Here is a 42,621-nt window from a genome sequence, read left to right on the forward strand (position 1 = left end):
AGCCCCACCCGCGAGCTGTTTGTCGACCAGACCAACGGCAACGACGCCAACACCGGCTCGCAGGCGCTGCCCTTCCGCACGCTGGGCAGGGCCGAGCATATGCTGCCGGCCAGCGGCGGCACGCTAACCGTGCTCGACCCGGGCAGCTACAACGAGTCGGTGACGCTGAGCGTGCCGACGACGCTGAACACTTCCGGCGGCGCGGTGTCGATCGCCCACCTGACGCTCGCCAGCACGTCGATCGCGAAAAGCGGCGCGATCGGCGCCAGCACCGTGACGGTGCAGCCCGGCGCGCTGGCGCAGGAGGGCGTGCAGGTGGCCGAGGCCGGCGCGACGGTGAGCCTGGCCGACGCGACCTTCACCGAGACGGTGACGATCGACAAAAACCTGACGCTCCAGGCCCTGCACGATGGCAAGCCTCTGATCCACCCGGCCAGCGGCCCGGCCATCCAGGTCAGCGCCGGCAGCGTACGCGTCACCGGCCTGAACCTGCAGGGCGACAAGAGCGTGCTGATCAGCGGCGGCAGCGGGCACGTCGTGACATTCAACAACCTGTTCGGCAACAACAGCGGCATCGCGATCGACAACCAGACCGCCAGCCAGGTCGACGCGACCCGCAACTGGTGGGGCGACCGCGGCGGCCCGCCCGGCGACGGCGATAATGTGAGCGGCGACGTGCTCTTCCGGCCCTGGTGCGACACCGCGGTGCCGACCTGCACCAGCCTCGTAGGCGCGGCAACCCAGCTGCGCTTCACCACCTCGCCCACGAATACCATGGCCGGAACCGCCTTCGCGGCCCAGCCCGTGATCGAGGCGGTCGACGACCAGGGCGTGCTCGACGGCTCGTTCGCCGGCGCGGTGACGCTGGCGATCCAGGGCGGCAGCGGCACGCCCGGCGCCACGCTCGGCGGCACCGCCACTATCACCGCCAGCAGCGGCATAGCCGACTTCAGCGGCCAGGGCCTGAATATCGACTACGCCGGCCAGGGCTACCGCCTCACCGCCAGCAGCGGCGCGCTTACGCCCGGCACCAGCGGCGCGTTCGCGATCACCGCCGACCGCCTGGTCGTGACGGCGTCGCCAGCCAACCCCACCGGCGCGGGCACGCCGCTGGCGATCAGCGTGGCCGCGCGCGACGGCTTCGGCCACACCGACGCAACCTACACCAGCACGGTCGCGCTGGCGATCCAGAGCAACCCCACCGGCGCGCCGCTGCTAGGCACCACCGCCAAGCCGGCGGCAGCTGGCGTCGCGGCGTTTGGCGGCGCGGGCGAGGCCGCGATTGCCAAAATCGGCACCGGCTACACGCTGCGCGCCAGCAGCGGCGCGCTTGCCACCGCCGACAGCAGCGCGTTCGATATTGCCAGCGGCACGCGCAGCACGCTGGTGTTCGATACATCGCCAAGCGCCAGCACCACCGCTGGCGTGGCCTTCGCAACCCAGCCGTCGGTGAGCGTGCAAGACAGCTTCGGCAATGTCGACACCAGCTTCGGCGGCGCGATCAGCCTGGCGATCAAGAGCGGCAGCGGCACGCCCGGCGCCACGCTCGCCGGCACTACAACCGTGAACGCGGTCAACGGCGTCGCCAGCTTCAGCGGCCTGAATATCACCACCGCCGGCAGCGGCTACCAGCTGGTGGCAAGCATGGGCGGCCTGCCGAGCGCCGCCAGCACTGCCTTCGACATCACGCCGGCTGCCGCCAGCGCGCTGGCCGTGGCCGCAGCGCCCGCCAACACCATGGCCGGAACCGCCTTCGCCACGCAGCCGGTGATCGTCGCCCAGGATCAGTTCGGCAACACCGACACCAGCTTCGGCGGCGCGGTGACGCTGGCGATCCAGGGCGGCAGCGGCACGCCCGGCGCAGCGCTCGCCGGCACTACAACCGTAAGCGCGAGCAGCGGCGTCGCCAGCTTCAGCGGCCTATCGATCGACAAGATCGGCGCGGCCTACAAGCTGGCCGCCAGCGCCAGCGGGCTGACGCCGGCCAGCACACCCGCCTTCGACATCACCGCCAACGGCCTGTTCTTCACCCTGCAGCCGGTCAGCACGCCCGCCGGGCAAAACCTGCTGGTGAAGGTGGCCGCGCAAGACGGCGCCGGCACCACCGACACCGGCTTCAACGGCCAGGTGACGCTGACGCTTAAGAGCGTGGGCCGCAGCGGGCCGTCGCTGCTGGGGACGACAACCGTGAGCGCAATCAGCGGCGTAGCCGACTTCAGCGCCGCCGGGCTGAACATTCAGAAAGCCGGGGTCGGCTATGTGCTGACCGCCAGCGCCGCCGCCCTGGCCGTGGGCGACAGCAGCGCCTTCGATATCACGGCCGGCGCGGCCACCAAGCTCGTAGTGATCAGCTCGCCGCCGAATACCCCCGCCGACGCGCCCTTCGCGCTCGCGGCCGAGGCCCAGGATAGCTACGGCAACCTGGATACCGGCTTCAGCGGTACGATCGACCTCGCCATCCAGGCCAACCCTGGCGGCGGCGCGCTGGGCGGCACCAGCGCCAAAGCTGCCAGCGGCGGCCAGGTGAGCTTTGGCGCCGCCGAGGGCCTGAACATCAACCACGTTGGCGCCGGTTATGTGCTGCGCGCGAGCAGCGGCGCGCTGGCCACGGGCGACACGGCGGCATTCAACATCACCGCCAACCGCCTGGTGTTCGCCACTTCGCCGGGTACGAGCGGGGTGGGGTACGCGCTGCGGCCCGCGCCGGTGGTGCAGGCGGTCGACAGCTTTGGTGGGGTCGACACCACCTTTGGCGCGGCAGTCGCCCTGACGATCAAGAGCGGCAGCGGAACGCCGGGCGCGAGCCTGCGCGGCGCGGCCGACAGGGCGGCGAGCGGCGGCATCGCCAGCTTCAACAGCGTCTCGATCGACCGGATCGGCGCCGGCTACCAGCTGAGCGCCAGCACCAGCGGGCTGGCAGACGCGACCAGCGCGGCGTTCGAGATCACGCGCGCGCTGACGTACGTGCCCTGGGCCATCCAGCCGCCGCTGCCCGACCTGGTCGGCAGCTTCAAGCTCAGCACCGACCAGGTCACGCCGTTCGAGCCAGTCGAGGTAACCGTCAGCATCACCAATACCGGCGACGCGCCGGCGGGCCAGTTCTGGGTCGACTTCTACATCAACCCGGCCGAGCCGCCGACCGCCGCCAACCAGCCGTGGGACAAGCGCTGCGGCAAGTCGCGCTGCAAGTACGGCATCGCCTGGTATGTCGACGCGACGCTCGCGCCGGGGCAGAGCGTGACGCTCACCTCGACGCGCGCCAGCTATGCCGGCCGCAACACGGCCTGGCCCGGCTACTTCGACACCAGCCGGCTGAACCTGTACCTGTACGTCGACAGCTGGAACCAGAATATCAGCTATGGCGCGGTGTACGAGCGCAACGAGGCCAACAACCGCTTCGATCTACACCTCGGCACTGGCGGCAACGCGCCGCCGCCCGCCGCAGCCACCGCCGACGCGCCGCTACCGCCGCGGCCGGTTCGGCCCGCCCGCTAATGCCGGCATCGCTTCCGGGCGCGGCGCGCCGCGCCCGGAGCCACGCACGCTATCTATGCCTACGCGACGCACAAAGGAGCACACATGAACCTACGACGAAAAATCGGCAGCACGCTGGCCGCCTGCGGCATTGTGATGCTGTTCTTTGGCATGGGCGCGCTGCCGGCCCACGGCGCCGAAGCCCCGTCGGTCGCGCTGCAGCCCTCGCCACGGCCGGCGCTCGACCCGATCAAATCGAGCGAGGGCGCAGCCATCGCGATGGGCCACATCACCGGCACGGTGATCGACCAGCGCACCGGCGCGCCTATGCCCGGCATCGCCGTGCTTGTCGGCGACACGGCGGTCACCACCGACGCCAACGGCAACTACGATCGTTGGCTGCCGGTGGGTAGCTACAGCGTGGCGCTGCAGCTTGGCACCGCGCAGGGCACGCCGGCGCAGGGCAGCCTGACGGTTGCGGTGGCCGCGAACACGGCCACGGTGCAGCACCTGAGCTTCACCAGCCCGGCCCCCAGCCCGGCCGCGCCAGCCGCTGCGCCGGTGCGCGCGATCACGACGGCGACGCACACCGGCGCGGCGCCCAAGTCTGTGGCAGCTCAGGCGCCCAAGCGGCTGCCGCGCACCGGCGCGGGCGACTCATCGGCGTGGCTGTGGCTTGCCGCAGGCATGCTGCTGCTGCTGGCCGGCGGCACCGTCGGCTTCGCGCCGATCGTTGGCGGGCGCTCGGTGCTGGCGCTGGTGCGCGCGCAGGCCGCCGACCACGCCATGCTGCAGCGGCTGCTGGCCGCGCCGCCGATCGACGATTTTCTGGCGTCGCTGCTGGCCGCGCACGACCGCAGGCGCCGGTAGGCACAGCTGTGGTCGTGGCCGGATTCTAAATACGCTGTTCGCTTGATCACGTACATATTGAGTTGCACGACGTGGCTTCGCCACGTCGTGCAACTCAATAAGAAATTTGGGGGCGGCGAAGCCGCCCCCAAACCCCCACCAAGCGGGATAATTTGGAGTTTCCGAGGCCCTTAAAGAAATTCGGGGGCGGCAATGCCGCCCCCGAACCCCTACCAGAAAGCAAGCGCCCTGCTATGCCAGCACCGGCTCGCCGGCCATGGCCTTCTCGAATGTAAAGGCGCCGCCGCGATCGACGCCGACCTCGATCGTATCGCCCTCGCGGAACTCGCCCTGCAGCAGCCTGAGCGCCAGCTCGTTCTGCAGCCGCTGCTGGATCACGCGCTTGATCGGCCGCGCGCCATACACCGGGTCGTAGCCCTCGTCGGCCAGCTTGGCGCGCGCCGCGTCGGTCAGCACTAGCGCGATCTTGCGATCGGCCAGCAGCTTGCGCAGCCGCGCCAGCTGCAGCTCGACAATCTGGCCGATCTGCGCGCGCCCGAGCGGATGGAACACAATGATCTCGTCGATTCGGTTCAGGAACTCGGGCCGGAACTCGTCGCGCAACGTCTCGAGCACAGCCTCGCGGATCGTCGCCTCGGCCGCGCCCTCGCGCGTCAGATCCTGGATCAGCAGGCTGCCGGTGTTCGACGTCATGATGATCACGGTGTTCTTGAAGTTCACCACCCGGCCCTGGCCGTCGGTCAGCCGGCCATCGTCGAGGATCTGCAGCAGCACGTTGAACACATCGGCGTGCGCCTTCTCGACTTCGTCGAACAGCACCACGCTGTAGGGCTTGCGCCGCACCGCCTCGGTGAGCTGGCCGCCCTCCTCGTAGCCGACGTAGCCGGGAGGTGCGCCGATCAGCCGGGCGACGGTGTGCTTCTCCATGTACTCCGACATGTCGATCCGCACCAGCGCGCCTTCGTCGTCGAACAGGAACTCGGCCAGCGCGCGCGCCAGCTCGGTTTTGCCCACGCCGGTCGGCCCGAGGAACAAGAACGAGCCAAGCGGCTTGTTCGGATCTTGCAGGCCCGCGCGCGAGCGCCGCACCGCGTTGGCCACCGCGCGCACGGCCTCCTCCTGGCCAATCACGCGCAGGTGCAGGCGCTCCTCCATCTTCACCAGCTTCTCGACCTCGCCCTCGAGCAGCTTCGACACCGGCACGCCCGTCCAGCGCGCGACGATCGCCGCTACGTCCTGCGAGTCGACCTCCTGCTTCAGCAGGGTGGTGTCGTGGCCCTTGAGCTGGGCCTCGGCCGCGGCCAGGTCTTTCTCGAGCCGCGTGAGCGTGCCATACTGCAGTTCGGCGGCCTTGTTGTAATCGTACTCGCGCTGGGCGGCCTCGATCGCCACGTGCGTCTGGTCGATCTGCTCCTTCAGCTTCTGGATGCGGCCAAGCACCTCGCGCTCGCGCTGGAGCTGCGCGTCGAGCGCGCCGCGCCGCTCGCGCAGGTTGGCCAGCTCGTGCTCGAGCCGCCCCAGCCGATCCTTGCTCGATTGATCCTTCTCTTTCTTCAGCGCCTCGCGCTCGATCTCGAGCTGCATCATGCGCCGCTTCAGATCATCGAGCTCCTGCGGGTCGGAGGTTATCTCCATGCGCAGGCGCGCAGCGGCCTCGTCCACCAGGTCGATCGCCTTGTCGGGCAGGAACCGGTCGCTGATGTAGCGGTCGGACAGCACGGCGGCCGCAACGATCGCGCCGTCGGTAATCCGCACGCCGTGGTGCGTCTCGTAGCGCTCTTTCAGGCCGCGCAGAATGCTGATCGTATCCTCGACCGACGGCTGGTCGACCACCACCGGCTGGAAGCGGCGCTCGAGCGCGGCGTCCTTCTCGATGTGCTTGCGGTACTCGTCGAGCGTTGTGGCGCCCACCAGGCGCAGCTCGCCGCGCGCCAGCATCGGCTTGAGCATGTTGCCGGCGTCCATGGCGCCCTCGGCCGCGCCCGCGCCCACCACGGTATGCAGCTCGTCGATAAACAGAATAATATCCTCGCGCGACTGGATCTCCTTCAGCACGGCCTTGAGGCGCTCTTCAAAATCGCCGCGATACTTGGCGCCGGCGATCAGCGCGCCCATATCGAGCGACACGACCTTGCGGTCCTTCAGCGCCTCGGGCACGTCGCCGCGCACAATGCGCTGGGCCAGCCCCTCGACGATCGCGGTCTTGCCGACGCCAGGCTCGCCAATCAGCACCGGGTTGTTCTTGGTGCGGCGCGAGAGGATCTGGATCACGCGGCGGATCTCTTCGTCGCGGCCGATCACCGGGTCGAGCTTGCCCTGCTGGGCCAGCTTGGTCAGGTCGCGGCCGTACTGCTCGAGCGCGGCGTAGGTGCCCTCGGGGTTGGGGCTGGTGACGCGCTGGCTGCCGCGCACCTCGCGCAGCGCGGCCATGAGCTTTGCGCGGTCGAGGCCGCTCTGCTTCAGCAGGCGCTCGGCGCCGCCGCCGGCGTGCGCCAGGATGGCCAGCAGCAGGTGCTCGGTCGAGACGTACTCGTCGCCAAACTGGCCCAGCTCGTCGTGGGCCTTAACCAGCAGATTGCGCATGCGGCTCGAGTAATCGACGCGCACATTGCCGCCGCTGACGCGCGGGAACTTATTCAGCTCGGCGCGCACCTGCTGCGCCAGCGCGCCGACCGGCACGTTCAGCTTCGCCAGCACCTGCGGCACCACGCCATCGCCCTGCTCGAGCAGGGCGAGCAGCAGGTGCTCGGGCTCGGCCTGGCTGTTGCCATTGCGCTCGGCAATATTTACCGCGGCGTTGATCGCCTCGGCCGATTTCTCGGTAAAGCGGTTGGTATTAAACGACATATGTTTCTCCTCGGCTCAAAATCTATCGTTATCATAGCATGAGCGTATCGGAAAAACGTATGTGGAATGTTGGCGTTGTGTTAATGTTCAGGCCTTGCGCCGCACCAGGCCGGCCACGCCGCCGATCAGCTTGCGCGCGCCCAGCGCGACGCCAACGATCGCGGCTACCAGCGCTCCCAGCAGGCCCAGCGCCAGGCCCGCGCCCGAGGCAACCGCCACGGTCTTGACGTTCGTGCCGGAGGGGCGGCTGGCTACCGGGGCGGCCGGGGCCTCGGCCGGGGGCTCGCCCGGCTGCGCGGCCGGCGCGGGCGCGCGGCTGCCGTGGCGGCGCGCGTACGCTTCGGTGAACTCGGCGCCAAGAAACAGGATCTGGCTGCTGAAATACACCCAGACCATGATCACCAGCACGGTGCCAACAGCGCCGTACGCGCCGTAGCTCTGGGCCGAGCGGCCGATGTACCAGGCCAGCAGGTACTTCGCCAGCTCCCACACCAGCGCCGTCACCAGCGCGCCAAGCCAGACATCGCGCCAGTACACGGTGGTATCGGGCAGGAACTTGAACAGCAGCGCAAACACGAGCGTGTTGAGCAGCAGCGAGATCGCCAGGCTCAGCGCCACGCCGGCCGCCCCGCCGATCAGCGGCAGGTCGCGAAAGCCGCCCAGCAGCGCCTGCGACACGCCGGTGAGCGCCATCGACACCAGCAGCAGAAAGCCAACCGCCAGCACCATGCCGAACGACACCAGCCGCGTGCGCAGCGTGTTGAGCACCGACTGGAGCACCCCGCCCGACTTGGCGGGCTTGGGCACATCCCAGATCTTGTTGAAGCTCAGGTCGAGCTGCTGGAACACGCCCGACGCGCCCAGCAGCAGCGTCACCAGGCCGATGATCGTCGCGCCGCCGGCCTGCGACTTGACATTGCCGAGGATCCCGGCCAGCGTCGTGCTGAGCTGCGGCGAGAAGTTGTGGCCGACGGCGTCGAGGATCTGCTGCTGCACGTCGATCGCCTCGTCCCAGTAGCGCAGCACAAAGCCCAGGCCGGCCACCAGCAGCAGCAAAAGCGGGAACAGCGAGAACATGGCGTAGTACGCCAGCGCGGCCCCGAGCTGCCCGGCCTCGTCTTCCTGAAACCCGCTTACGGTGTCCTTCAGCAGCGGCAGAACCTGGTCCTTCAGCGTGGCTTGTAGCTTCATGGCGCTCTCATACTCACTGGTTGTTTATTCGCCTGGCGCGCATGCGCGTCGGCTCGCCACAGGCAGAATCTACCTGCGGCAGAGCAGGCCGGCGCGGCGGCCAAGGTTGCGTCTGCGCGGCATTATAATACGAGAAGCATGTGGAGAACACACGATGCAAGAAGCATACCTTTGTACTACAATATTGGTTGCAATTGGCGCCCGAGCCTGGTAGAGTAAGGCCGAACAACAGCATAAGGAGTCAATCTATGCATACACTTCAGCCCGACTCCGGCGACGAGATCGCGACCACCACAACCACTACCACGACCGACGCCGACACCAGCACCACCAGGGCGGCCGAAAAAGACGCCGCCACCAGCGAGGGCCAGCGCGCAGCCTCGGAGCAGCAGGGCGAGCTTGGCGCCGAGCAGGGCCAGGCGCGCGAGGTTGGCGGGCCTCGCGCCGAATCCAGCCTCTACCTAGGCGGCGGCTCGCGCCGGCGGCTGCTGCTGATCGCGCTCGACGGCGCCGCGCCCGAGCTAGCGCTGGGGGCCTGGCACGCCGATCTGCGAGCGCTGGCGGCGGTCGGCGAGCGCGGGGTGCGCGGGCGGCTGCAGAGCAGCGTGCCCTGGAGCAGCCCGAACGCCTGGCTGAGCCTGTTCAGCGGCCTCGATGCCGGCCAGCTTGGCGTGTATGCCGGCGAGCAGCGCCCTAACTATACCTACGCCACGCCCGCGCCGCTCGACAGCCGCTCGCTGCGCGCGCCGCGCCTGTGGGATCTGCTCGGCCGCGCCGACTGCTATGTCGGCGTGGTTGGCGCGCCGCTCACATACCCCACCACGCCGCTGAACGGCCACCTGGTGAACGACAGCAGCGGCAACCTTGCGGCCTACCCGGCGTCGTTCGCGCGCCAGCTGGCGGGCTGGCTGGCCGACGATCCGGCCGAGCCGGTGACGCAGGGCGACGCGCTCGACCGCCTGATTGGCGCGGCCTACGCGCGCGCCGAGCGCCGCTTCAGGCTGGCCCGCCGCATGCTGGCGCGCGAGAGCTACGATGCCTTTGTGCTCTACGACGACGGGATCGCCACGGTGCAGCGCGCGCTCTGGCACACGCTCGACGTGACCCACCTGCGCTACGTGCCGAACCACCCGTTTGCCGCGGCGATCGGCGCGTTCTACCGCTTTATCGACGAGCAGATCGGCGCCCTGCTCGAGCTGATCGACAGCGACACTGCGGTTGCGATCGTGTCGGCGTGCGGCGCGCAGGCGCTCGACGGCGAGCTGGCGCTGAACGACTGGCTGATCGGCGAGGGCCTGCTGCGACTGCGCGAGCAGCCCGCCAGCCCAGGGCCGCTCGCCCCCGAGCTGATCGACTGGCCGGCCACACGGGCATGGGCCGGCGCGAACGGCACCCTGTTCCTGAACCGCGCCGGCCGCGAGCCGCAGGGCACTGTGGCGCACGAGCAGGCCGACGCCCTGCTGGGCCAGCTGGCCGAGCGGATCGCCGCGCTGCGCCCGCCGCTGGCCCAGGCGCTGCAGGCCCCGGCCTTTGTGGCCTACCGGCCGGCCGCGCTCTACGCCGGCACGCAGGGCGTCGCGCCCGACCTCCAGGTGATCGGCGAGCTGCCGGGCTGGCGCACGAACGCCGAGGCTGGGCACGCCAGCCCATGGCGCAGCGCCCCGGCTAGCGCGCTCGACGCCGCGTATGAGTCACCGCGCGGCATGCTCCTGCTCTACGACCCGCGCAACCCCGGCGGCGGGCGCGAGCTGGCCGGCGCCACGATCTACGACGTGCTGCCGACCCTGCTGGCGCTGTTCGACCTGCCGGCGCCCGCGCGCGCTCGCGGCCACGCCCTGCTCGAGCTGAGCGCCTGAGAAGATTACAACACGTTCTCAAGGCCCTGCCAGCGCCGCCCCACGCCAGCCATGAGGCTTGCGCACGCCCCGACCGCATGATAGGCTGAAGCACGAGCTACACCGACGTGCTCTAGCATCGTGACGACACCCGTAGCTGTCACACCAGGCCGCGTGACACGCCCCCGTTCCACGAGCTACCTGGAACCCGATCGATGCGCCCGCGCTGCGGGCGTGGCTTGATTGCGATTTCGGAGGGATCATGCCGGCACACGCGACCTTTACTCCACTATCCGAGGCCGATCTGTCCGAGCTATTCCGCGACGATGCCGAGGGGCTGCGGCGCTACCGGCTGCTTCACGCCGTGCTGGCCGAGAGCAAGACGCAGCGCGAGGCCGCCGTGCAGTTTCAGGTATCCGAGCGCACCATCCGCAATATTCTGCGCGCCTACGCCCAGGGCAGCGGCCTCGAGGGGCTGCGCTCGCGGCCGGCCGGAAACCGGCGCCGGCGTGATCGCCGGCCCTCGCCCTTCGAGCAGGCGCTGGCCGAGGCGCTAGCCGAAGAGGCCGATGCCGGCGGCGACCGGCTGTGGCGGCGCGCGCAGGATCTGCTGGGGGCCGACGGCGCGCGCCTGAGCCGCCGCACCGCCTACCGCATCCTCGCGCAGCTGCGCGCCGACCGCGACGACGACGCCCCCGACAGCCTGCGCGGCACGGTCAAAAGCGCGCTGCCGCTGCTGCCCGAAGATCCGCCGCTCGCGCTCGGCAACAGCACGCTGGCCCAGCGCCTGCTGCCGGCCGACATCGAGCAGCTGCCGCGCGGCACGCTGCTGCAGCAGGCGCTGCGCGAGGCGCTCGACCAGCTGCGCCCGGCCGGGCCGATTTCCACCATCGACCGCAACTGGTGGCCCTACCTGATCTGCACCGGCGAGTACGAGACCGGCCAGAGCCGCGCCGAGCTGCAAGACGACCTGGCGCTGAGCGCCAGCACCTACAGCCGCGCCAAGCGCCAGGGCATCGACCGGATCGCCGCGCTGGTGCCGCAGATCGTCGAGCGCGCGCTGCAGTCGCCAATCGCGCTGGCCAGCCAGCAGCTGCCGCGCACGCCCGACTTCGTCGGCCGCCACGACGAGCAGGCCTACTACGCATGGCGGCTGCAGACCGAGGGGCTGGCGCATGTGTGGGGGCTCCCCGGCAGCGGCAAAACCGCGCTGGCGGCCGAGCTGGCCGCCGAGGGCCGGCGCTACGGCCAGCTGGTGCTGTGGCACGCCTGCCGCGCCGGCCGCGACTCGACGCTGCTCGGGATGCTGCGCGGCCTGGCGCAGGCGCTGGCCGCCGCCGGCGACGACGCGCTGTGGCGCGAAATACGCCAGACCCCGCTCGACGAGCACGACCCGGACGCGCTGCTCGACGCGCTGCGCGACCGTCTGCTGGCGCGCCCGGCGGTGATTGTGCTCGACGACATCCACCGCGCCGACGGCGACGAGATCGCCGCGCTGCTCGACGCGCTGGCCGACCTGGTGGCGCGCCGCTCGAGCCGGCTGCTGCTGGTAGGCCGCGACCCGCTCGACAGCGTGCTGTTCCCGCCGCTGCCGGGCCTCACCGAGCGCGAGGCCGAGCTGCTGTGGGCAGGCGCGCCGCCGCTTCCCGACGAGCAGTGGCGCCAGCTTTACGCCAGCGTCGGCGGCATGCCCGGGCCGATCCGGCGCGCCGCCGCTGCCTACCGCCGCAACGGCGAGCTAGCGCGGCCCACCGACTGGTCCAAGGAGGTGCAGGACTGGGCCGAGGAGCTGATCTGGGATCGGCTCGACGACCCCGCGCGGCGCCTGCTGGCTGCGGCGCAGGCGCTCGAGCCCCAGCCCTGGGGCGAGCAGGCCGCGCTGGTTTGCGAGGCGCTCGAGATTCCCGCCGCTACGCTCCGCGACCTGAGCCGGCGCGACCTGCTGCACATCGCCGGGCCGAGCGTCACGATCTACAACGCGCTGCGCGGGCCGGCGGGCGCGCTCTTGCGCCACGAAGCTGCGCTGCGCGAGCAAGTAGCCGCGCTGGCGGCTGATCTGGCCAGCGCCCCCGCCGTGCCGCCGCCCGCCCCCACGGCCGAGCCGCCGGCCCCCGCCGGCACCGAGCTGCTGGCGCGCGTCCACAGCGCGCTCGAAGACAGCGCGGCCTACCTGCGCGAGCTGAGCCACGACGACGCGCGCCAGCTTGTGGCCGAGCTGGCGGCATTGCAGGCCGCGCTGCCGGTGCCAGGAGGGCCGCGCCGCCCTTTCGGCCGGGCCAGCACGACGGCTCCGCCGAGCTAAATCACGAGTAGCGTTGCGGCGCAGCAGCGTCGTCCACCACAGAATAGAGAAGAAGGAAAATTAGTATTGGCGTCGTGGTACAGTCGCTTTGCGACCGCACCACGACGCCAAAGTTATTTCCCCCGCACAGGGAAAAGGTCGAAAGACGTTGCATCAGCGTGGCAGCCACACAACCTTGTTTGACAAAGCCAGCGCTTGATCATACGATAACTACGCGGTTTGCTCCGTTTAATCTACAGTACCAGGCGACATTGCACGACAGGAGCGGCCTGTGGCGGAGATTACCTACCTGGATTTCGACATCGAGATCGGGCCGGCCGCGCAGGGCTACCGCGTCGCGGTCAACTCGCCCGCCGGCCAGTCGGCGGCCGCATTCCACCCGCCTTTCTCCGACCTCGAGATCGAAAATTTCCTGCTGAAGCTCGGCCAGGGCCGCCGCACGATGCGCCGGATCGATGCGCCCGCGACCGAGGCCGCCAAAGCGTTCGGCGCGCGCTTGTTCGAGGCGACTTTCGCGGGCGACACGCGCGCCTGCCTCCGCAGCAGCCTCGACGAGGCCGACCGCCAGGGAAAAGGCTTGCGCCTGCGCCTGCGCCTGAACGACGCCCCCGAGCTGGCCGATCTGCCGTGGGAGTTTTTATACTACCCGGCGGTCAATCGCTTTCTGGCGCTCTCGATCGAGACGCCGCTGGTGCGCTACCTCGAGCTGCCCGAGCGCATCCGCCCGTTGGCAATCGCGCCGCCGCTGCGCGTGCTGACGCTGATCGCTAGCCCGCGCGACCAGCCGCCGATCGACGCCGAGCGCGAGTGGCGCCGCCTCAACGAGGCGCTCGCCACACTCCAGCAGCGCGGGCTGGTGCAGGTCGATCGCGTCGAGCAGCCGTCGCTGGCCGCGCTCCAGCGCCAGCTGCGGCGTAACGACTACCACATCCTGCACTTCATCGGCCACGGCGGCTTCGACGAGCACATCCGCGACGGCGTGCTGCTGCTCGAAGACGACGACCGCCTCGGCCACCGCATCAGCGGCCAGAACCTGGGCATGCTGCTACACGATCATCGTTCGCTACGGCTGGTGGTGCTCAACGCTTGCGAGGGCGCGCGCGGCTCGCGCACCGACCCGTTCGCCGGCAGCGCACAGAGCCTGGTGCAGCAGGGCATCCCGGCCGTGATCGCCATGCAGTTCGAGGTGAGCGACGAGGCCGCGATCACGCTGGCGCGCGAATTCTACGGCGCGCTGGCCGATGGCTACCCGCTCGACGCCGGCCTGGCCGAAGCTCGCAAAGCGCTGTTCGCAGCCAGCAGCGGCGCCGAGTGGGGCACGCCCGTGCTGTACCTGCGCGCCCCCGATGGGCGGATCTTCGATATAAGCGCGGCGCCCCAGCCGCTCAACGGTCGCCAATCGCTGGTGGCCACGCCCAACGTCACCGACGAGCGCCTGCTCGAGGCCGCGCTGCCCGACGAGGTGGTGGTGCGCCAGACGATCGAGCTGGTGGCGCTGATCCGCCGCCATGGCTCGGCCGGGCTGCGCGAGCTGCTGCAAAGCCCGCTGTCGAACTTCGAGGCCCAGCCCGACGACGTGCGCGCGCAGCCGTTCGATCTCGAGTTCCCGCGCGACGAGCGCGGCCGCCCCGCGCCGATCGAGCTGACGATCGCGATCGAGAGCACCGATTTCCAGACGCCCACGCCCCAGCAGAAGATCCGCCTCGAGCCCGACGCCGACACCGAGCCGATCATCTTTCTGCTGACACCGCTGCACAGCGGCGAGCTGCGCCTGCTGCTGCACGTGTACCTCAACCGCGATCTCCTGCTGGCCTCGGGGTTCCTCAAGGTCAGCGGCGTCGCGCAGCTCGCCGAGGGCTTCCACCCGCTGAAGCGGCTGATCAGCATGTCGCTCGGCACGTTTGGCATTGGCCGCACCACCGAGCCGCCCCGGCCAGTCGGGCTGCCGCCCGCCCCGCACGGCGATGTGCTGCCGGCGGCGCACCTGCCCGATCCGGCCCCGCCGCCACCCCCCGCGCCCGAACAGCAGGCCGAGGAGCCAGCCAAGCGCGCCACTCGCCGGCTGCCGAGCGTCGCGCCGCTCCTCGCCGCGCTGGTGGTGCTGATCGGCGTGGGCCTGGCCTACGGCCAGATCTTCGGCGCCAGACATCAGTCCGGCTCTGAGGTCACAAGCGTGCCCGCCGCCGGCGCTACCACCCTGGCAACAAACACGCCAGCCGAAGCCCTTTCCTACGCCGGCTGGGCCGAAATCCGCGCGCCGCTCAACACAATCAGCACCACCGAGCAGCTGAATACCGTGGCTGTCTCGCCCGACGGCACGCTGCTCGCCGCCGGCGGGCTCGCCAATGTCGTGCACATCTGGGATCTCGCCAGGCTCAAACCCCTGCGCGACCTCACACAGTCGGCCCAGCCCGACGACACCGTGAACAAGCTGGCATTCTCGCCCGACGGCGCGCTGCTCGCCAGCGTCAGCAGCGGCTACGATCTGCTGCTGTGGAATGTGCGCGACGGCACGCTCGCGCGCCGGCTCCACGGCGCCGACCCGCACGCCGGCATCATTCTGAGCGTGGCATTCTCGCCCGACGGCGCGCTGCTCGCCAGCGGCGCCTCCGACCAGACGATCAAGCTCTGGCGGGTGGCCGACGGCGCGCTGCTGCGCACGCTGCGCGGGCACACCAATGCCGTAAACAGCGTGGCGTTTTCGCCCGACTCGGCCACGCTGCTCTCGGGCGCCTTTGAAGATACCGGTGGCCCGAGCGACACCCGCGTGCGCCTGTGGCGCGTGAGCGATGGGGCGCTGCTGCGCACCTTCGACGGTGCGACCGGCGGGATCACGAGCGTGGCGTTTTCGCACGACGGCACCAAGGTCGCCGCGGGCTCGTGGGACGAGAACGTCTATGTCTGGCGCGCCGCCGACGGCAAACTGCTCGGCAAACTTGCAGGCAACCTCGTCAACGGCGTCCGCGACCTGGCGTTTTCGCCCGACGACAGCGCAATTGCGACAGCTGGCGGCGACAGCTATCTGCGGCTGTTCTCCACCGCCGACCTGCGCCAGATCTGCGCGCTGCAAGCGCCGAACCTACAAACCTACCAGGGCTGGCTCACCGGCGTCGCGTTCACGCCCAACGGCCGGCATGTGATCACAAGCTCGTACGATTTGACAATTCGCATCTGGGGGATACTACCATGACACCTGATCTTGAATCACTCAAACGCCAGGCTGCCGAGGCAGCGCTGGAGTACGTTCAAAGCGGCATGGCGCTCGGTTTGGGCACTGGCTCGACGGCCAAGTACCTGCTGTACGGCTTGGCCGATCGGCTGGGCGACGGCCGCCTGCGCGAGATCGTGGGCGTGCCGACATCCGAGCGCACCGCCGCGCTGGCGCGCGAGCTTGGCATCCCGCTGGCCACGCTGGCGGAGCGCCCGCAGCTCGACCTGGCGATCGACGGCGCCGACGAGATCGACCCGCAGCTCGAGCTGATCAAGGGGCTGGGCGGGGCGCTGCTGCGCGAGAAGATCGTCGCCGCCTCGGCCGCGCGCATGATCATTGTCAGCGACTCGACCAAGCGCGTCGGCCGGCTGGGCACGCGCGCGCCGCTGCCGGTGGAGGTGATCGCCTTCGCGCTGCCGCTGGCCGAGCGCCGCCTGTCCGCGCTGGGCTGCACGCCCCTGCTGCGCCGCGCCGCCGACGGCAGCGCGTTTGTCACCGACGAGGGAAACCATATTCTCGACTGCCGCTTCGGCGACGGCATCGGCGACGCGCGCGCGCTCGACGCCGCCATCCACGCGATTCCCGGCGTCGTCGAGCACGGCATGTTCATCGGCATGGCGGGCGTCGCGATTGTGGCCGGCGACGGGGGCATCACCAGGCTCGCCCGGCCGGCTGCGTAGGGTAGGCGCGCGGCCACACGGCGCCGGGCCGAATTTCCACTACCAAACTTACCATGAGGCAGATCACAAGCGACAAGTTTCCGCGCGCCGGCGGCAACGGCAGCCCGACACACGTCGATTGCATGATCGGCTCGGCCCAGATGGCCGGCGACAGGATCAGCGCCGACGGGCGCGCCGAGCCGCTGATGCGCGGCGGCGAGTGGGCAGCGTAGCGCGCCTCGCCCTTCGCCGGCGCTGCGTCGGCCGGCTCACGTCTTCGGGCGTGGGCCGGCCGACGCTACGTTCGCCATCCGCCGCCGCCTGGTTGCGCATCCCTCCAAGCTTCCTGTAAACCATTCGGGTGCTGCGAATTTCGCGGTGGCATGCACTATGCTATGCCTGGCATTGTCGCCTGCGTCTTCGGTTACAATGGGCATCGACGTCGCCTGATTATACGCTCTTCGCTTGTTCACGTATAGATTCCGTTGCACTGCGTGGCTTCGCCACGCAGTGCAACACAAAAAGAAATTCGGGGGCGGCAAAGCCGTCCCCAAACCCCCACCAAAGTGTATGTAATCAAGCGAATAGTGTATGTAATCAAGCGAATTTGGTATTACATCACAGGAGTATCGGTATGAAGCAGCCGCACGAGCATCAGCTGCAGGCTTCGCAGGCGCCTGAGCCAGGCAAGCAAGGTGGCGCCCACGAGCACGACGACCACGACCACGGCCACCCGCACGATGACCACGACGACCATGATCACAACCACCCGCACGACGAGCACGACCACGACCACGGCCACCCGCACGATGACCACGACCACGGCCACCCGCACGATGACCACGACCACGACCACAGCGACCACGACCACGGCCATGATCATGCGCATGCGAGCGGCCTGCGCGGACTGCTCGGCGAGCTGTTTCACTCGCACAGCCACAGCGAGCCGCGCAGCGACCGCGCGCTCGAGAGCAGCGAGCGCGGCATCTGGGCGCTGAAGGTATCGCTGGCCGGGCTGCTGGCCACGGCGATCTTTCAGGTGGTGATCGTGCTGATCAGCGGCAGCGCCGCGCTGCTGGCCGACACCATCCACAACTTCGCCGACGCGCTTACCGCCGTGCCGCTATGGATCGCGTTTGCGATCGGCCGCCGGCCGCCGACGCGCCGCTACACCTACGGCTTCCGCCGCGCCGAAGACCTGGCTGGCATCTTCATTGTGCTGGTGATGCTGGCCAGCGCCGCGCTGGCAGCCTGGGAGTCATTCCGCAAGCTGATCGACCCCCAGCCGCTGAGCAATGTCTACTGGGTGATGGCGGCCGCGGTCGTCGGCTTTCTAGGCAACGAGCTGGTGGCGATCTTTCGCATCCGCGTCGGCCGCGAGATCGGCAGCGCCGCGCTCGAGGCCGATGGCCTGCACGCGCGCACCGACGGCCTGACATCGCTGGCCGTGCTGGTGGGCGCGCTCGGTGTGCTGCTCGGCTTTCCCCAGGCCGACCCGATCGTCGGGCTGCTGATCACGCTGCCGATCCTGCAGGTGGTGTGGGGCGCCGCCAAGACGATCTGGGAGCGGCTGATGGACGCGGTCGACCCGGCGCTCGTCGACGCGATCGAGCGCGGCGCCCAGCGTGTTGAAGGCGTGCGCGATGTGTATGGTACTCGGGTGCGCTGGCTGGGGCACAACCTCGAGGCCGAGCTGTACGCCAGCGTCGACGGCGCGCTCAGCACTGTGCAGAGCCACGCGATCGCGATCGCGATCGAGCACGCGCTGCTGCACGACCTGCCGCGCCTCGAAACCGTGACGATCCACATCGACCCAGTCGGCGCCAACGGCGAAGACTTTCACGCCGAGATGGCGCACCACCGCAACGGCTCGCGCGCGCGCTGATGCTCTTGGGCCAACCCGCTGTAAAGCTGGTAGGAAACAGCTGTTTGTGATGCCCTGCCCGGCTTTGCCGGCAGGGCATCACAAACAGCAAAAGATCGCACGGAGAATTGGTATCAGCCCTGGCACCTTCGGGGAAGTCAGGCGCCGCGCGCCACCACGAAGTGGGCGATCTCGGCGAGCGCCTGCTTGGCACGGCTGTCGGGGAAGGGCGCGAGATGCTCGAGCGCGCGCTCGGCATACTGGCGCGCATCGGCGATTGCGCGCGCGTCGGCGCCCAGCCGGCGCACCTCGTCGATCGCCCACTGCACCTGCGCGTCTTCGAGCGGCTGCTGGTCGATCACGCCGGCCAGGTCGGGGCCGCCGCCGTGTTCGACGGCATAGATCAGCGGGAGCGTGATCGTGCCCTCGCGCAGGTCGTTGCCGGCCGGCTTGCCAAGCGTCTCGGCGTCGCCGACATAGTCGAGCACGTCGTCGACGATCTGGAAGGCCAGCCCGAGATCGTAGCCGAAGCGCCCCAGCGCGTCGACCTGCTCGGGCGTGCCGCCGCCGCAGATCATGCCGGCTTTGCAGCCGGCCTCGAATAGCGCGGCCGTCTTGCAGCCGATCTTATAGAGGTACTGCTCGAGCGCCACGTCGAGCGGCGCGACATTCAGCACCGGCGAAAGCTCCCCCTCGCAGATCGTCATCACGCCGCGCGAAAAATAGCCGATGATCCGCGGGTCGGGCGCGAGCGCCATCTCGGCCGCCGCCAACGCGAACAGGTAGTCGCCGACCATGAGCGCCACGTCGCCATCCCAGCGCGTGTGCACCGTCACCGTGCCACGGCGGCGCTCGGCCTGATCGACCAGGTCGTCGTGCACCAGCGACGCGGCGTGGATCAGCTCGACGGCCGCCGCAGAGTGGATCACCCGATCGAGATCGTAGCTGCCAAGCTGGGCGGCCAGCAGCGTCAGCGCGGCGCGAATGCGCTTGCCCCCCGAGGTAAGAATATGCTGGCCGGCAACGCGGATCACCGCGAGGCGCGGCTGTACGCGCTCGACAATAATACGATCGACATGCTCAAGGTCGGCGAGCAGTGCTGGGTGGATCGGGAGCTGGCTCATAATTCTATCCTGACGGGATGCAATGCGCTCCCGTCGATTGTGAATTGCGCCGTTGAGCATACCCGAAACGCGCACGCCTGTCAACCAAGCTGCGGCGATCACCGCCGCGACCGTTGTGGTAAAATAATCGCAAACTTCTCGGCGTTTCCTCTTGGTGTCCCGGTATCGAACTGTAGGGATCGCGTCATGCCGCCGTTTACCCTGAGCCGCAGCCAGGATCTTGCCACGCTGACAACACCGGATCTCGCGCTGGTCTTCTCGCTCGACGATGGCGGCCTGCGCGAGCTGCGCCGCGCGGGCGGCCCCAACCTGCTTGGCTACGGCCGGCCGGTCCCGTCGATCGACGTGCGGATCGGCGACCGCGGCTGGATGGCCGGGCGCGTGTTCATTCGCTACCTCAGGCACACCGCCAGCGAGCACGACGGCGCGATCGAGCTGGTGATCACGATCGGCATCGGCCCGCTCATGATCGACGACTGCTACCACATCACTGGGACGCTGCTCACCCGCCGGCTCGAGCTGTACAACGCCGGCGAGGATCCGGTTCACCTGCGCGGCGTGCGTATGCAGGTGCCGTGGGCCTGCGCCGGCGCGCTCGAGTCGTGCCGCTTCGACGCGCCAGGCAACCAGGTGCGCCCGCAGGTGCCGCTGCTGCTGGCCGCGCGCTACCGCCGCGCCGGCGCGCTGCAGTCGCTGTTCCTGCCCCAGCGCGACGAGTACGCGCTCGAGCGCGCGCCCAGCGAGGGGCCTGGCGTGCTTTCGCTGCACGACCCAGCCAGCGACGAGACGCTGATGTGCTGGTACTACGGCACTGCCGGAACCGCGCTGCCGCAGATCGAGGGCAACGACCGCGCGCTGATGCTGATCCACGAGGTCGAGCTTGCCCACTGGATCGAGTCCGACCAGCGCGCGGTGGTGAGCGCCCAGTACCTGCTGCTCATGCACGAGCCCTGGCCGAACGCGCTCGCCGCCCTGCAGCGCACCTGGCCGATCTGCGGCGTGCGCTCGGCCGCACGGCCCGCCGCCTGGGTGCGCGACGCGGCGTTCTACGAAACGCACCCGGCGCTCTTTGGCGGCTTTCGCGGCCTGGCCCAGGCGCTGCCCAGATTGCGCGCGCTTGGCCTGAATACGCTCTGCCTGCTGCCGGTGTGGGACTTCGCCAACCCGCGCGGACAGCTCTGGGATGCCAGCTGGGACTCCGCAGGCAGCCCGTACGCCCTGCGCGACCTCGACCAGCTCGACGCGACATTGGGCGGCCCCGCCGAGCTGCGCGATCTGGTCGGCGCGGCCCACGCCCTGGGCATGCGCGTGGTGATCGACCTGCCGCTCGAAGGCTGCGCCCCTACCTCGCCGCTGATCGGCCAGCACCCCGGCTGGTTCTGCTACGACGAAGACAGCCGCATCGAGCACGTCAGCCAGCATCCCGAGCTGGTCGCGTTCGACTGGGATCATCCCGGCCTGCGCGCATACATGCAAGGCTGGGCGCTGCGCCAGCTGCGCGAGTACGCGCTCGACGGCTTCCGCATCCTGCCGCCGCGCGCCAACTCGGTGCGCCACCGCCCGCCGGAGTACGCGCCGGCTGGGCGCATGGGCGTGCTCGACATGCTCGAGCAGCTGCGCGCCGAGGTGAAGGCCGCCAACCCAGCGGCGGTGCTGCTGTGCGCCCTGGCCGGCCCGCTGTACGCCGCGTTCCACGACGGCCAGCTCGACGACCCGGTGCACCATATGTTTATGAACCTGGCGCTGCGCCGCGTCGCTCCGGCCGATGTCGGCGATTGGCTGGCCGACTACGCGCGCGCGCTGCCGCCGGGCCCGGCGTCGATCTGCTTCACCGAGCACTACCGCACCCGCCTGATCAGCCCGCTCGCCGATGGCCTGCGCGGCTCGCGCGCCAGCCGGATGATCCTGGCCGGCATGGTGCTGTGCGGGTTTGTGCCGCTGATCCGCTCGGGCCAGGAGCACAGCGACGGCGAGTTTATCGGCCGGCTGCTGCACGCCCGCGCCGAGTACGCCGTGCTGCGCGAGGGCAGTAGCCGCTACAACGACCTGCCATGCTCGAGCGGCCAGGTGTTCGCAGTCTGGCGCGGCCACGCCGCCGAGTACCTGCTCGGGCTGCTGAACGTCGGCCCGCATAAGCACACCGTATCGCTCAGCCTGCCGGTCGACCAGATCGGCCTGGCCGACGGCGAGTACGAGCTGTTCGACCTGTTCGAGCGCCGCGCCTGGGCCGAGAACGGCCGCAGCACCTGGGGCCGCGACGATCTGCTCGCGCTGCGGCTGACGCTTGAGCCGTTCGCGGCCTATGGGCTGCTCGTGCGCCCGGCCGCGCGCCCCACACCCCCCGAGGCGGAGCTGCCGGCCGAAGATGCCCAGCTCGACGGCGCGCCGCTCGACGACCTGCTCATGCCAATGCTTGCACCCGTCAGCCGCACAAATGGCCGCCGCCAGCCGCGCAGCGCGCGCGCCGGCCGCGCTTGACGCTGTGTACGCGCCCGGTTATAGTTTAGCCACCCGCAGGCGCTGTTCGTTTAAAGGAAGGGCGCTATGACACCCGCCGACGAGACTGGTGGTTACAAAGAGCGCGTCAGCCCGGCGATCGAAGATTACCTCAAAGCGATCTATACGCTCGGCCGCAGCCAGCCGCAAGTCACTACCTCGCTGCTGGCCGATCACCTCGGCTTCAAGCCGGCCTCGGTCACCGGCATGATCAAGACGCTCGCCGATATGCAGCTGGTGAGCTACACGCCCTACCGCGGCGTCGAGCTGAGCCAGCTGGGCGAGCGGATCGCGCTTGAGGTCGTGCGCCACCACCGGCTGATTGAGCTGTACCTGGTCGAGGCGCTTGGCTTCGGCTGGGACGAAGTGCACGAGGAGGCCGAGCGCCTCGAGCACCACATCAGCGAGAAGCTCGAGGCACGGATCGCCGCCCACCTCGGCGAGCCGATCGTCGACCCGCACGGCGACCCGATCCCCTCGCGCGAGGGCGCTATGCCCGCCGACGACGGCGCGCGCCTGGCCGATCTGGGCGTCGGCGACCACGGCTGCATTGCGCGCGTGCGCGACCAACACCCCGAGCGCCTGCGCTACCTGGCCGACCTTGGCATGGTGCCCGGCGCCCAGCTCGAGGTCGTCGCCAGCGCGCCCTTCGATGGGCCGCTGTCGGTGCGCGTGGGCCAGAGCATCCACCCGATCGACCGGCGCCTGGCCCGCGAGATCTATATGACCCGCGCGCCGGCCGCACCCTATGCCGAAGAGCCGAGATAGTGGCCCTGCGAGGGCGTTCGGGGGCTCCGCGCCCCGTGCCCTGCCGGGCGTTCGGGGGGCTGCGCGCCACCCCACGCCACAGGGCATGCGCGTCTGACGTTGCAGCTGGCACGGCCTTCTCCGTAGGGCGCGCATCCTACGCGCTTTCTCCCAATCGGGGCGGGCGTTCGGGGGCTCCGCGCCCCGTGCCCTGCCGGGCGTTCGAGGGGCTGCGCGCCACCCCACGCCACAGGGCATGCGCGTCTGACGTTGCCGCTGGCACGGCCTTCTCCGTAGGGCGCGCATCCTGCGCGCCTTCTCCCAATCGGGGCGGGCGTTCGAGGACGCTGCAACACACTCTCGCCCTGCCGGGCGTTCGAGGGGCTGCGCGCCCCCGTGCCCCGCGGCAGAGGGCGGCCGCCGGCCCTCTGCACTCCCCCGCTGGCGCTACCGCCCCTGGCCCCATAATGCATGCCGTGGCTCGTGCAGCCGTAGTGGCGCATGCCTCGTGGCGACACGTGAGCTGCCAGCGTGCCCTAAGGCATAGCCGCAGGGCGATGTTTGCGCTCCCTCGCTCCAACGCTCTCCGCTCCCCGCTCCCTCGCTTCCCCGGAAGCACGCCGGTTCTATGGTATTATTTGGCCGGCTGGCCGCCGGTAGCCCCGGCGCGGCGCATGGCCGGCCCGAACACAACTGTCCGCTATGTTTGGGGGTACTCAATGCCAGGTATCGAAACATTGCTGCGGCCGGATATCGCAGCGCTCGAAGCGTATACGCCGGTGGCGCCGATCGAGGTGCTCGCCGCGCAGCTCGGCCTGCCGGTCGAGCGCATTATCAAGCTCGACGCCAACGAAAGCCCATACGGCCCATCGCCACGCGCGGTGGCCGCCGTCGACGCGCTGGGCGGCGGCCACGCGCCGGCCAGCTCCAACCAGTTCCTCGAGCCGCTGGCGCTGGCGATCTACCCCGACCCGAACCATACCTTTCTGCGCCAGCGCCTCAGCGCCTACACCGGCCAGCCGGCCGAGCGCATCCTCTGCTCGTCCGGCTCCGGCGAGCTGATCGACCTGCTGATGCGCGCGTTCATCCAGCCCGGCGACGCGATCGTCGACTGCCCGCCGACCTTCGGCATGTACTCGTTCGACGGCGGCATCCACGGCGCGCGGATCGTGAATGTGCCGCGCGACGAAGCCTTCGACCTCGACATCGCAGCGGTGGCCGAGGCCGTCGAGCGCGAGCGCGCCAAGCTGCTGTTCGTGACGCTGCCCAACAACCCCACCGGCAACCTCACGCCGCGCGCCGAGATCGAGCGCCTGCTCGACCTGCCGGTGATGGTCGTCGTCGACGAGGCGTATGTCGAGTTCGCCGGCGTCAGCGTGGCCGACCTGATCGGCCGCTACCCGAACCTTGCCGTGCTGCGCACCTTCAGCAAGTGGGCCGGCCTGGCCGGCCTGCGCATTGGCTACGGCCTGTTTCACGAAGATTTGATCCAGCACCTGTGGAAGATCAAGCAGCCCTACAACATCAACGTGGCCGCGCAGGCCGCCGCGCTGGCCTCGCTCGACGACGCCGACTTCCTGATGGATAAGGTGCGCCTCGTGGTGGCCGAGCGCGACCGGATGTACGCCCGGCTGCTCGACATGCCCGGCCTGCACCCCTACCCCAGCCACGCCAACTTCATGCTCTGCCGCGTGCTTGGCGCCGACGCGACGCGCCTCAAGGCCGACTTGATGCGCCGTGGCATTCTGGTGCGCTACTTCAATAAGCCCGGCCTGACCGACTGTGTTCGCTTTAGCATTGGCACCCCCGAGCAGAACGATATCTTCCTGGCCGCGCTGGCCGAGCTGCTGGGCACGGCGCGGGCAGTCTAGTCTGCCGGTTTCCGGCACACCGAGGAGATACCCATGGCTTCCGAATCGCTGCGCGACCTGCGCGAGTTCGCCGCCGATCTGGCCTGGCAGGCCGGCAAGCTCACCCTGCGCTACTTCCAGACCGACATCGCCACCGAGATCAAGGCCGACGCCTCGCCGGTGACGGTGGCCGACCGCCAGTCGGAGCGCCTGATGCGCGAGCTGATTGCGGCGCGCTACCCCGACCACAGCATCCTTGGCGAAGAAGAGGGCGAGACCCGCCCAGGCGCAACCTACCGCTGGGTGCTCGACCCGATCGACGGTACCAAGACGTTCGTGCGCGGCGTGCCGCTGTACGCCGTGCTGGTGGGCCTCGAGCGCGACGGCGAGGCGGTGGTGGGCGCGATCAACATCCCTGGCACCGGCGAGCTGCTGCACGCCGCGCGCGGCGAGGGCTGCAGCTGGAACGGCAGGGTCGCCCGCGTCTCGCAGGTGCCGCGCCTGCGCGACGCGCTGCTGCTCTGCTCCGACGCCGAGAGCATGCCCCAGTATGGCCGCGCCGCCGCCTACCGCCGCATGGTCGCCGCCACCAAGCTCCAGCGCACCTGGGGCGACGCCTACGGCTACGTGCTGGTGGCCACCGGCCGCGCCGAAGTGATGCTCGACGCCGACGTGCGGCTGTGGGACGCCACGGCGCTGCTGCCGGTGGTGACCGAGGCCGGCGGCACGCTGACCGACTGGCGCGGAACGCAGACGGCCGCCGGCGGCGAGGCGATCGGCACCAACGGCCTGGTGCTCGACGAGCTGCTGGCGCTCGTAGGCGCGCGCGGCGAGTAGCCGCGCGCGCGGGCTGCACAGCGCCTCGCTCTTCATACGCCGCCTGCTCACCATTGGGGCGAGCCTTGCGCTCGCCCCGCGCTGCACTTCTACCACCAGGGCAAGCCCTGCACGCATCTCGCGCTGCACTTCTACCACCAGGGCAAGCCCTGCACGCATCCCGCGCTGCGCTTCTACCACCAGGGCAAGCCCTGCACGCATCCCGCGCTGCGCTTCTACCACCAGGGCAAGCCTTGCGCTCGCCCCGCGTTATACTTCCACCACCAGGGCAAGCCTTGCGCTCGCCCCGCGCTGCACTTCCACCACCAGGGCAAGCCCTGCGCGCATCCCGCGCTGCACTTCCACCGCCAGGGCAAGCCCTGCGCGCATCCTGCGCTGCGCTTCCACCACCAGGGCAAGCCTTGCGCTCGCCCCGCGTTATACTTCCACCACCAAGGCAAGCCTTGCGCGCACGCCGCGCTTCAGCTGCCCGCCGCACAGGTGGGCGACGGCAAACAGCGCTGAGCATTGGCGGCACCTTCGCTCCGACAAACGCAGCACACACCTATGGTATACTGACCGCCGCAGTAGCATCACACAAACGTTCAGCTGGCCGCCTACCAGTGTCGGAGGTTCCTCGTGCGAATCGTAGCCATGATCATGGCCGGCGGCGAAGGGACGCGCCTGAGCGTGCTTTCCGAAAAGCGCGCCAAGCCGTCGGTGCCCTTCGCCGGTAAGTTCCGCATCATCGACTTCACCCTTTCGAACTGCGTCAACTCAGGCATCTTCGACGTGGCCGTGCTTACGCAGTACCGCCCGCACTCGCTCAACTCGCATATCGGCAACGGCAAGCCCTGGGACCTCGACCGCAGCCAGGGCGGCGTCCAGCTGCTCCAGCCCTACCAGGGCCGCCGCGACGAGAGCTGGTACAAAGGCACAGCCGACGCGGTGTACCAGAACCTCAACTACATCCGCGAGCGCCGCGCCGACGTGGTGGTGCTGCTCTCGGGCGACCACATCTACAAGATGGACTACAGCGCCATGGTCGATTTCCACCAGCGCCGCCGCGCCGACCTGACCGTGGCCGTGATGCACGTGCCGCTCGACGAGACCGACCGCTTCGGGATCATGACCGTCGACGACACCCAGCGCGTGGTCGAGTTCACCGAGAAGCCCAAGAACCGCGACAAGGGCACGCTCGCCAGCATGGGCATCTACGTCTTCAGCGCCGACGCGCTTATGCGCCGGCTGGGCGAGGGCGGCGAGGGCAGCCCGCGCATCGACTTCGGCAAGCACGTGATCCCGGCAATGATCACCCAGGATAAAGTCTTCGCCTACCCATTCGAAGGCTACTGGGTCGACGTCGGCACCATCCAGTCGTACTGGGAAACCAGCATGGAGCTGCTCGACTCGCGCAATACGCTCAAGCTCTACGACCCCGAGTGGGTCGTGCACACCCGCAGCGAAGAGCGCCCGCCCGCCAAGTTCGGCCCGCAGTCGCAGGTGGTGCAGAGCATGATCTGCAATGGCGCGATCGTGCGCGGCCGCGTCGAGCGCTCGGTGCTCTCGCCCGGCGTGTACGTGTCGCCCGGCGCGCTCGTGCGCGACAGCGTGGTGATGAACGATGTATGGATCGGCCCCGGCGCCGTGCTCGACCGCGTGATTGTCGACAAGAACGTGGTAGTTGGCGCCGGCGTGCGCCTCGGCTACGGCGACGACCTGACCGTGCCGAACAAGCAGGAGCCCGAGAAGCTCAATACCGGCGTGACGGTGGTGGGCAAGGGCGCGCACCTGCCCTCGAATATCAATATCGGCCGCAATGTGGTGATCAACGCCGACCGCGACGAGGAACACTTCCCCGGCGGCGAGGTGGCTTCGGGCGAGACCATATAGCATGTTACGCTCGGGGTGGTGAGCTTTGAGCTTCCCGGCTCTGACTCATAGCTCGGCACCCAGAGCCCAAAACTAAGGATAGCTATGCTGCGCACACTCGCACTCATCCTGGCCGGCGGCGAGAGCAAAGCGCTGAGCGCGCTCACCGCCGAGCGCTCCGAAGCTGCAGTGCCATTCGCCGGCAAGTTCCGGATCATCGACTTCGCGCTCTCGAACTGCGTGAACTCGGGCATCTACAATGTCGGCGTGCTGACACAGTACCGCCCGCGCTCGCTGCACGAGCATATCGGCGTCGGCAAGCCCTGGGATCTCGACCGGCGGATCGGCGGCGTACGCGTGCTGCACCCGTTCCTCACCACCGAGGGCGGCGACTGGCAGCGCGGCAACGCCGACGCCGTGCGCGCCAACCTCGATTTCATCGCCGAGCAGCCGATCGACGCCGTGCTGGTGCTCGCCGGCGACCATATCTACAAGATGGACTACCGGCCCATGCTGCAGATCCACCAGGATCGCGGCGCCGACCTCACCGTGGCCGTGCATAGCGTCAACCGCCACGAGGTGCACCGCTACGGCATCGTCACCGTCGACGCCGACGGCACCGTCAGCCGCTTCGAGGAAAAGCCGCGCCGCTCGCAGTCGAGCCTGGCCTCGATGGGCATCTACGTGTTCCGCAAGAGCTTCCTCATGGAGCTGCTGGCCGGGGGCAACGAGAACGACTTCGGCCGCGAGATCATGCCCAAGGTCGTGCGGCAGACCCAGGTGGCCGCCTACCACTTCCAGGGCTACTGGGCCGATGTTGGCACCGTGCAGGCCTACTACGAGGCCAACATGGCCCTGCTCGTCGAGACGCCCGCGCTCGACCTGTACGACCCCGAGTGGGTCATCCATACCCGCAGCGAAGAGCGCCCGGCCGCGCTGATCGGCGCCGAGGCGCGCGCCGAGGGCAACCTGCTGTGCGACGGCTGCCAGATCTACGGCCAGGTGATTCGCTCGGTGATCGCCCCCGGCGTGGTGGTGGCGCCCGGCGCCGTGGTGCGCGACTCGATCCTGCTCACCGATACGGTGGTCGAGCGCGACGCGGTGATCGACCGCTGCATCCTCGACAAGGAGACGGTGGTGGGCAAAGAGGCCAAGGTCGGCGACGGCGAGGATAATACCCCCAACCAGGCCGCCCCCGACCGGCTGAACACCGGCCTTACGGTGATCGGCCGGCGCGCGCGCATCCCGGCCGGCGCGATCATCGGCCGCAATGTCGTGGTGATGCCGCGCGTCAACGAGGATCGCTATGGCCCCGACTTGGTGGTGCCGAGCGGCGCCACCGTCGAGCGCTAGCCGCCCCACGAATCAGCAGGGGCGCGCTGTGGCGCGCCCCTGCTGTGCTAAGCCGAGACCCCGCGTATCGAAGCCTGCCTACACTTCGATATCGGCCACCGAGGCGACGATATGCGTCGGCCGATAGGGGTAGCGCGAAACATCCTCGCGGCGCGTGACGCCAGTGAGCACCAGGATCGTCTCCAGCCCGCTCTCGGTGCCGATGATGATATCGGTGTCCATGCGGTCGCCAACCATCACCGAGTCCTCGGAGTGCGCGTCGATCGTGCGCAGGGCCGTGCGCATAATCAGCGGGTTGGGCTTGCCAATGTAGTACGGCTGCACCCCCGTGGCCGCCGAAATCAGCGCCGCGACCGCGCCGGTTGCCGGAACCATCCCGCCCTCGCCCGGGCCTGAGACATCGGGGTTCGTCGCGATAAAGCGCGCGCCCGCCGCGACAAAGCGCATGGCCTGGGTTATCCGCTCGAAGCTATACGACAGCGTCTCGCCCAGCACAACGTACTCCGGATCCTGGTCGGTGATGATGTAGCCGGCGTCGTGCAGCGCCGTCGTCAGCCCGGCCTCGCCAATGACGTAGGCGCTCCCGCCGGGGTGCTGCGTCGCGAGGAACTGGGCGGTCGCCATCGCCGAGGTGTAGATCGCATTCGCCGGCACGTCCAGCCCGATGCGCTGCAGGCGCACCCACAGGTCGCGCTGGGTGTAGATCGAGTTATTCGTCAGCACCAGAAACTTCGAGCCGGCCTGCTCGAGCCGGCGGATAAACTCGTTGGCGCCAGGGATGATCTGCGAGCCAAACACCAGCACGCCATCCATGTCGCAGATGTAGTTCTTTGCCATATGTTCCTCAAGGGTGTAGGCCGCAGCTGCGCCCCCAGCAGCGGGCAGGCGGCGCCATTCTTACCGTGCATGCTGCACAGGCGCCGCGCCGCGCCACGAAGATGCATTATACCGCGATATCCCTCGCGCTCAACGCATTAGGCAGCTCTGCTATACTTATAGTGTGAAGAAGCGTACCTACTCTGCCGAGAGGTCGAATTACGAGGGTTCAAGCATGCTCATCGTACTCATCATCAATACCATCGTATGCGTGTTAGGGGCTCTGGGTGGCGTAGTGATTGCCTCGGGCAGCGTCATCAGCATCGCCGATATGAACGTCGCGTGGGCCGGTTGGCTGCTAGTAGGGGCTTTGCTCATCCCGGTGATGTTTGTGGTGTCGGGGGTAGGCGCGTGGCTGGCGCACTGGTTCGGGCCGGCCTCGCTCACGATCGGCCTGGTCGCGCTGCCGTGGGTCTATGGCCTGCTCTTTGTCGCCGCTATGCTGATGACATTCAAGGCCATGTAGCCCCCAACCTACAGCACGTGATCCAGCGCTGCCGCAGGCGAACAGCGTACCAGGCTCCGGTACCCGATAATGTACAAAGAGTCATCGATCGATACACTTTTGTGATCAACATGTTATGCTACAGGCGCGGCAAGCATGATAGGATATTCGCAGATGCACTGGCGAACAAGGTTCGTGAAATCTCACAGCTCGTCGCACTCGACAACGCAGCCTACAACGTAGCTAGCATCGCAGCACACCACAGCCCATTTTGCGAACCAGGCGCTCCCGATCACGGAACCAGTACGTTGCTACGCCAAACATACGCTGGTGCATCTTCCAATATATTTCCCCTGCTCAACGGCCCCAGCGCATCGCTGGGGCCGTCGCCATATCTTACCCCAAGTTGTGGCTACACCAGCTCGGCCACCGGCTGGGCGACGCGCCTGGGCAGGCGGATGCTGAACGTGGTACCAACATTGAGCGTGCTCTGCACCGTGATGTTGCCGCCCATGATCCGGCAGATATGCTGGCTCAGCGCCAGCCCTAGCCCGGCGCCATCGTACTTGGGCGCGTTCGGCGGATCGACCACGCGCTTAAAGGTCTGGAACAGCTGCGAGATCGCCTCGGGCGGAATGCCAATGCCGGTATCGGAGACGTGAAAGACCACCCAGTCGTGTTCGTCGGTACACTCGGGCTGCGCCGCAATTGTGATCACGCCCTGCTCGGTATACTTCGAGGCGTTCGAGAGCATATTGATCAGAATCTGCCGCACCTTGGTCTGGTCGGCGTACATGATGCCAATGTCGGGGCTGCAATCGATCACCAGGTGGTTGCGGTTCTTGCCCACCAGCGGCTGCACCGACGCGACCAGCTGATTAAGCATAGTGGCCACGTCGAAGGTTTCGAGGAGCAGGTCGAGCTTGCCGGCCTCGATCTTCGAGAGGTCGAGCACATTGTTGATCAGGTTCAGCAGGTGCTTGCCCGACGACTCGATCACTCCCAGGTCGCTCAGGAAGCTCTCGGCGCCCTGCTGCTCGGCCTGCCACGCCAGCAGGTTGGTATAGCCGAGGATGGCCGTCAGCGGCGTGCGCAGCTCGTGGCTCATGTGCGCCAGAAACGCGCTCTTGGCGCGGTTGGCCGACTCGGCAGCGTCTTTGGCCTGCAGCAGCGCATGCTCGACATGCAGGCGCTCGGCGATCTCGCGGCGCAGCGCCGCGCGCTCGCGCTGCGTTTCGCTAGCCGAGAGGTAGCTGATCAGCGCGACCATGGGCAGCATGATCAGCGCCGCCACCAGCACTGTGGTTTCGATCTCGTTGGGTGTATACGACCACGCCGACAGCAGCATAACCGTCAGCAGCAGCCCCAGCAGCGCAGCCGCCAGCACCAGCCAGATCTGCCAGGATCGCACCACCATGCTCGCGATCAAGATCGCGAACACCAGCGTCAGCGGGGCGGTGCCAACCACCGGCGTGCTGAGCATAGCCACGAATGGGCCAACCAGTGTAAAGCCGAGCATGCCCCAGGCCGCCAGATCAACCAGCCCGCGCCGCGCCAGAATGATCGCCGTGCCAAAGATCGTGATTGCCAGCACGACGAGCTTCAGGCTTGTCTCGGGGTTAGGCTGAAAGCACAGCACGACGACCACAAACAGCAGGGCCATCGCGATCATGCCCAGGCTTAGCACCACCACCGCGCGCCCACGCTGCTGATACTCATCGTCGGGATGAGCGATTGTTAGCAACCGGGCCAACATCTGTCGCATTCTCAGAACTCTCAGGCTAGGGCGATACTTACCAGATTATATGATATACCGATTGAGCATAGATTACGATCACGTTGCATTCATAAAAAGGCCCGAGAATCCCGCCGGCCCGGCTTACGGGCGCGAAAGCTCATAAGCTTTACACACATTTAACAATCGGATCACCCAGCGATAAATTGGCAGCGCTAGGATAGAGGCGTGAGAATAGCAAGGAAGAAACAGAAGGAGCTACACATGGTCACGGTCATTATCTTCGTTAGCGGTTACGCGATTGGCGGCGTGTCGGCGCTGCTGCTGGTTGGCCTGGCGCTGGTTGGCCGCCGGTCGCGGCTTGGGCAGAACAAGCTGGTGAGCTATGAGATCGAACACTCGGCGATCTGAGGTGCCCCAGCCAGCCATGCCATTCGGCGTGCCGCGCGGTCTCGAGGCGCTGCGCCTGATGCTTGAGCAGGGTTGGCGTATCGAAACCCCGGTGCTGGCCCGGCTCTCGTGGGCGCAGCGCAACACCGGCGAGCTATCGTACCATATTATCCTGGTGCGCGCCGCTCAGCGCAGCCTGGTGGTCATCCCCGAGTCCGCCGAGATCCGCCGTTTCCTCGCGGATCTGAATATCCCGGTCGGCTAGCCTGGCTGTTGCCACTTCCCTCTTCGGTTGCTACAATCAGCGCAGCGCGCCACGCGCGCCAGCCGCACCGGCAACGGGGCCACGGTGCGCATGTAGCGAACAAGGAGGTCGCATGGCAGAGCATTCCACCGAGCCGCCGGACGGCAAGCATCCCGCGTTTGTAGTACGCAGCCGCGCGCCGCTGAACGGCGGGCCGCCCCCCGAGCTGATCGCCCGCGCCGAGCACACCCCCGCCGAGCTGTTCTACGTGCGCAACCATGGGTCGCTGCCGAGTATCGACCCGGCGAGCTACCGGCTGACGATCGGCGGCTTGGTCGAGCGGCCGCTGGCGCTGACGCTGGCCGACCTGCGGAGCCAGTTTTCGCGCGTGGCGGTGGACGCGACGCTGCAGTGCGCCGGCAACCGCCGCGACGAGCTGCAGGCCATTCGCCCGATCCCCGGCGAAGTGCTGTGGGGCGCCGAGGCGATCAGCAGCGCGGTATGGGCCGGCGTGCCACTGCGCGAGCTGCTGCTGGCCGCGGGCGTGCTGCCTGCGGCCGCGCACGCCGCCTTCGCCGGCCTCGACGAAGTCGAGCGCCAGGGCCAGCGCTTCGGCTTCGGCGGCTCGATCGCGATCGACAAAGCCCTGGCCCCCGAGGTGCTGCTGGCCTACGAGATGAACGGCGCGCCGCTGCCGGCGGCGCACGGTTTCCCGCTGCGCGTGGTGGTGCCGGGCTACATCGGCGCGCGCAGCGTCAAGTGGCTGGCGGCGATCACGCTGCAGGCCGCACCGTCAAGCAATTACTTCCAGGCGCGCGCCTACAAGCTGTTCCCGCCGGCCGCCGAGGCCCACAGCGCCGACTGGCAGCAAGCGCTGATGCTCGGCGAGTCGTCGCTCACGTCGGTGATCTGCCAGCCGGCTGCAGGCGCGCGCCTGCCTGCCGGGCTCGTATCGATCGAGGGCTACGCCTATGCCGGCGGCGGGCGCTCGATCGCGCGCGTCGACATCTCGGCCGACGGCGGCGCAAGCTGGGTGCAGGCCGAGCTGCGCGGCCAGCCCACGCGCTGGGCCTGGCGGCTGTGGCAGGCGCAGATCGAGCTGGCGCCGGGCGCGCATACGCTGGTGGCGCGCGCCTGCGACACCGCCGCGAACACCCAGCCCGAGTCTGCTGCCTCGATCTGGAACTTCAAGGGCTATATGAACAATGCCTGGCACCGCGTGCTTGTGCACGCCGGCTGATACCAACTCCGTTTGATTACTTGTGTTTTCTTGTGCGGCGCCCGGCAATGCCGGGCGCCGCAAAAGAAATTTCGGGGGCGGCGAAGCCGCCCCGAACCCCACCATAATCAAGCGATCACTTTAGGACCTACGCCGTTGTGTCCATTTTCCGTGCTGCGCGCGGAAAATGGACACATCCCAGAGGAAAGAACCGCTCTGCCATTGGTATAGGCAGGCCGCCCTGCGGCCGTGGCGTAGTTCTTGCAGGTTGCCCGAGTAATCCCACTGTGTGTGCCGAGGTGCGTGAGCGTGGCCTGGTCGCGGGATTCGAGCAAGGACAAGCAAGGATTGCAACACCGGCTATGCCAAGCGAAAACCTCGATGTTCAAACAGCTGCGGCCAGCAGCTTGAGCGAGCGCCACCAGCAGCTCGAGCTGGGGCTGGCTGCGGCAAACATGGGCGCGTGGGAGTGGGATGTGGCCAGCGGCGCGCTGCACTGCACGCCGATCTGCAAGGCGCACTTCGGCTTCGCGCCCGACGCCGACATGCACATCCCGCAGATTGCCGCGCGCCTGCACCCCGGCGACATTGCGCCGCTCCGCCGCGCGATCGAGCACGCGATCGACGCGCAGGTCGCCTTCCAGACCGACTGCCGGGTCTGCTGGGGCGACAAATCGACGCACTGGATCCGCGCGGCCGGGCGGCTGATGCAGCCCGGCGCCACGCGCATGGTCGGTGTAACGCTCGACCTCACCGCCGAGCACTACGCCGCCGAAGAGCGCGCCGATCTGCTGGCGCGCGAGCAGGCGGCCCTGGCCGAGGCTCAGCAGGCGCTGCGGCTCCGCGACGAATTTCTGTCGATCGCGTCGCATGAGCTGAAGACGCCGCTTACGTCGGTGCTGGGCAACGCGCAGCTGCTCCAGCGCCGCACGCTGCGCGAGGGCAGCCTCTCGGCGGCGCACCAGCGCACCCTCGGCGTGATCGTCGATCAGTCGCACCGCCTCGAGAAGCTGATCAACGACCTGCTCGATATCTCGCGGATCGAGATGGGCCACCTATCGCTCGATGTCGAGCCGATCGACCTGGCCACCCTGGTGCGCCAGGTGGTCGAAGAGGTGCAGCCAATGCTGTACATCCAGCACACGGTGGTGGCCGAGCTTCGCGCGTCGCCGGTGCCGATCGCCGGCGACGCGCTGCGGCTCGAGCAGGTGCTGCAGAACTTGATCCAGAACTCGATCAAGTATAGCCCCGACGGTGGCCAGATCACGGTGCGGCTCGAGTCCTCGGGCACACACGCGCAGCTCAGCATCTCCGACCAGGGCATCGGCATTCCGTCGCTGGCGGTGCCGCAGCTGTTCAGCCGCTTCTACCGCGCCAGCAACGTGCACGAGCAGAGCATCAGCGGCATGGGCATTGGCCTGTACGTGGTGAAGGAGATCGTGTCGCTGCACGGCGGCACGATCGCCGTGAGCAGCCAGGAGGGCAGCGGCAGCACGTTCACGATCGCGATTCCGCTGGCCAGCGAGCGCGCACTGCAGGCGGGAATGTAATACGCTCTTCGCTTGATCACTTACTGACGGGACTTACGCGGTCGCCTGCGCAGGGCTGGTGCAACGTCGGCCCTCGCCCCCCTTCCCCCTCTCCCGCGTGCGGAGAGGGAAAGGAGAGATATTGTCGTGGCTGTGTGGTGCGGTCGCGGCGGCGGCACCGCACGCACACTGCCGCAACAGCCAGATGTGTCACGCACTCCCTGACCAGGGAGGGGTAGAGGAGGGGTCGAAAGACTTTTAACGATCGCCGCCTGCCTGAACAGCGGCGCAAGGGCGCAGGCGGCGCGTCGAACTGGCGCTAACTCGCGCATGCACCGTACGCGCCCGCAAGCTCGGCGGCGCGCGCCGCTGAACGCGCGCACCCCGACGTGGCTCACAAACTGGATGACGCCGCCCGTCCAGCCTGGGAAGCCGATGCCGAAGATCGAGCCAATGTTTGCGTCGCGCGCATGCTCGACCACGCCCTCTTCCATGCAGCGCAGCGCCTCGATCGACTGGATGTACAGCATGCGCTCCTGTAGCTCGCGCACGTCTTGCGGCAGGCTGGCCACCTGGCCGCCAAACGCGCGCAGGCCCGGCCACAGCCGCTTCGCGCCCCCGGCAGGGTACTCGTAGAAGCCGCCGCCGCCAGCCCGGCCCGGCCGCCCAAGCTCGCGCACCATGCGCTCGATCAGCGCCTCGCCCGGCGCGGGCACGTACGCCTGGCCTGCGGCAGCGGCGGCCGCGCGCGCCTCCTGCGCGATCGACAGCGCCAGCGTCAGGCTCACCTCGTCGAGCAGCGCCAGCGGCCCGGTGGGGAAGCCGGCCTGCAGCGCGGCATTCTCGATCGCGGCCGGCGCCACGCCTTCCGAAAGCATGGCCGCGGCCTCGTTCAGAAACGTGCGGATCACGCGCGAGGTGAAGAAGCCGCGCGCGTCGTTCACGACGATCGGGATCTTGCCGAGCTGCTGCACATAGTCGTAGGCGCGCGCCAGCGTCTCGGCGCTGGTGTGGCGGCCCTTGACGATCTCGACCAGCTGCATCCGGTCGACCGGCGAGAAGAAGTGCAGGCCGATGAAGCTTTCGGGGTGCGCGGCGGCCTCGGCCAGCTGGCTGATCGGCAGCGTCGAGGTATTCGAGGCAAAAAAGCCGCGCTCGAGCAGCAGCGGCTCGAACTCGCCGATCACCTGCTGCTTCAGCGCCTGGTTCTCGAACACCGCCTCGATGATCAGGTCGCAGCCTGCCAGGTCGCTGGGGTCGGCGGTGGCGTGGATCAGGCCCAGCAGCTCGTGCTGGCGCTCGGCGCTAATCTGCCCGCGCTCGACCCGCCGCGCGGTGACTTTGGCGCTGTAGCTCTTGCCGCGCTCGGCCAGCTCGGCCGATGTGTCCTTCAGCACGGTGGCGATGCCGCGCGCGGCGTTGGCGTAGGCGATGCTGGCGCCCATCATGCCGGCGCCCAGCACGCCGACTTTGCTGGCGCTCCAGCGCGGCACGCCGGAGGGGCGGGCCACGCCGGCCTTGATCTCGTTCAGCTGAAAGAAAAACGCGCCGATCATATTCTTGGCCACCTGGCCGGTCACCAGCTCGGCGAAGTAGCGGCTCTCGATCCGCGTGGCGACATCGAACGGCACCTGCGCGCCTTCCACCGCCGCGCTGAGGATGGCCTTGGGCGCGGGGTAGGCGTTGTGGGTCTGCTCTGCCAGCACGGCCGGCGCGGCGCCGATCAGCTGGGCTATGTGCGGGCTGCCGGGCGCGCCGCCGGGCATGGCATAGCCCTTGCGATCCCACAGCTGCGCCGGCGCGGGGTTGGCGGCGATCCAGGCGCGCGCCTGGACGATCAGGTCGTCGCGCGTTTCGGCCAGCGCGCACAGCCCGAGCTTCGCCGCGTCGGATGGGCGCATCAGCCGGCCCTCGATCAGGTAGGGCATGGCTTCCTGAAGCCCGAGCATACGCACCATGCGCGTGATGCCGCCGCCGCCCGGCAGCAGCCCGAGCGACACCTCGGGCTGGCCAAGCTGAATGGCGGGATCGTTCAGCACGACGCGGTGATGGCAGGCCAGCGCAAGCTCCCAGCCGCCGCCGAGCGCGGCCCCACCGATCGCGGCTACCACCGGCCGGCCCAGCAGCTCAAGGCGGCGCATCAGCGCTTTGGCGCGCTCGACCACCGCGAAGATCTCGGCGGCGTCGGCCGGGCCGAGCGTGATGAACCACTTCAGGTCGCCGCCCGCGAAGAATGTCTTTTTGGCGCTGGCGAGGATCACCCCGGCGATCTGCTCGCGCTCGGCCTCGAGCGTGTCGAGCACTTCGGCCAGCGCCGGCGAGAACGCGCGGTCGATTGTGTTCACCGGCTGGCCGGGCCAGTCCATCGTGAGGGTTACCACCCCGTCGCCGGCGCGCTCGTACTGGATGTGCTGTTGCATTCGCGGTATCCTTTTTAGCGTCCCTCCCGCTGCGCCTTCCCCGCGCGGGCGGGCGATGCCGGCCGAACTGGCGCGTGGGGCAGCCCGTGCTCGGGCAAGGGGAGAGTAGCGGGCGAGGCGTCAGAGCCGTTCAATAACCGTCGCGATGCCCATGCCCCCGCCGACGCACAGCGTCGCCAGGCCACGCCGCAGACCGCGGCGCTCGAGCTCGTCGAGCAGCGTGCCCAGCAGCATCGCGCCGGTGGCGCCAAGCGGGTGGCCGAGCGCGATCGCGCCGCCGTTGACGTTGATCTTCTCCCACGGCACGCCGGTCTCGCGCTGGAAGTGCATCACCACCGCAGCGAACGCCTCGTTCACCTCGAACAGGTCGATCTGATCAAACGTGAGCCCGGCCTTGTCGAGCGCCTTGCGCGCGGCCGGCGCCGGCCCGGTGAGCATGATCGTCGGCTCGGCGCCGGTGAGCGCGCTGGCCAGCACGCGCGCGCGCGGCGCCAGGCCCAGCCGGCGGCCGGCCGCCTCGGAGCCAACCAGCACCAGCGCGGCGCCGTCGACAATACCCGACGAGTTGCCGGCGGTGTGGATGTGCTCGATGCGCTCGACCTGCGGGTACTTCTGCTTGGCGACGGTGTCGAAGCCCAGCGCGCCGGCGCTCGCGAACGAGGGCTTGAGCTTCGCCAGGCCATCGAGCGTGGTCTGCGGCTTGATAAACTCGTCCTGCTCGAGGATCGGCAGGCCATTCTGGTCGCGCACCGGCACGATCGACTTCGCGAAGTAGCAGCTGGCGCGCGCCTGGGCGGCCTTGCGCTGCGACTCGCACGCGAACTGGTCGGCGTCGTCGCGCGTGAAGCCGTCGAGCGTGGCGATCAGGTCGGCGCCGATGCCCTGCGGCACAAACCCGATCGCCATGCTGGTGGCCGGGTCGGCGAACAGCGCGCCGCCGTCGCTGCCCATGGGCACGCGCGACATCGACTCGACGCCGCCGGCGACGATCAGCTCTTCCCAGCCCGATCGGACTTTCATGGCGGCCAGGTTCACGGCCTCGAGGCCGCTGGCGCAGAAGCGGTTGAGCTGCACGCCCGGCACCCGCCAATCCCAGCCGGCCGCCAGCGCCGCGGTCTTGGCGATATCGCCGCCCTGGTCGCCGATCGGCGTGACGCAGCCGAGCACCACGTCTTCAACCAGCGCGGTGTCGAGAGCGTGGCGCCGCTGCAGCTCGTGCATCAGGCCCACCAGCAGCGCGACTGGCCGTACCTCATGGAGCGCGCCGTCGGGCTTGCCTTTGCCGCGCGGCGTGCGGATGGCGTCGTAGATATATGCTTCTGGCATGGATGGTTCCTTGCTTGCAGGTTTGCGTACGAACTTTCAACCTTCAAACCTTGGTGCAGGCTATCACACCTCCGAACCGGTTTGACAAAAGCTGGAAGACGAAAGGCGGCGCTGTTTCGTCTTCCGTCTTTCGTCCTTCCCCCTGAAAACTCGGATCGAACCTGCGGAAGCCTGCACGTAGGGCTTACGCAGCTGGGGTGTTCAGCCTTCGGCAGAGCAGTGCTCGCTTCTGTCTAATGTTCGAGCAGCGCGCGCCCGATGATTTCTTTCATGATCTCGGTAGTGCCGCCGTAGATCGTCTGCACGCGCGTGTCGAGGTACAGCCTGGCGATCGGGTACTCGCGCATGTAGCCGTAGCCGCCGTGCAGCTGCAGGCACTGGTCGACCACGCGCACCTGCAGCTCGCTGGCCCACCACTTGGCCATCGCGGCCTCGTCGGCGCTCAGCTCGCCACGGTTATGCGCCAGGATGCACTGGTCGACGAACACGCGCCCGATCGTCAGCTCGGTTTTGATTTCGGCCAGGCGGAAGCGCGTATTCTGAAAGTCGGCGATCGGCCGGCCGAAGGCGCTGCGGCCCTTGCAGTAGTCGATCGTCCACTCCAGCGCGGCCTCGGCGGCGGCAATCGCGCTCACCGCGATCGTCAGGCGCTCCTGCGGCAGCTGCTGCATCAGGTAGCCGAAGCCCGCGCCCTCCTCGCCCAGCACATTCGCGGCCGGCACGCGCACGTCGTCGAAGAACAGCTCGGCGGTATCCTGCGCGTGCAGCCCGATCTTCTCGAGGTTGCGGCCGCGCCGGTAGCCGGGCATATCGCGCTCGACCACCAGCAGGCTGATGCCACGGTGGGCGCGCGCCGGGTCGGTGCGCGCCACCACAATCAGCAGGTCGTTCAGGATGCCATTCGAGATAAAGGTCTTCTGGCCGCTCAGCAGGTAGGCGTCGCCGTCGCGCAGCGCGCTGGTGCGAATGCCGGCCAGGTCGCTGCCGGCGCCCGGCTCGGTCATGGCGATCGCGCCGATCAGGTCGCCGCTGGCCAGGCCCGGCAGCCAGCGCTGGCGCTGCTCGGGGCTGGCATAGCGCAGGAAGTAGGGGATCACAATATCGTTGTGCACCGACATGCCGACGCCCATGAAGCGGCCGCGCGCCAGCTCCTCGGCGATCACCGCGTTGTAGCGGTAGTCGGCCAGGCCCGCGCCGCCCAGCTGCTCGGGCACGTCGGTGCCGAGAAAGCCCGAGCGCCCGGCTTTGCGCCACAGCTCGCGCGGCACAATCCCTTCGCGCTCCCAGGCCTCGTAGTGCGGCGCGACCTCGCGGGCGAGAAAGGTGCGAAACGCGTCGCGGAACATCAGGTGCTCGGCGTCGAGCAGGGTTCGCTGCATAGCTCTGCCTTCTGCTGGTGTGGGCTTCAGACGCACGCGTAGTATACACGATGCGAGTTCCAGTTGGCAGAAGCGAGCGTCAGCGCGCGGCGCGTGCTATACCGGCGGCGCGGCCGTGCCGCCACGGAGCGCCCGGCGCACAAGCGCGCCGGCATACGCCGCCACAAACGCGATCGCCAGCGCAGCCAGCGGCGCGAAGCTGCGCGCGATCAGTATATTCAGCAGCGGCAGCCACGCGCCGATCGCCAGCGCCCACAGCCACGCCAGGCGCGGCCGCGCCGCGCCGAACAGCAGGCAGGCCAGCACCAGCAGCCCCACGGTGACGCCGGTGTCATCCCAGGTGGGCCGCGTGTCGACAAAGCCGATCAGCGCGCCGATCGCCAGCGCGCCGGCCAGCAGCAAGGCGGTTGCGCTCCTTCGCATGGTGTGCACCTCCGTATGCTCGAGCGGTGAAATCGCTGCAAGCATACGCCGCGCCGCCGCCCGCCGCAAGCACCCGTGTGCGCGCTCAGGCGCCCGCGGCGGGCAGCCCGGTCATCTCGGCGCTGACCTGCCACAGCCGCGCGGCGGCGGCGGCGTCGTGCGAGGCGCGCGACGACTCGACCGCCTTGCTGTCGGAGAAGTACTTGCCGCTGACGCCGGCCAGCTCGGGCGACGACGCGACATAGATCGAGGTGGCGGCGCCCTGCGCGGGCGTGCGCATCAGCGGCGCGATCAGGCGGAAAACCACGCCCCACAGCCCGCCGTTGTTGCGGCCAAAGCCGGTGGCCACCGGGCCGGGGTGCACGGCGTTCACCGTGACGCCGCTGCCCGCAAGGCGGCGCGCCAGCTCGTATGTGAACAGCAGGTTCGCCAGCTTCGATTTGCTATACGCGCCAAAGGCCGAGTAGCGCCGCTGCCCCTGCAGATCATCGAAGTCGAGCGTGGCGCCACTGTGCGCCGCCGACGATACATTCACGATCCGCGCCGGCGCGCTGGCCTTGATCCGCTCGAGCAGCAGGTTCGTCAGCTGAAAATAGGCCAGGTGGTTCAGCGCAAACGTGCGCTCGATGCCGTCGACGGTGAGCTGGCGCGAGCCAAACACCGCGCCGGCGTTGTTCAGCAGCACGTCGATGCGCGGGTAGCGCGCGAGGATCTCGCCGGCCAGCCGGCGCACCTCGGCCTGCGATGAAAGATCGGCCAGCAGCACATCGACCGCCGGGTTGCCGGTTTGGGCGGTGATCGCCTGGGCCACCGCCGCGCTCTTCTGGGCGTCGCGGCCCACCAGCACCACGCGCGCGCCCATGCGCGCCAGCTCGGTCGCCGCCACCTGGCCAATGCCATTGGTGGCGCCAGTGATAATGATCGTCGTATCGTTTAGCGTGCTCACAGCCAACCTTTCTCGGCGCATAATTTGCTTGGAGTTCCCGGCAGAGGATACCACGGGAGCAAGTATATGCGAAATACGAACTGGCACGGCTACCGGATGGCGGCGTGGTTCGGCCAGGCGCTGCTGGCGATTGCGATTGTGGTGGTGCTGGTGCAGCGCCAATGGTTCGCGGCCGCCGCGCTGGCCGGCTTTCTGGCGCTATCGTTCGCGTTTGTGTCGTTTGAGCGCAAGCTGCCGACGCTGTTCGACCTGATCTTTGTGATCGCGGCGCTGATCAACGCCGGCGGGTGGGCGTGGAACCTGTACAATCAGCCTGGCCCCTACGACGAGATCGCGCATCTCTATACGATCTTCGCGATCACGCTCGCGGCAGGCTATCTCTTCTACAGCGAGCTGATGGAGAGCTTCTTCAAGCACCGGATCCTGTTCGTGCTGACGATCGCGAGCCTCGGGATCGCCCTGGGCGCGCTGTGGGAGGTGATCGAGTGGCTTTCGGATTTCGTGCTGCCGCAGCAGATCGTCTCGGGACTCACCGATACGATCACCGATATTATGCTCGACAGCGCCGGCGCGATCCTGGCGGCGCTGCTGAACCTGCGCGGCCTGCACGAGCAGTCGCGGGCCGATGGTGCAGGCGCCGAGCGCGCGCCCAGGCGCGGCTGAGCGTATGCCGGCGCTCTCGCTGCTGAGCTACAACTGCTTTGGCGTGCCCACGCCCTCGGCCCGGCGGCGGCTGCTGGCGCTGGCGCGCGAGCTTGCGGCGCGCGCCGACGACGTGGTGTGCCTGCAAGAGGTGCAGGCGCACGCCTACTCGCGGCTGCTGACGGCGGCGTGCGCCGCGAGCCATCCCTACCACAGCGCCGTGCCGTTCGTCTACGCTCCCAAGGGCGGGCTGCTGACGCTCAGCCGCGCGCCGATCGAGGCCCAGGAGTTCGTGCTGTTCCGCGCGCGCGATGTGGTGGCCGCGCCAGCCCTGATGGACTGGGCGCTGCACAAGGGCGTGCTGCTGACGCGCCTGCGCGCCGCAGGGCTGCCGATCGCGCTGCTGAATACCCACCTGAGCGCGAACTACAGCGCCGACTGGAGCCGCGAGAATCGCTACGCCCGCGTCGAGTGGCGCCAGCTCGAGCAGCTTGCCGGCCTGGTGCGCGCGCAGCCGCCCGAGGCGCTGGTGCTGG

At 68.7% G+C, this 42,621-nt stretch carries 30 protein-coding genes and 1 pseudogene (1 of these 31 running past the window's edge); 21 read left to right on the forward strand and 10 right to left on the reverse strand.

Features of this window, described 5'->3' with window-relative positions:
* Together U0177_RS17590 and U0177_RS17595 are read left to right on the forward strand one after the other, a co-directional pair.
* Positions 1-3,495, forward strand: partial view of a DUF1565 domain-containing protein gene (locus tag U0177_RS17590; RefSeq protein ID WP_409571962.1) — the 3' portion only. It extends 558 nt beyond the left edge of the window; only the last 3,495 of its 4,053 coding nucleotides appear in the window; its start codon lies off the left edge, out of view; its stop codon occupies positions 3,493-3,495.
* A gap of 84 nt (positions 3,496-3,579) precedes the next feature.
* On the forward strand, positions 3,580-4,344 hold the full coding sequence (locus U0177_RS17595) for a carboxypeptidase regulatory-like domain-containing protein (RefSeq protein ID WP_409571963.1): 765 nt from the start codon (positions 3,580-3,582) through the stop codon (positions 4,342-4,344).
* A gap of 231 nt (positions 4,345-4,575) precedes the next feature.
* Here U0177_RS17595 and clpB read toward each other — a convergent pair whose 3' ends face one another.
* Positions 4,576-7,191: an ATP-dependent chaperone ClpB gene (gene clpB / locus U0177_RS17600; protein WP_409571964.1), complete on the reverse strand. Its 2,616-nt coding sequence runs from the start codon at positions 7,189-7,191 to the stop codon at positions 4,576-4,578.
* 87 nt (positions 7,192-7,278) lie between these two features.
* On the reverse strand, positions 7,279-8,382 hold the full coding sequence (locus U0177_RS17605) for a YihY/virulence factor BrkB family protein (protein ID WP_409571965.1): 1,104 nt from the start codon (positions 8,380-8,382) through the stop codon (positions 7,279-7,281).
* A 248-nt stretch (positions 8,383-8,630) separates the two neighbouring features.
* On the opposite strand from U0177_RS17605, the gene U0177_RS17610 reads away from it, so the two are divergent.
* The 6 genes and pseudogenes from U0177_RS17610 to U0177_RS17635 all read left to right on the forward strand — a co-directional run bounded on the left by U0177_RS17610 (position 8,631) and on the right by U0177_RS17635 (position 18,274).
* The gene (locus U0177_RS17610; RefSeq protein WP_409571966.1) at positions 8,631-10,238 is read left to right on the forward strand and encodes an alkaline phosphatase family protein; all 1,608 of its coding nucleotides are present in this window, start codon (positions 8,631-8,633) and stop codon (positions 10,236-10,238) included.
* Positions 10,239-10,479: 241 nt separating this feature from the next.
* A complete protein-coding gene (locus tag U0177_RS17615) occupies positions 10,480-12,519 on the forward strand; it encodes an AAA family ATPase (RefSeq protein WP_409571967.1) in 2,040 nt (679 codons plus the stop codon).
* Between the two features lie 271 nt (positions 12,520-12,790).
* Positions 12,791-15,709: a CHAT domain-containing WD40 repeat protein gene (locus U0177_RS17620; protein ID WP_409571968.1), complete on the forward strand. Its 2,919-nt coding sequence runs from the start codon at positions 12,791-12,793 to the stop codon at positions 15,707-15,709.
* Positions 15,706-16,410, forward strand: a complete 705-nt coding sequence (gene rpiA, locus U0177_RS17625) for a ribose-5-phosphate isomerase RpiA (RefSeq protein ID WP_409571969.1) — start codon at positions 15,706-15,708, stop codon at positions 16,408-16,410. The genes U0177_RS17620 and rpiA overlap by 4 nt, the downstream gene beginning before the upstream one ends.
* Before the next feature lie 26 nt (positions 16,411-16,436).
* Positions 16,437-16,622, forward strand: a pseudogene (locus U0177_RS17630) (aminopeptidase); the annotation flags it as partial.
* Positions 16,623-17,023: 401 nt separating this feature from the next.
* Entirely contained in the window at positions 17,024-18,274 is a 1,251-nt protein-coding gene (locus U0177_RS17635; protein ID WP_409571970.1) for a cation diffusion facilitator family transporter, read from the forward strand.
* Between the two features lie 137 nt (positions 18,275-18,411).
* Here U0177_RS17635 and U0177_RS17640 read toward each other — a convergent pair whose 3' ends face one another.
* On the reverse strand, positions 18,412-19,377 hold the full coding sequence (locus tag U0177_RS17640; protein WP_409571971.1) for a polyprenyl synthetase family protein: 966 nt from the start codon (positions 19,375-19,377) through the stop codon (positions 18,412-18,414).
* A gap of 186 nt (positions 19,378-19,563) precedes the next feature.
* On the opposite strand from U0177_RS17640, the gene U0177_RS17645 reads away from it, so the two are divergent.
* The 6 genes from U0177_RS17645 (at position 19,564) to glgD (ending at position 28,511) form a co-directional block, all read left to right on the forward strand.
* Positions 19,564-21,855 (forward strand): alpha-amylase family glycosyl hydrolase, encoded by a 2,292-nt coding sequence (locus U0177_RS17645; protein WP_409571972.1) that lies wholly within the window; start codon positions 19,564-19,566, stop codon positions 21,853-21,855.
* 66 nt (positions 21,856-21,921) lie between these two features.
* The gene (locus U0177_RS17650) at positions 21,922-22,641 is read left to right on the forward strand and encodes a metal-dependent transcriptional regulator (RefSeq protein ID WP_409571973.1); all 720 of its coding nucleotides are present in this window, start codon (positions 21,922-21,924) and stop codon (positions 22,639-22,641) included.
* A gap of 698 nt (positions 22,642-23,339) precedes the next feature.
* Complete coding sequence (gene hisC, locus U0177_RS17655) at positions 23,340-24,491, forward strand: histidinol-phosphate transaminase (protein WP_409571974.1); 1,152 nt, start codon at positions 23,340-23,342, stop codon at positions 24,489-24,491.
* Positions 24,492-24,524: 33 nt separating this feature from the next.
* A complete protein-coding gene (gene hisN / locus U0177_RS17660) occupies positions 24,525-25,307 on the forward strand; it encodes a histidinol-phosphatase (RefSeq protein WP_409571975.1) in 783 nt (260 codons plus the stop codon).
* 618 nt (positions 25,308-25,925) lie between these two features.
* Positions 25,926-27,179 carry a glucose-1-phosphate adenylyltransferase gene (locus tag U0177_RS17665; protein ID WP_409571976.1) on the forward strand — a complete coding sequence of 418 codons (1,254 nt, stop codon included), beginning with the start codon at positions 25,926-25,928 and terminating at the stop codon, positions 27,177-27,179.
* A gap of 84 nt (positions 27,180-27,263) precedes the next feature.
* Positions 27,264-28,511 (forward strand): glucose-1-phosphate adenylyltransferase subunit GlgD, encoded by a 1,248-nt coding sequence (gene glgD / locus U0177_RS17670; protein ID WP_409571977.1) that lies wholly within the window; start codon positions 27,264-27,266, stop codon positions 28,509-28,511.
* A gap of 78 nt (positions 28,512-28,589) precedes the next feature.
* Here glgD and U0177_RS17675 read toward each other — a convergent pair whose 3' ends face one another.
* Positions 28,590-29,348, reverse strand: a complete 759-nt coding sequence (locus tag U0177_RS17675) for an HAD-IIA family hydrolase (protein WP_409571978.1) — start codon at positions 29,346-29,348, stop codon at positions 28,590-28,592.
* Positions 29,349-29,562: 214 nt separating this feature from the next.
* On the opposite strand from U0177_RS17675, the gene U0177_RS17680 reads away from it, so the two are divergent.
* Complete coding sequence (locus U0177_RS17680; protein WP_409571979.1) at positions 29,563-29,853, forward strand: hypothetical protein; 291 nt, start codon at positions 29,563-29,565, stop codon at positions 29,851-29,853.
* A gap of 391 nt (positions 29,854-30,244) precedes the next feature.
* Here U0177_RS17680 and U0177_RS17685 read toward each other — a convergent pair whose 3' ends face one another.
* The gene (locus U0177_RS17685; RefSeq protein WP_409571980.1) at positions 30,245-31,597 is read right to left on the reverse strand and encodes a sensor histidine kinase; all 1,353 of its coding nucleotides are present in this window, start codon (positions 31,595-31,597) and stop codon (positions 30,245-30,247) included.
* A gap of 234 nt (positions 31,598-31,831) precedes the next feature.
* Here U0177_RS17685 and U0177_RS17690 point away from each other — a divergent pair, with 234 nt between their 5' ends.
* From U0177_RS17690 to U0177_RS17705, 4 genes are all read left to right on the forward strand, one after another.
* Entirely contained in the window at positions 31,832-31,978 is a 147-nt protein-coding gene (locus tag U0177_RS17690) for a hypothetical protein (protein WP_409571981.1), read from the forward strand.
* Positions 31,953-32,222: a hypothetical protein gene (locus U0177_RS17695; RefSeq protein ID WP_409571982.1), complete on the forward strand. Its 270-nt coding sequence runs from the start codon at positions 31,953-31,955 to the stop codon at positions 32,220-32,222. The genes U0177_RS17690 and U0177_RS17695 overlap by 26 nt, the downstream gene beginning before the upstream one ends.
* A gap of 112 nt (positions 32,223-32,334) precedes the next feature.
* A complete protein-coding gene (locus U0177_RS17700; RefSeq protein ID WP_409571983.1) occupies positions 32,335-33,441 on the forward strand; it encodes a molybdopterin-dependent oxidoreductase in 1,107 nt (368 codons plus the stop codon).
* A gap of 341 nt (positions 33,442-33,782) precedes the next feature.
* Positions 33,783-34,970 (forward strand): ATP-binding protein, encoded by a 1,188-nt coding sequence (locus U0177_RS17705; RefSeq protein WP_409571984.1) that lies wholly within the window; start codon positions 33,783-33,785, stop codon positions 34,968-34,970.
* A gap of 20 nt (positions 34,971-34,990) precedes the next feature.
* Here the strand turns inward: U0177_RS17705 and U0177_RS17710 are convergent, their stop codons facing one another.
* The 5 genes from U0177_RS17710 to U0177_RS17730 form a co-directional block, all read right to left on the reverse strand.
* On the reverse strand, positions 34,991-37,369 hold the full coding sequence (locus U0177_RS17710) for a 3-hydroxyacyl-CoA dehydrogenase NAD-binding domain-containing protein (protein WP_409571985.1): 2,379 nt from the start codon (positions 37,367-37,369) through the stop codon (positions 34,991-34,993).
* A gap of 120 nt (positions 37,370-37,489) precedes the next feature.
* Entirely contained in the window at positions 37,490-38,695 is a 1,206-nt protein-coding gene (locus U0177_RS17715; RefSeq protein ID WP_409571986.1) for an acetyl-CoA C-acetyltransferase, read from the reverse strand.
* A 233-nt stretch (positions 38,696-38,928) separates the two neighbouring features.
* On the reverse strand, positions 38,929-40,074 hold the full coding sequence (locus U0177_RS17720) for an acyl-CoA dehydrogenase family protein (RefSeq protein WP_409571987.1): 1,146 nt from the start codon (positions 40,072-40,074) through the stop codon (positions 38,929-38,931).
* 96 nt (positions 40,075-40,170) lie between these two features.
* A complete protein-coding gene (locus U0177_RS17725; protein WP_409571988.1) occupies positions 40,171-40,497 on the reverse strand; it encodes a hypothetical protein in 327 nt (108 codons plus the stop codon).
* Between the two features lie 85 nt (positions 40,498-40,582).
* Complete coding sequence (locus tag U0177_RS17730; RefSeq protein WP_409571989.1) at positions 40,583-41,443, reverse strand: SDR family oxidoreductase; 861 nt, start codon at positions 41,441-41,443, stop codon at positions 40,583-40,585.
* A gap of 66 nt (positions 41,444-41,509) precedes the next feature.
* Between U0177_RS17730 and U0177_RS17735 the strand changes: the two genes are divergently transcribed.
* Entirely contained in the window at positions 41,510-42,106 is a 597-nt protein-coding gene (locus U0177_RS17735; RefSeq protein WP_409571990.1) for a hypothetical protein, read from the forward strand.
* Between the two features lie 4 nt (positions 42,107-42,110).
* Positions 42,111-42,621, forward strand: a 511-nt coding sequence (locus U0177_RS17740; protein ID WP_409571991.1) for an endonuclease/exonuclease/phosphatase family protein, incomplete at its 3' end; no start/stop codon positions are given.

It is taken from the genome of Kouleothrix sp. (assembly GCF_046328425.1).
Classification (GTDB): Bacteria; Chloroflexota; Chloroflexia; order Chloroflexales; family Roseiflexaceae; genus Kouleothrix.

Excerpts from the sequence above, each read along its gene's own strand:
- U0177_RS17675 (WP_409571978.1), bottom strand. The coding sequence starts at position 29,348 with ATGGCAAAGAACTACATCTGCGACATGGATGGCGTGCTGGTGTTTGGC.
- U0177_RS17645 (WP_409571972.1), top strand. The coding sequence starts at position 19,564 with ATGCCGCCGTTTACCCTGAGCCGCAGCCAGGATCTTGCCACGCTGACA.
- U0177_RS17605 (WP_409571965.1), bottom strand. The coding sequence starts at position 8,382 with ATGAAGCTACAAGCCACGCTGAAGGACCAGGTTCTGCCGCTGCTGAAG.
- U0177_RS17615 (WP_409571967.1), top strand. The coding sequence starts at position 10,480 with ATGCCGGCACACGCGACCTTTACTCCACTATCCGAGGCCGATCTGTCC.
- U0177_RS17705 (WP_409571984.1), top strand. The coding sequence starts at position 33,783 with ATGCCAAGCGAAAACCTCGATGTTCAAACAGCTGCGGCCAGCAGCTTG.
- U0177_RS17685 (WP_409571980.1), bottom strand. The coding sequence starts at position 31,597 with ATGCGACAGATGTTGGCCCGGTTGCTAACAATCGCTCATCCCGACGAT.
- U0177_RS17635 (WP_409571970.1), top strand. The coding sequence starts at position 17,024 with ATGAAGCAGCCGCACGAGCATCAGCTGCAGGCTTCGCAGGCGCCTGAG.
- rpiA (WP_409571969.1), top strand. The coding sequence starts at position 15,706 with ATGACACCTGATCTTGAATCACTCAAACGCCAGGCTGCCGAGGCAGCG.
- U0177_RS17720 (WP_409571987.1), bottom strand. The coding sequence starts at position 40,074 with ATGCAGCGAACCCTGCTCGACGCCGAGCACCTGATGTTCCGCGACGCG.
- U0177_RS17680 (WP_409571979.1), top strand. The coding sequence starts at position 29,563 with ATGCTCATCGTACTCATCATCAATACCATCGTATGCGTGTTAGGGGCT.
- U0177_RS17640 (WP_409571971.1), bottom strand. The coding sequence starts at position 19,377 with ATGAGCCAGCTCCCGATCCACCCAGCACTGCTCGCCGACCTTGAGCAT.
- U0177_RS17610 (WP_409571966.1), top strand. The coding sequence starts at position 8,631 with ATGCATACACTTCAGCCCGACTCCGGCGACGAGATCGCGACCACCACA.
- U0177_RS17715 (WP_409571986.1), bottom strand. The coding sequence starts at position 38,695 with ATGCCAGAAGCATATATCTACGACGCCATCCGCACGCCGCGCGGCAAA.
- U0177_RS17695 (WP_409571982.1), top strand. The coding sequence starts at position 31,953 with ATGAGATCGAACACTCGGCGATCTGAGGTGCCCCAGCCAGCCATGCCA.
- U0177_RS17700 (WP_409571983.1), top strand. The coding sequence starts at position 32,335 with ATGGCAGAGCATTCCACCGAGCCGCCGGACGGCAAGCATCCCGCGTTT.
- U0177_RS17725 (WP_409571988.1), bottom strand. The coding sequence starts at position 40,497 with ATGCGAAGGAGCGCAACCGCCTTGCTGCTGGCCGGCGCGCTGGCGATC.
- hisN (WP_409571975.1), top strand. The coding sequence starts at position 24,525 with ATGGCTTCCGAATCGCTGCGCGACCTGCGCGAGTTCGCCGCCGATCTG.
- U0177_RS17735 (WP_409571990.1), top strand. The coding sequence starts at position 41,510 with ATGCGAAATACGAACTGGCACGGCTACCGGATGGCGGCGTGGTTCGGC.
- hisC (WP_409571974.1), top strand. The coding sequence starts at position 23,340 with ATGCCAGGTATCGAAACATTGCTGCGGCCGGATATCGCAGCGCTCGAA.
- U0177_RS17595 (WP_409571963.1), top strand. The coding sequence starts at position 3,580 with ATGAACCTACGACGAAAAATCGGCAGCACGCTGGCCGCCTGCGGCATT.
- glgD (WP_409571977.1), top strand. The coding sequence starts at position 27,264 with ATGCTGCGCACACTCGCACTCATCCTGGCCGGCGGCGAGAGCAAAGCG.
- U0177_RS17710 (WP_409571985.1), bottom strand. The coding sequence starts at position 37,369 with ATGCAACAGCACATCCAGTACGAGCGCGCCGGCGACGGGGTGGTAACC.
- U0177_RS17690 (WP_409571981.1), top strand. The coding sequence starts at position 31,832 with ATGGTCACGGTCATTATCTTCGTTAGCGGTTACGCGATTGGCGGCGTG.
- U0177_RS17650 (WP_409571973.1), top strand. The coding sequence starts at position 21,922 with ATGACACCCGCCGACGAGACTGGTGGTTACAAAGAGCGCGTCAGCCCG.
- clpB (WP_409571964.1), bottom strand. The coding sequence starts at position 7,191 with ATGTCGTTTAATACCAACCGCTTTACCGAGAAATCGGCCGAGGCGATC.